The organism is Micromonospora sp. NPDC005367, assembly GCF_040606825.1.
Taxonomy (GTDB): Bacteria; Actinomycetota; Actinomycetes; order Mycobacteriales; family Micromonosporaceae; genus Micromonospora.
In genome coordinates this window covers 1-55,801 of sequence record NZ_JBEXFP010000025.1, presented here as the reverse complement: position 1 = coordinate 55,801, position 55,801 = coordinate 1, and the positions used below count along the sequence as shown (strand labels likewise).

The following is a 55,801-nucleotide window of genomic DNA, read 5'->3' as shown; positions in this document are numbered from 1 at the left end:
CCGGCCGTACACCATGACCGGGGGCCGCGCGGCCCCCGACCGGGGCCGGTTCGACCTGATCACCCTGGTCGTCGCCCGAGGCCCGGCTCCCGCGGCCGGACGGCTCTTCCCGGAGCAGTCGGCGATCGTCGGGATGTGTCGTCGACCGCTGTCGGTGGCGGAACTCGGCGCAGAGCTGGACCTGCCGGTCGGCACCGTCCGGGTACTCCTCGGTGACCTGCTCGCGGCGGGGCTGATCGAGACACACGAGCCACCGACGCTCGCCGAGCTGCCCTCCGAGGAACTGCTCAGGGAGCTGCTCGCCGGGCTCCGCGCGCTCTGAGCCGACGCCACCGCGACGCCGCGTCGGACCATCTGAAGGGGGAACTGGGCAGTGCCGGCATCACCGCCGCGGCCACGGCGGACCGTGGCGATCATCGTGCTCGATCGGATCGTGGCCCTCGCCGCGTCGGTCCGGCGTACGGTCATCGACCGGAGTACGGGATCACGTGCCACTCGGATCGCCGTGGTCGCCTCGCTCACGGTGCTCGTCGCCACGGCGATCCCGGTCGTCCTGGTGCTGCGCACACCGGAGCGGTTGGCACCGGTGGCCCTGGACCCACCACCCGGACCCGGGCCGGCGGCCGCGCCCGAGCCCGGCACCCCAGGCGCGGAGGCCCGCCCCGCAACATCGCTCGCCCCCACGCCGAGCCACCCGGCCGGGACGGCGAGCCCCTCCGCCGCGACGCCGTCCAGTGCCGCCGCGACCACGTCCACCCCGGCTCCGGCACCGCTGCACGCCGACTTCTCGATCGACGAGAGCGCGCTGCTCAGCTACCGAGCCACGGTCGACATCAGCAACCCGGGGACCGTGCCCGCAGCGGACTGGACCCTGGTGGTCACGCTGCCCCGGGAGTCCCTCAAGGTCACGGCGGTCACCGGCGCCCGCGTCACCCGCGACGGCGCCACCTGGACCTTCGTGCCGGACGGCGGCGGGCAGGTGCCGGGACGAGGCTCCGTGCAGGTGACGTTCCGGGTGGCCGGCGCGCTCGTCAGCGCGGCCCCGACCGCCTGCACCATCGACGACACAGCCTGCACCGGCCTCCCCGGCTGACGGCGCCACCGGTCGCCGGGTTCAGTCCCGCTGCGCGGCCGGCACGGCGCACGCGGCGGTCCCGCCGGGCATCCGGTCGCGATTGCGCGCCACCCAGCGGTACGCGGGCCAGGCCGCCGCGCGTACCGGTGGGAAGCGCAGGGCCGCTCCCGCGACCCGCCAGAGCAGATTGCTGTCGCCGAGCAGCCGGGCGATGGCGTCCGGCCCGGCGGCGCGTACGCCGTCCGCGCCGACCCACTGCACTGCCTGGTCGCACTCCGCCTCGGTCAGGCCCAGCGCGGTCAGGTCGGCGAACTGCCACGGCATCACCCGAGCCGAGGTGGGGATGCGCCGCTCGATGAACTCGGCGCAGCGGGTGCAGAACGCGCAATCGCCGTCGTAGACGAACGTCGACCTCTCCATGCCTCCATCCTCCACCCGTAGGCCGTGCCGGCGTCGACGAGGTGGCCGGCGACACGACGGACACGCTTGCGCAGCGCTCGTACGTGTGTTCGAATTGTGGCCATGCGCTGGGACAACCTCGCCGCTCCCCCGGACGAGGGGGCTCCCGAACGGGCAGCGCCAGCGACGCCACCCCTGCCGCTGGCGCTGCCCGGCGCGACCGTCCGCACCTTCGACACCCCCGGCTTCGCCGGGATGACCTTCTACGAGGTGCGGGCCAAATCGATCATCAATCGCGTGGCGGGCAACTCGCACGTCCCGTTCGAGTGGACGATCAACCCCTACCGGGGATGCAGTCATGCGTGTGTTTACTGTCTGGACGGGGCCACCCCCATCCTCATGGCGAATGGGCGCACTAAACCACTTCAGGACCTGGAGATCGGCGATCGCATCTATGGCACCGAGCGTCGTGGTGCCTATCGCCGATACGTCGTAACCACCGTGCTGGCCAAGTGGTCGACCGTGAAGACGGCCTACCGGGTCACGCTGGCCGACGGGACCACACTGATCGCCAGCGGCGACCACAGGTTCCTCTCCGATCGCGGTTGGAAGTACGTCACCGGTGCCATGCAAGGTTCGGCGCAGCGCCCATACCTGACCACCAACAACCGACTGATCGGCACCGGGCGTTTCACCGACGGTCCGAAGGATTCGCCCGACTACCGGCGGGGCTATCTGTGCGGCGTGGTCAGGGGCGACGCCAGCCTGGGGAGCTACCACTACGCAACCGGGTCGGTGCACCGATTCCGCTTGGCATTGGCGGACGAGGAGGCGCTCCGTCGCACCGAGCACTACTTGGCCGAGGCCGGGGTTGAGACGACTCGGTTCTCCTTTTCACCCGAGAGCCCGCAGCGACGCGCCATCTCCGCGATCCGCACATCGCGGCGAGGGCACATCGACGCGATCCGCGAGCTGATCCAGTGGCCCGCTCATCCCGGCGAGGACTGGCGACGCGGGTTCCTGGCGGGCATCTTTGACGCAGAAGGCAGTTGTAGCCGCGGCGTCTTCCGGATTGCCAATGGGGACGACGAGATTCTTGATAATCTGCGCGACTCGTTGGCCCACTTTGGATTCCGAGCCGTCCTCGAGGATCGAGGGCTACCCAACCGGGTCCGGTCCGTGCGACTGACAGGCGGCATCGCCGAACGTCTGCGGTTCTTCCACCTGACCGATCCGGCGATCATCCGTAAGCGCACGATCGAGGGCATGGCGCTCAAGTGCCAGGCGAATCTGCGGGTCACCAGCATCGAACCGCTCGGCCTGGAGCTGCCACTCTGGGACATCACCACCGGCACGGGCGACTTCATCGCCAACGGGGTGGTCAGCCACAACTGTTTCGCGAGAAACACTCACACCTATCTCGACCTGGATGCCGGGGCGGACTTCGACCAGAAGGTGATCGTCAAGGTCAACGCGGGTGAGCTGGTCCGGCGGGAGCTGGCGGCGCCGCGCTGGCGGGGCGCGCACATCGCGATGGGCACCAACGTCGACTGCTACCAGCGGGCCGAGGGTCGCTACCAGCTGATGCCGCAGATCATCTCTGCGCTGCGCGACTTCGCCAACCCGTTCTCGATCCTCACCAAGGGCACCTTGATCCTGCGCGACCTTCCGCTGCTCCGGCAGGCCGCCGAGGTCACCCAGGTCGACCTCTCCTTCTCGGTGGGCTTCGTCGCCGAGCGGCTCTGGCGGGCCGTCGAGCCGGGCACCCCCAGTCCGCGTCGCAGGCTGGACGCCGTCCGGACGCTCTCCGACGCCGGGTTCTCCGTGGGCGTACTGATGGCACCGATCCTGCCCGGTCTCACCGACGACGACGAGTCGATCGACGCCACGGTGGCGGCGATCGCGGCGGCCGGGGCGACCAGCGTGACCCCCATCCCCCTGCACCTGCGCCCCGGCGCCCGCGAGTGGTACGCGCACTGGCTGGCCCGCGAGTTCCCGCACCTGGTGCCGCGCTACCGCGAGCTCTACCGCGCCGGGTCGTACGCCCCACGGACCTATCAGCGGGAGCTGACCGCGCGGGTGCGGATCGCCGCGCGCCGGCACGGCCTGTACCGGGGCGAGCAGGGCGAGAACCGCAACGTTCCGGAGCCACCGCCACCGCCGGCCGCCGAGCAGCTCACCCTGCTCTGACCGCACATGGGCGAAGGTCGGGTCCCAGGGCTACAGTCGCCGGGTGCGTACCGCTCAGCAAATTCTCGCCGACTCCGCCGTGATCGCCGTGGTGGGCGCGTCCCGCGACCCGCTCAAGGCCGCGCACAGCGTGCCCTTGCAGTTGCAGCGGCACGGCTGGCGGATCATCCCGGTCAACCCGAGCGCCGACGAACTGTTCGGGGAGCGGGTCTACCGCACGCTCGCCGACATCCCGCACCCGGTGGACCTGGTGAACGTGTTCCGGCCCGCCGAGGAGGCGGCCGAGGTGGTCCGACAGGCGGTGGCGATCGGCGCCCCGGCCGTGTGGCTGCAGCTCGACATCATCTCGCCCGAGGCGCGGCGAATCGCCGAGGAGGCGGGCATCGAGTACGTCGAGAACCGCTGCCTGGCGGTGGAGCGCGCCGTCGGCGCGCTCACCCGGCTCGGCTGACCAGGCCGCACCGCACAGCCCCGGCCGACTGCCCACGCCCGGTCGGAGCTTCGCGAGCGACGGCGCGCAGCGGCGGTCAGAGCTTGTACTCCTTGAGCAGGCCGCGAGAGATGATCGTCTTCTGGATCTCCGAGGTGCCCTCACCGATCAGCAGGAACGGGGCCTCCCGCATCAGCCGCTCGATCTCGTACTCCTTGGAGTAGCCGTAGCCGCCGTGGATCCGGAACGCCTCCTGGACCACCTCGGCGCAGTACTCGGAGGCGAGCAGCTTGGCCATGCCGGCCTCGACGTCGTTGCGCTGGCCGGCGTCCTTGAGCCGGGCCGCGTTGACCATGAGGGCGTGCGCGGCCTCGATCTTCGTACCCATCTCGGCGAGCTTGAACGCGACGGCCTGGTGCTTGGCGAGCGCCTGGCCGAAGGTGCGGCGCTGCTGGGCGTACGCGACGGCCAACTCGAAGGCCCGGATCGAGATGCCACAGGCCCGGGCGGCCACGTTCACCCGGCCGACCTCGATGCCGTCCATCATCTGGTAGAAGCCGCGGCCGACCTTCTCCGCGCCGCCGAGCACGGCCGAGGCGGGTACGGTCACCCCGTCGAGCACCATCTCCGTGGTCTCGACGCCCTTGTAGCCCATCTTCTCGATCCGGCCGGGGATGGTGAGGCCGGGCGCGGTCTCGCCGAAGCCGGGCTCCTTCTCCAGCAGGAAGGTGCTCATGTTGCCGTAGACCGAATCGGCGCCGGTGTCGGTCTTGACCAGGGTGGCCACCACCGAGGAGTACGCCCCGTTGGTCAGCCACATCTTCTGGCCGTCGATGACGAACCGATCGCCGTCGCGGACGGCCTTCGACTTGATCGCGGCGACGTCGGAGCCGCACTCCGGCTCGGACATCGAGAACGCGCCCCGCGTCTCGCCGGTAGCCATCCTCGGCAGCAGCCGGCTCCGCTGCTCCGCCGAGCCGTGATGGGAGATCAGGTACGCCACGATGAAGTGCGTGTTGACGATGCCGGAGATCGACATCCAGGCCCGGGACAGCTCCTCGACCACGAGGGCGTAGGTCAACAGCGACTCGCCGAGCCCGCCGTACTCCTCGGCGATGGTGAGGCCGAACAGCCCCATCTCACGCATCCCGTCGATGATGTCGTTCGGGTACTCGTCGGCGTGCTCCAGCCGCTGCGCGTGGGGGATGATTTCCTTGTCGGCGAACTCTCGAACGGTCTCCAGGATCGACCGCTGGACATCGGTCAGGCCGGGCGTCTGGGCGAGTCGAGCCATCTCAGCCTCCGGGGATCGGAGCATTACTCGTGGGTAACTGAACGCTCGGTCAGTATCGGTCGCCCTCGCGACGAGGCCAAGGTGACCAGTCCACACAACCGCTGTGAAAAGGTTCACCGCTGGGGGTAGCGTCCGGCAAGAGGGCCTATGACCCGGTGCCGGCAGGAGGAGGAGATCGTGACGAACCCGCCGCCGTCCGACCCGTCCGGTCACGAACAGCCACCCTCGCCGTACGAGCCACCGCACGACCAGCCGCCCGCCGGGCCGCCGCCGGAGCGCTCGCCATACGCGGCGCCGTCGGACGAGCCGTCGCCGTTCGGTCCACCGCCGGAACGCCCGCCGTACCTGCCGCCCGCCGACGAGGCGCCCGCCCCACCCGCACCCGACCAACCGCCGTTCGGTCACCCGGGCGGCTACCCGCCCGGCCCGCAGTGGGGGCAACAGCCGCCGTACGCCCCGCAGCCGCCGTACGGGCAGTACGGGCCGTCTCCTTCCGGCCCGGTCCGCACCAACGTGCTGGCGATCCTGTCGCTGGTCTTCGCGTTCGTCTTCGCGCCGGCCGGCATCGTCCTCGGCCACCTGGCCAAGCGGCAGCTGCGCACCAGCCGTGAGGAAGGCGATCAGCTCGCCACCTGGGGATTGATCCTCAGCTACGTCTTCACCGCTCTGGGCCTGCTGGCCTGCTGCGGCTGGCTCGCCGTGGTGATCCTCGCCAGCAACAACGGCAACAACTACTGATCACCCGCCGGCCTCAGCGGAACTCGGCCTCGCGGACACTGTTGCCGCCGTCGACCACCAACATCTGGCCGGTGATGTACGACGCCGCGGGCGAGCAGAGGAAGGCGATCGCGGCGGCCACCTCGTCCGGTGTGCCGGGTCGTCCGACCGGCGTGCCGAGCCCCTGCTTGATCTCGGCCATGGTGGACGCCGCCGTGTAGATGGTGCCCGGCGCCACCGCGTTCACGGTCACCCCGTCGGCGATCGCCTCCATGGCGAGGGCCCGGGTCAACCCGACCACGCCCGCCTTGGCCGCGGCGTACGCCGCCTCGGTGGGCAGCGCGTTGACCGGTCCGGCGGTGGCCGACAGGTTGACGATGCGTCCCCAGCCCCGCTCGGCCATCCCGCCGATGAACGCCCGGCTGCACAGGAACGCGGTGGTCAGATTCCGGTCGATCTCGCCGCGCCACTCGTCGTACGTGAGCTGGGCGACCGGGCGAAGCACCTCGGGACTGGCCCGACTCGCCAGGCCGGCGTTGTTGACCAGCACCTCGACGTCGCCGAGCTGCTCGGCGACCGCGTCGGCCAGCGCGCCCACCTCGGACTCGTCGGTCAGGTCGGCGACGAACCCGGTGACTCCCAGTTCGCTCGCCCGTTCGTGGATCCGGCGGGTGGTCGACACGATGGCCACCCGGGCTCCGAGGTCGGCGAGACGGCGGGCGGTCGCGAAGCCGATGCCGTCCGGGCTGCCCGCCCCGGTCACCAGCGCGACCCGGCCGTCGAGCCGCATCGTCACCGGCTCCGGCAACTCGGCCGGTAGGTCCTGATCGGCCACGTTGGTCGGTGCGGTCGCGCGGTTACGCCGGGCGAAGCCCGGACGGCTCGCGTCCCGTCTCGGTCGGCTGCCGGAGCGGTCCGCGGCTCGCGCGTCGATTGCCATGCCTGGATCCTGCCCGTTCGCGGCGGTACGGGCAACGAGGCACCCGGGCCGGGGGCATCGGTTTTGCCCGGTGCTGGCTACCCTGGCGGCACACGCAGCCAACGGAGAGAGCGCATGACCTATCCTCCACCGCCCGGTTGGCACGATCCGGCGGGACCGGGCCAGCAGCCGAGCCAGCCAGCCGATCCGACGCTGCCGATGAGCGGCCCGCCGGTACCCGCCCAGCCGAGCCCGGTCGACCCGTACGCGCCGGCGGACCCGTACGGCGGTCAGCAGCCACCCGCCATGACGTCGTACGACCCGTACGCCGCACAACAGCCGCCCGCCGTCGCGCCGTACGCCCAGCCCGGCCAAGCGCCCGCCTACCCGGGTTACGGTTATCCGCCCGCGCCGCCGACCAACGGGATGGCGGTCGCCGCGATGGTCATCGGCATCACCGGCATCATGGGGCTCTGCGGGTACGGCATCGGCGGCATCATCGGCGTCGCCGGTGCGATCCTCGGCCACATCGCCAAGCGCCAGATCCGTGAACGGGGTGGGAGCGGCGAGGGCATGGCGACCGCCGGCATCATCATGGGCTGGATCTCCACGGCCATCGCGGTGCTCGCCACGATCGGCATCATCGTCGCGATCGTCATCGCGGCGAACCAGAACAGCTGACCACCGCGGCGGTCGTGCCGGTCGGGACGTCCCGGCCGGCACGACCGCCGGTCACCGCTGGGGTGGGGTGAACGAGGACGTGCGGGTCATTCCGGCGGCCCGCCCCTTGGCGGCGATGACCAGGGCCATCTTGCGGGACGCCTCGTCGATCATCTCGTCACCGAGCATCACCGCGCCGAGCCGGCCACCCGCCTCCGAGGTGTAGTGCTGGTACGCGTCGAGGATCAACTCGGCGTGGTCGTAGTCGGCCTGGGCCGGCGAGTAGACCTCGTTCGCCGCCTCGATCTGGCCGGGGTGCAGGACCCACTTGCCGTCGAAGCCGAGCGCGGCCGAACGGCGGGCGACCTCGCGGAACCCGTCCAGGTCCCGGATCTGCAGGAACGGACCGTCGATGGCCTGCTTGTCGTGCATCCGGGCGGCCATGAGGATCCGCATCAGGATGTAGTGGTAGGGGTCGCCGGGATAGTCCGGGATGAGCGCGCCGACGGCGAGCGACCTCATGTTGATCGAGGCCATGAAGTCGGCCGGACCGAAGATGATCGTTTCCACCCGCGGCGACGCGGCGGCGATCTCGTCCACGTTGACCAGGCCGGCGGCGTTCTCGACCTGCGCCTCGATGCCGATCCGGCCGACCTCCAGGCCGAGCGTCTTCTCCAACTGGGTGAGGGTCAGGTCCAGCCACTGCACCTGACCGGCGTTCTGCACCTTCGGCAGCATGACGCAGTCCAGGTTGGCGCCCGCGCCTTCGACCACGTCGATGACGTCCCGGTAGGTCCACGGGGTGGTGAGGTCGTTGACCCGTACGACCCGGGTCTTGCCGGCCCAGTCGCCCTCGTTGAGCGCGGCCACGATGTTCTTGCGGGCGTCCGGCTTCGCCAACGGCGCGACCGCGTCCTCCAGGTCGAGGAAGACCTGATCGGCGGGGAGCCCTTGGGCCTTGCCGAGCATCTTGACGCTGGAACCCGGTACCGCCAGGCAGGACCGGCGGGGGCGACCGACAGCGGCCATGGATGGCTCCTTCCGGCGTGGCGGGAACGCCGACGCCAGCCGAGAAGACTGAGGCTTGACGATCCCAAAGGGGGCTACGCCACGGTAACGTCGCGCCATGACCGGGGTGAACGGAGCTGTGGAAGATCTCACTGGGCGGAGCCTGGTGTTGGTGACCGGGGCCAGTTCGGGCATCGGCCTGGCGGCCGCGGTCGACCTGGCACGCCGAGGTGACCGGGTGGTACTGGTCGGCCGGGACCCGGCTCGCCTGAAGGCCGCCGGGGACCGGGTCCGCGACGCGTCCGGAGAGACGCCGGAGCTGTTCCGGGCCGACTTCGCCGTGCTCGACGACGTACGCCGGCTGGCCGAGAAGCTGCGCGCCGCGTACGACCGGATCGACGTGCTGGTCAACAACGCCGGCGCGATCGTGCTCCAGCCGGTCACCACGGTCGACGGGTACGAACTCTCCATTCAGGCCAACCATCTGGCGCCGTTCCTGCTCAGCAACCTGCTGCGCGACCGGGTCGGCCGGATCGTGGTGACCGCCTCCGGGGCGCACCGAAGCGGCGCGCTGGACCCGAGTGACCTCAACCTTCCGCTACGCCGCTACCGGGCGTTGACGGCGTACGGCACCAGCAAGCAGGCGAACATCCTCTTCACCGCCGAGGCTGCCCGGCACTGGCCGGAGATCCACGCGCACTGCTTCCACCCCGGTGTGGTGCGCACCCGGTTCGGCAACGAGAGCCGGCTGGTCGCCGCCGGGATGCGCCTGCTGCCGTTCCGCAGCCCGGAGAAGGGCGCGGAGACGCTGCTCTGGCTGGTCAACACCGATCCGGTGCGACTACGGAACGGCGGGTACTACTACAACCGGCGGCTGCGCCGTCCGCTGCGCAAGGCGGCCGACCCGCAGCTCGCCGCGCGGCTCTGGACGGCCAGCGCCAATGCCGTCGGCATCGACGCCTGACTCGTCGCGGGATCCCGCCGGTGCCCGTCCGCTGCCATACTCCGCGCCATGACGACGGGAATCGAGAGACCCGCACCGACCCTGCGCGTCGGCGGCGAGGACAGCGAATTGGCGGCCCGCATCGACCGGGAGCTGACCGCCTTCAACAACGCCGCCACCGGTGCCGACGACGAGGCCGGGCTCTCCGTCCGGGTCACCGACGGTGACGGTGAACTGGTCGCCGGCCTGACCGGCTGGACCTGGGGCGGGCGGGCCGGCATCGACACCGTGTGGGTCCGGGCGGATCGGCGACGCGACGGTTGGGGCGGCCGGCTGCTGCGGGCGGCCGAGGAGGAGGCGCGACGCCGGGGCTGCACCGAAATCTCCGTGTCGTCGTTCTCATTCCAGGCGCCGGACTTCTACCGGCGGCACGGCTACACCGACACGGGTATCCGGGACGGCATTCCCGGCGGCCACGTCGACCACCATCTGTGGAAGTCGCTGGTCGCCGACCCGGCCGGCACCGTGCGGTTGGCCGTGCTGGTCGAGCTGCCCGACGTCGAAGCCGGCCAGCGGTACGAGGACGCCGTACTCGCCCTGCTCGGCCGACACGGTGGACGGCTCGAACGGCGGCTGCGCACCGACGACGGCCGGACCGAGGTACACGTGATCCGGTTCGCCACCCCCGAGGGTCAGGAGAGCTTCCTCGCCGACCCGGAACGGGTGGCGCTGCGGGCCGCGCTCGGCGACGCCGCGCCGGTCAGCCAGGTGCTACCGGTCCACGACGTCTGACATTGCGATGCGGGACGGGTCACCCGGCCGGGTGACCCGTCCCCACACCTCCGGCCGGGCGATCGCGGCCTGACAGCAGCCTGTGCAAGAGGGATCGTCCCGCGTGACATGCCTCCGGCGCGTCGCTCCCTGCGGCGGTATTACACGCTCGGGTAGACCTGGAGTCGATGGTGTGCGGTGTCCGCCACCAGCACGTTCCCGTCCGGCAAGGCGCAAAGCCCACCCGGCCGCCCCATCAGCTGTTCACCGGCTGGATCTGCGGCCGCGTCGCGGCGTTCGGCGATGGTGTCGAACTCGGCGAGCCGCTCCCGCCCCCACGGTGACAGACGTGCCGCCCCGTACCACACCCCGACGCGCCGCAGCCGTTGATCGAAGCGATGGATGCACCGGTGCGCCCAGTCGGAGACCACGAATCCGCCGTCGGTCATGGGGAGCACCGCGCTTGGCCGCAGGAACGGCTCGCCTCCCGGCGAACCGAGTACCTGTCGGCACGTTCCCTGCGGGTCGAGGACCTGGATTCGGTCATTGCCCCAGTCGGCTACCCAGAGGTTCCCCTCGGTATCGGCGTTCACCATCCACGGCCGCCGGAACTGGCCCGGCCCCAGGCCGGTGGAGCCGGCGACGGTGATCGGTGCGCCGTCCCAGGTGAGCCGCTGCAGCCGGTCGTTGCCGGCATCGACGACCCAGATGCCATCCGGGTCGGCCGCGATCCCAGCGGGGTGATCGAACAGGCCAGGTGCCGTGCCGGGACCGCCGATCCGGCTGATGAACCGCCCGTCGCTGCCGAACACCGTCACGGTGTGGCTGTGCTCGTCGGTGACGGCGATCCGACCTGTCCCGTCGGCGGCCAGCGCCACCGGGGCCATCAGCTGGCCGGTCTCGGAGCCATGGCATGCGAACTCCGCGACCACGTCGGCATCGGGGTCAGGTCGGTCCAACACGCTGACCCGCACGGCGCGGCCGTGCGGCGAACTCCAGGAGGTTGAGCGGTTGAGCACCAACAGGTGTCCCGTTGCCTCGTCGACGCAGGCGTCGACCGGGTGAGCGAACCCCCGGGACTTGTTGCCCCATACGCCGATACTGACTGCGGCCGCGGTCATCACGCCACCGCCCGATCCAGCCGTAGGTCTCCCAGCGCCTTGCCGAGCACCGCCGCAGGGTCGACATTCAGGAACTGCTGAAGGATCGCGGTGTACACCTCGCGCAGGTCCAACGATGGGCGCAGGTCACCGTCGATGCTGTCCTCGCGGCGCAAGCTGGGCATGTCACCGTAGATGCCGCCGGCCACGCCGTTGCCGACCAGGAATGCGACTCCGGCTCCGCCGTGGTCGGTCCCGCCGCGGGACTCGGCGATACGGCGTCCGAACTCGGAATGGATCAGGACCAGGGTACGGTCCAGTGGATCGCGCTGTGCCAGGTCGTCGAGGAACACGGTGACGGCCTCGCTCAGATCGGCCAGCAGCCGGTGCTGCGTGGCCAACTGGTTCTCGTGCGTGTCGTAACCGTCATGGCTGGTGTGAAAGACCTGCGCCCCCACACCGGAAGTGGCGATCCGCGCGATGACCTCGAGGCGCGCGGCGATGGGATTGAACGGCGGGTACTGCACATCGGTCTCGGCGCGATCGGGAACCGCGCCGAAGGAGCGGATCCCGCGTATCGCCGATACCCCGACCTGCTGGGCCGAGTCCCACGGGTCGGGGAGCGCACGGCCCTGGTACAAGCTGGCCGCGAGGGCCGCCAGCTCGGCATGAGCGACACCCCCAGCGTCGCCACCACGGTGGTCGGCCGGCGGAAGCAGGCCGTACCCTCCGATCGACTCCAGCGACGCCGCCATGACGCCGGGAGCGGCCAAGGCCAGCGGCATCGACCGGCCGATGTTGGTCAGTAGCACCGGGTTGTCGTGCTGCGGGTCCAACACCGACGCGACTCGGCCCAGCCACCCGTCACTGCGGACCTGGTGCGGTTCGGCGGTGTGCCACACGTCCAGGGATCGGAAGTGCGACCGGTCTCGCTCCGGGTACCCCACGCCCAGCAGCACGGCCAGTCTGCCCTGCTCGTATAGGTCGTGGAATCCGGTAAGGGCGCCGTGCAGGCCCAGCGAGTCGTTGATCGGCAGCACGCTCGGGCCACCCGACACGTCCTCACGGCCCGGACGACGCAGAGCCGGCAACTCGGAATCCGGCTGCAGGGCAAGGGTTGGGCGGACTGCGATGTAGTGCGGATCCGTGAAAGGCACAACGGTGTTCAAGGCGTCGTTACCGCCGGCAAGGTGTATCACTACGAAACTGGAGGACATGGCCTTCCTTTCAGCAGTACTGGAACTCGGGCAATGCGACGGCAAGGGTCATGGCCCGACCGCTGGTCGGTTCTCCGTCGTCGCCGAGGCGCCCGATGGCCCGCGCCAAGGAGTCCCGCGACTGCTCCGACACGTCATCAAGGTCAAGCGCCGCCAGGCAGGCGTCCAACACGGGAAGACCGGTCTGCTCAGCGCGGCTCACCAGCAACGCCGACGCGCCGACCATTCGGGCGGCGAAGTTGATCCGCTCCAGCAGGTTGGAGCCCTGGAGCCACACCTCGCCACTGGCCCAGCCGGCAACGTTGGGCGGCGTCAGCAGGCGTTGCCCCATGAGGGCGGCCACGTCGACGAGTTCCCCGAGCCGGTGGTCGGGAACTGACCAGGACTGGGCGGTCCGGGCGAGTCCCACAACAAGCTCGACCGGCGACTTCACCTGCACGCGGCGTACTTCCGGGTCGAGGAAGCGGCGGCTGGTGAACAGGGTTCGCAGCACCGCCCGAATGTCGCCACCGGTCACAGTGAACGTGTCCGCCATGGCAGCGACGGTCTCGGGGTGCGGGCTCCGCTCGACGAAGAAGAGGTACAGCCGGGTTGCGATGTATCGGGCCGTAGCGGACTGCGCCATGATCGCCGCTACGACGTCGTGGCCGTTGGCGACATCTCGGCCCAGCATCTGTTGCGGGCTTCCGTGGTGGCGCTGCGCGTCGTAGTGGAACCACATCGGGCGAGCCCCGAGGTGGAACGCCGACGGCCCGGGACGGACGGACCACCCGGTGAAGGCCGAGGCGCTGGCGTGCACATCCTGTTCGTCATAGTTGCCGCGCCCCATCGAGAACAACTCGAGGAGCTCCCGGCCGAAGTTCTCATTGACCCGGTCGGCCGCACTGAGCTGGTTGTCCAGCCACACCAACATCGCGGGGTCCAGTGACAGCCGGACCAGCAGGTCCGCGAAACTGCCCAGGCCGTGCCGGCGGAACATCGCGAACTGGGCTGCCTGGTCGACGCCGGCGATGCCGTCCTTGAACGCGGTGGCGAACAGCCCATGCCAGAACAGCGCGATCTTTTCCCGCAGGGGGTGTCCGCTGGTGATCAGTTGCCACATGACCTCGGGAGCGGCCATCGCGGCCTCGATCGGCAACTCGGTTGCCGGGAGATGCCGGTGTACGAGGTACCGCTCGTCCTCGGCGGGCGGCGGCGGGCTCAGCAGCCGTTCGACGGTGGCCCGGTAGCCGAGCACCTCCGCCTGGTCCAGCTCGGCGGTGGTCGGCGTGAAACCCGCCCGCCGCAGCAGGTGGGCCAGCTCCGCCCGCGGTTTCCCGGCAACAGTGTGGTGGGCATGCGTGTGCGTCACTGCACCTCCCGCGTGGCGTTCGGGTCGTGCAGCCACTTGGCCATCAGTTCGAGTCCCTCGATCCCCGCCTGGGCGGGGGAGAACACCCGGTCGGGCAGCACCAGGATCCGGTCGTTCGCGATGGCGGGAACATTGGCGAGTGCCGGATTCTTCAGGAATCCGTTGGTGAGCTTGTCGAGACCGACCCCACCGGAATCCAGCGTCACGATATGGGTCGGTGCTGCCTTGACGAGCTGTTCCGGATCCAGATAGCCACTGCTGTCGAAGCCTGCGTCCTCGATCGCGTTCGCTGCTCCCGCGAGGGTGATCAGGTCATGGTTGATGGTCCCTGGTCCGGTCGCGTACGGGCCGTTGTCGAGCCACATGGAGATGAACACGACCCGTGGCTTCACCGTGCTCCCGGCGACGGCCTGCTTGACGGCATCCAACCGGCCACGCAGCTGACCGACCAGTTCGTTGGCCTTCTGCTCGGCGCCGAGTGCTTCACCGATCAGGGAGATGTCTGCCAACGCGTCAGTGGTGACGCTCGGGAAGTGGCTCAACACGAGGGTGGGCACGCCGGCCTGCTGCAGCACCTTGAGCGCGTCGCGCTCGGTGTCGTGAGCCAACGTGATGAGCACGAGGTCAGGGTTGAGCGCGAGGATCTGTTCGGGATCATCGGCCACCGTTCCGACGGTGTGCCCCACCTGGCGCGCTTCAGCGGCGAACGGGCTGTGCCGGTCGTCGGTGGGCCACTCGGGGACGCCGATCAGGCGATCCGGGCCGACGAGGGAGAGCGCGATCTCCGCGGCGTTGGTTGACGCCGCGACGATGCGCTCGGGGCGGGACTTGATGGTGACGTCCCCCACGTCCGTTTTGATCGTCCTGGGGTAGCCGTCGGCGGCCGCCGGGTGCTGGTCCTCGCTCGCGCTGGCGCCCGCGCAGGCCATCAGCGCTGACGTCATGATCAGCGCCGCGACCAGCGCCAGAGCGCGGCGTACGGCGGTTGGTGCTCTCATGGGATTCCTTTTCGGGTATTCACTAGGACTTGTTGTTCGGGGTCGGGATGTGACGCAGTGCCGTCACGGTCTGCGCACCGGTGTCGGGACTGGGGCGCACAACGCTGTGCACGTGGTATGCGTCGCGCAGCAGGTCCGCGTCCAAGACCGTCTCCGGTGGCCCGTCGGCGCTGACGCGTCCGTCGACGAGCAGGACCAGCCGGTCGCACATCCGCGCCGCCAGGTCGAGGTCGTGAACCACGACGATCACGGCGAGCTGCTCGGCGGCCAGGTCCCGGACGAGCTCCAGGACCCGGAGTTGGTGGCTCAGGTCGAGTGCGGACGTCGGTTCGTCGAGCAGCAGGGCGCGGGGTTGCTGCACCAGCGCCCGCGCGATCGCCGCGAGCTGGCGTTCGCCGCCGGACAGGGTCGTCACGTTCCGGGACGCGAACGCGGAGATGCCCACCTTCTCCAGTGCCGCTGCCGCATGGGCAGCGTCCACGGCACCCTCCGCCTGGAAGCGCCCCAGGTGAGCGTGCCTGCCCAACAGGACGTAGTCACGGACGCTGAAGTCGAACTGCATGACCGGGTGTTGCTCGACAAGTGCCAGCTGCCGCGCCAGCAACCTGGGCCGCGCCCGGGCCACGTCCACTCCGGCGATCGTGATCTCGCCCTCGTCGGGGATGACCACGCCCGCGATCGCGCGCAGCAGCGTGGACTTGCCGGCGCCGTTGGGCCCGATGATGCCGACAACCTCCCCGGCGGAGACTGCGACATCGACCGCGTGGAGGATGCGGGTGGCACCCTGACGCAGCCCCACGCTGACGGCGTTGACGATCATCGAAGACCGCCCGAGGTCCCGCGCCGCCGCAGCACCAGGGCCAGGAAGACCGGCGCCCCGAACAGGGCGGTGACGATGCCCACCTGCAGGCTGGTGGGGCTGAAGGCGACGCGCGCTATCAGGTCGGCCAGGACCAGGAACGCCGCGCCTCCGAGTGCGCTGGCGGGCAACAGGATCCGGTTGTCCGGGCCGATCACGAGGCGCAACGCGTGCGGGACAACCAGCCCCACGAAGCCGATGACCCCGCTGACAGCCACCGCCGCGCCGGTCAACAGCGAAGTAAGCCCGAGGATCACCACCCGTTGGCGGGCCACGTCGAGCCCGGCAGCACGGGCACCGTCGTCACCGAGCAACAGGACGTTCAGGTCTCGCCCGAACACGGTCAACAACAGGCAACCTGCCACCACCGGGACTGCGGCCAACTGGACGTGCTGCCACGTTCTGGCGCCGAGCCCGCCTTGCAGCCAGAACACGATGCCGCGCAACTCGTCGTTGTTCGTCGTTGTCGCCACCATCACCGAGATGAGCGCACCGAAGAAGGCGCTGACCGCGATGCCGACCAGCAGGAGGGTCACGGGGCCCTGGTCCCGGCGCAGGGCGGCAACCATGAAGACGAAACCCATCGCGGCGACGGCACCCACGAACGCCGTAGCCGGCAGCATCCAGGGGGTGAGCGCCGTCCAGCCGAAGTAGATCGCCGCGACGGCGCCGAGCGCAGCGCCGGAGGAGACTCCGATGACGCCCGGCTCCGCCAGTGGATTCCGGAAGACCGCCTGCATGGTTGCCCCCGCGATGCCCAACGCGGCACCCACCAACGCGCCGACGAGCACCCGCGGCAACCGGATGTAGTTGATCACGGTGGCGTGCTCCCCACCGGCTCCGCCGCCCGGCAGAGGCAGTCCGAGATCGTCGGCCAAGGCAGTGACCACCTCGAGCGGGGGAATCCGGACCGGCCCCAACGCCACACCGGCGACGACAGCGACTGCCAGCCCGCAGGCCAGCACACCGCACACCACGAGTAGCCGGACGACGAACCGTCGAGGCAGTGTCGCTTCCGCCTCGGAGGTCGCCGGCTCTCGGTCGCGTTCAGGAGCGCTCTTCAGCCGGAGGATCGGCCGGATCTCGGCTGCCTTCGCCATCAGAGTTCGACCCGAGCGGCGTGCGGATCGCGTACGGCGGTTTCGGTGCTGCGTCGGCCGGTCGTCCGCATGCCCTCGACGGGCATCGCCGTTCGGACGTTCCCGCCGAGCGCGGGCGCCCGGTGCCGCCGCCTCTGGGTTTCGGGTGACGGTCGGCGCGCATGCCTTGGTCGAGTTCGGAAGACGGACTTGCCGGACATGGGTTCACGCGTGGTGACCCGGTGGTGCCCTGACATACTCTCACCCTGGCCGGAAATGGCAATCATTTTCAAGTAACGTAGCGATAGCGGCTGGCCAGCGCAAGTCGTGCTCGACCAGGTCGGCGCCGGGTAACGGTCGCCGGCCCCGCCGGGCGGGCCGGCCACACGACGGCTCGCGCCCGTCCGACGACCGCCGGGCCGCGTGGACTAGTCGGACAGATGCACCGGCAGGCTCGTCACCACCACGCCGGGCAGGGCTCGCAGGGCCCGGCGCAGGCGATGCTCGGCCCGGCTGTGCAGCAACCGCTGCCACGGTCCCCGCACCACCACCTCCGGCACCACGACGGTGAGCAGGACATCGGGGCGGGAGGCGTGCAACGCCTCGAGGTAGTGGGCGAGCGGTCCGATCGACGTCCGGTAGGGCGACACGATCGTCTCCAGGCGCACATGGTCGCCCCAGGCCTCCCACTGTTCGCGGAACCGGTCCGCCTCCGGGTCCTCCGGGGCGATGTGCACGGCCAGAGTCGGCTGGCGCAGCGACGCCGCGTACGCCAGCGCCCGCAGCGACGCCCGGTTCAGGCGGGCGACCGGCACCACCACGAGGTGACGTACCTGCTGCGGAAGCTCCTGGGCCTCGGCCGGCGCACCCGGTTCGGCCGCGCCGGGCAGCGGCACCGCGGTGAGCGCCGGCCCGGGACGCCGGCCGTCCGGCGGCGGATGCAGGGCCAGTGACCGTTGCAGCCGCCGGTAGTGCCGGTGGATGGCGAGCGCGAGCAGCACCAGCAGCGGTACGGCGACGACCACCGCCCAGGCGCCCTCGGTGAACTTGGTGATGGCGGCGGTCACCAGCACCAGACCGGAGAGGAACGCGCCGAGCGCGTTGATCGCCGCGCGCCGGCGCCAGCCTCGGTCGCGTCGCCGGTGCCAGTGCACCACCATGCCGCTCTGCGACAGGGTGAAGGCGAGGAAGACCCCGACCGCGTAGAGCGGGATGAGCGCCTCGGTACGGCCACGGAACACCAGGAAGACCACTCCCGCCGTGACCGCGAGCGCGACCAGCCCGTTGCTGAACGCCAACCGGTCCCCCATGTGCAGGAACCGGCGCGGCGCGTGGCCGGCCCGAGCCATGAAGAAGAGCAGCCGGGGGAACCCGTTGAACGCGGTGTTCGCGGCCAGCAGCAGGATCAGCGCGGTGGCCGCCTGCACCAGCGCGAACCAGGGTCCGGTGGGGAACGTGGCCCGGGCGAGTTGGGACAGCAGGGTCCTCTCCGGGGTCGGTACCAGCCCGCTCAGGTGGATCAGCACGGTCAGCCCGATGAAGAGCACGACCAGCATCCCGACCATCCAGCTCAGCGTCGTACGGGCGTTGCGCCATTCGGGCGGGCGGAACGCGGGGACGGCGTTCGACACGGCCTCGATGCCGGTCATCGACACCGCCCCGGACGCGAACGCACGCAGCACCAGCAGCAGCCCCAGCCCTTCGGTGGCCGGCACCGGCGGCGGCGGGAGCGGAGCGAAACCCCGCGCGCCGGCGCGCACGTAGCCGACCAGGAGCACCGCGAGCAGCGCGAGGAGGAAGGCGTACGTGGGCCAGACGAAGAGGTTGCCGGCGGCCCGCACCCCGCGCAGGTTCCCGGCGAGCAGCACGAGGATCGTCAGCAGCCCGAACGGCACGGTGTACCGGGCCAGGCCGGGCAGCGCCGAGGTGACCGCGTGCACCCCGGCCGCCACCGACACCGCCACGGTCAGCACGTAGTCGACCATCAGGCCGGCTGCGGCGGCGAGCCCCGGCCGGACGCCGAGGTTGTCCAGGGCCACCACGTACGAGCCGGCGCCGTGCGGGTAGGCGACCACGGTCTGCCGGTAGGACAGACCCACCGCGACCATGAGCACGGCCAGCACGGCGACGAGGGGTAGCGACAGGCCGAGCGCGCCGCTGCCGGCGAGCACTAGCACGGCCAGCATCGCCTCCGGCCCGTACGCCACCGAGCTGAGCAGGTCGGAGGAGAGCACCGGGAGCGCCACCAGCTTGCGCATCCGCTCGTAGAGCACCGCCGCGCTGGTCAGCGGCGGGCCGAACAACGCCCGCCGGCATCGGGACAGCGCCCGACCTGCGCGGGTGCCGGGAATGTTGGCCGGCTCGGTCGCCACCAGTTCGCCCGGCTCCGCCGCCGTGAACATGGCGATCGGCGCGAGCCGACCGAAGTGACCGGGTAGCGGCTCGGCTCGGCTCCGTTCGATCGTCGGATCAAGCGGCAGCCGCGCCGGGTCGGGTGCAGCGCCGTCCGGGGGGACCCGCCAGTGCTCGCCGAGGCGGCGTAGCGCCCCCAGCTCCTCCTGGTCCAGCGGTGGGAACTCGGCCGAGGGCGTGACCGCCGTCCCCGGCCCAACCTCGCGCCCTGCACCACCCCCGTTCCCGCGCCTTCGCATACCCGCCCTTCCGTACGCCCCTTCCCCGCACTTTCACGGAAAGTGGCCGTTTCGGCGGCGGAATGGCAACTCTTCCAAGGAAAGTGCGCCCCCGGGTCGTCAGCGGGGGGCGGGAAGCGGGGTGGCGTCCGGGGGGACGGGGGCGGGGGCGGCACGGCGGGCCGCGCCGAGCACCACCACGACCACCCCGGCGAGCAGCAGCGCCAGACCAGGCAGGGCGAGCGGTCGGGGCAACTGGCCGAGCCAGACCCAGCCGATCAGGGCGGCGCCCGGCGCTTCCAGCAGGATCAGCACACTCACCGTGGTGGCGGAGACCCGCCGCAGCGCGTAGTTGAACATCGAGTGCCCCAGCAGCTGGGCACCCGCCACCAGGGCGAGGATGGCCAGCCAGGTGCGGCCGTCGAAGCCGGTCACCGGTACGCCGCCGGCCAGGCAGACGACCAGCAGGATCAGCGAGCACACGCCGTAGCAGACGGTGGTGTACGTGGCGGTGCTGACGCTGACCCGGGCCCGTTCGCCGAACGCGGTGTAGATCGCCGCGAACGTGCCGCCGGCCACCGCGAGCAGGTCGCCGGCGAACGCCCGGCCGGAGACGGCGAAGTCGGCGCCGGTGGCGAACACCGCGCCGGCGACCGCGACCCCGATGCCCGCCCACACCACCGGCGGCAGCCGTCGGCCCTGGCCGCGAGCTATCAGCCCCTGCCACACCGGCTGGGTGGCGCCCAGGGCAGTCGCCGCAGCGACCGAGGTCAGCTGGGCGCTCGGCATCCAGGTGGCGAAGTGTCCGGCGAGCGCGACGCCGGAGAGCACGCAGTACAGGCCCTCACGCCGGCCGGCGCCGACGGTGAGCGCACGCAGCTCCGCGCGGCGCCGGACCGCCGAGAACGGACCCAGCAGAGCGACCGAGAGCAGGTTCCGCCAGAACGCGACGGCCAGCGCGGGTGCGGCCGCGAACGCGATCAGCGGTGCGGATGACGAGACGGCGACCACGGCGAGGGCGAGCGCCCCGACGGTCATCGGGTTGCGCGGCGGGAGGTGCTGGGCTGGGGACACGGGGAGCAATCCTCACACGACCCGGATGGACACTTACCGTCAGCGCTCCGTTACGATCACGCGGTCCGCGCCGGCGACCCCCTCACGCCCGGAGGCGCTTCCCCATGCCCAGGTTCCAGGCGGTGCTCTTCGACTTCTTCGGCACGCTGACCCGATCCGTTCAGCGTGGCGCAGGCCACCGCGGGACCGCAGAACTGCTCGGCTGTCCCACCGACACGTTCACCGCGGTGTTGGACCGGACGTTCTACCAACGCGCCAGCGGCCAGTTCGGCAATGCCGAGGCGACCCTGCGTTGGGTCTGCGCGCAGGCCGGCGTACACCCGTCGGACGGCGCGGTCCGCGCGGCCGTGGCGTCCCGGCACCTGGCGGTACGCGCCGACACCCGGCTCCGGCCCGACGCGGTGGCGACGCTGGCGGGGCTACGCCAACGTGGACTGCGCACCGGCGTCATCAGCGACTGCACCCACGAACTGCCGGCCTTTCTGCCGGACCTGGCCATCGCCCCGCTGCTCGACGTGCGGATCTTCTCGGTGCAGGTGGGGCGCTGCAAACCGGATCCGGAGCTCTACCTGGCGGCGTGCCGGCGGCTCGGGCTGGCCCCGCAAGATTGTCTCTTCGTCGGCGACGGCGGTAGCCAGGAGCTCACCGGCGCGGAGCGGGCCGGGTTGACCGCGGCCCGGCTGGCCGCGCCGGACCTCGCCGAACACATGGTGTTCAACGCCGACCTCGACTGGCGCGGCCCGGTGCTCGGCTCGCTGAGTGAGGTGCTCGACCTGGTCGACGACGGCGACCGGTTCGAGCTACCCACGGCACGGTACGAGCCGATCACCGCCGGCCGGCCGCCCGTGTGACGCTCCCGCCGCGGACCGCTGCCGCTTGACGGACGAGCCGGACTGGCCGGGCCCGACACCGGACGCCACCGGCCGGGACGGCGACGGCGATCGCGGGAGCGGCCCGACGGTCAGCGGCGGCGGACCCGGTGCAGCCGGAACGGCCGGCGGGTCGCTCGCGCGGCCGGGGTGTCCCGGGGCGGTTCGGCGAGCGAGCCGGTCGGCAGCGCCTCGCCGGCGACCGGGTCGCCGGCCGGTGTGAGCCGGGTCAGCGCGCAGCCGTCGTCCGCCCAGCGCTGCATCAGGTCGGTGGCGGACCCGGGCGCGTTCAACCGTTTCGCCGCGACCAGTGGCGCGACGGTCTCCCACTCCTCGGTGCCCGGCAGCACCCGATCGACGCGGGCCGGCCAGGTCACGATCCGCCCGCCGTGGTCGCCGCGCATGGTGACGTGCGCCGCGGTCGCGTCGGCCAGGCCCGGCGCCGTCTGCTCACCGGGACCGCTGATCACGAGCAGCGCGCCCTCCAGCGGGGCGCACCAGAGCGCCCGGGCCGGGCCGTCGGACGCGCTCACCCACACCACCGCGGCCTTCTTGATCACCTCGTCGACCAGGGGCGTGCTGCGCCGCCCGTCCTCGTCCGTCACAGCGCTCTCCTCCGTTGTCCGACCCGGGTCAGCGTTGCCGTACGCCCCGTTCAGCCGACGAACGGTGGCACCATGATCTCGCCCCGGGCCACCGGGACGACCTGACCCGCCACCGTGGTACCCACTGCCGCGCCGTTCGCCGCCGTGACCGTGCAGGCGAGCGCCGACGGGCGGTTGATCTCAATGCCCTGCCGGACGGTGTAGCTGGAGCGGCCGTCGGCGGGAAGCAGGCCGCTGGCCACCAGCCAGACGCCGAGCCCCAGCGCCGCCGAACCGGTCGCCGGGTCCTCCGGAACCCCGATACCGGGCACGAAGACCCGGCTGTGCGCAGCTTCCGTCGACGGGTCCCAGGAGAAGACGCAGACATGGTCCACACCGAGCCGCTGCGCCGCCGCCGAGTCGACCCGGGCGCGGGCCACCGCGTCGGGGCGGACCGGCAGATACGGGAACTCCAACCCGCACCCGGCGACCCGGGGCGCCGGGCCGGCGTGGTCGGCCGCGGTGAGACCCGCGATCGCCAGCAGCGGTTCCGGGTCCAGTTCAGGCCCCAGGGTCGGTACACCGCCGGTCAACGTCGCCCCGGTCTCGGTGACCTCGATCGGCATGATGCCGGCGATGCACTCCTGTGCGACCTGGCCGACGCCGAACACGCCCCGTCGGGCGGCCACCACGGCGGCACCGACACTGGGGTGGCCGGCGAACGGCAGTTCGTCCGTCGGGGTGAAGATGCGAGCCCGGTAGGTGGCGCCGGCCTGTGTCGGCGGCAGCACGAACACCGTCTCGGAGAGGTTGAACTCCAGTGCCAGTGCCTGCATCTGCTCGGTGGCCAGGGCCTCGGCACCGAACACCACGGCTAGCGGATTTCCGGCGAACGGGCGGTCGGTGAAGACGTCCACGATCTCGTAGGACAAGGTCGACATGTTGCTAAACCCTAGGCGCTTAGGCTGGTGGTCGTGACATCCCCGACCCGCGTCTACCTCGCCCGGCTCGCCGGAGTCGCCGTCTTCGATCCGAACGGTGACCTGGTCGGCCGCGTCCGCGACGCGATCGCCCGACTCCGGCCCACCCAGCGACCGGAGATCGTGGGCCTGGTGGCCGAGATGCCGATGCGCCGCCGGATCTTCCTCTCCATCAACCGGATCACCTCGATCGACGCGGAAGCCGTCGTACTCGGCACCGGCACACTCAACCTGCGCCGCTTCGAGAAGCGCCCGAACGAACTGCTGGTGCTCCAGGAGCTGCTGGACCGGCGGGTGCAGCTGGACCCGGGCGGCCAGTCCGGCGCGGTGGTCGACGTGGCGATGGAGTGCAGCCGGGGCGGCGAGTGGAACCTCACCCGGGTGGCCGTACGCGAGCAGACCGGACGGCTCGCCCGCCGCGGCCACCTGCACCAGGTCGAGTGGGAACGGGTACGTGGGCTGACCGGGATCGCCGACGCCCGGGGTACGGCGAACCTGCTCGCCGTGCTGGAGGACATGCGCCCGGCCGACCTGGCGAACGTGTTGCAGGACCTGCCGGACGCGCGGCGCAACGAGGTGGCCGCCGCGCTCGACGACGAGCGGCTGGCCGATGTGCTCAGCGAGCTGCCCGAACGCGACCAGGTGGAGATCCTCGCGGCGCTGGACCGGGAGCGGGCCGCCGACGTGCTGGAAGAGATGGACCCGGACGACGCCGCGGACCTGCTCAACGAGCTGCCCCCACCCGAACAGGACGTGCTGCTCGACCTGATGCAGCCGGACGAGGCCGACCCGGTGCGGCAGCTGCTCAAGTACAGCCCGGGCACCGCGGGAAGCGTGATGACCTCCGAGCCGGTCATCATGCCGCCGGACGCCACCGTGGCCGAGGCGCTGGCGCGGATCCGGGAGCCCCAGCTCTCGCCCGCGGTGGCGGCGCAGGTATTCGTGGCCCGCGCCCCGATGACCACGCCCACCGGGCGCTATCTGGGCATGGTGCACTTCCAGCGGCTGCTCCGCGAGCCGCCGGCCGACATGCTCGGCGGGGTGGTGGTCAACGACATCGACCCGCTCCAGCCGGCCACCCCGCTGCCGGAGATCACCCGCCGGATGGCCACGTACGACCTGGTCGCCATGCCGGTCATCGACCAGAACAACCGGCTCGTCGGCGCGGTCACGGTCGACGACGTGCTGGACCACTCGCTGCCGCGCGACTGGCGGGATCGGGACACGATCGGCGCCCCGTCCCAGGTCACGACACCGGACGGCGCGGATGGCTGAGCGGCAGCGGGCCGGCCGCCTCGACCAGCCGCGCGAGCCTCGGGGCGTCAAGCTGCCCCGCTTCGACCCGGAGGCCTTCGGACGCTGGTCGGAGGGGATCGCCCGGAGCATGGGCACCGCCAACTTCATCGTCTACATGACGTTGGTGATCGGGATCTGGTTCGGCTGGAACACGCTGGCCCCGCCCAGCGTCCGCTTCGACCCGTACACCTTCACGTTCCTCACGCTGGTGCTGTCCCTGCAGGCCAGTTACGCGGCGCCGCTCATCCTGCTGGCGCAGAACCGGCAGGCGGACCGGGACCGGGTGGCGCTGGAGGAGGACCGGCGGCGGGCGACCGCGCAGAAGGCGGACACCGAGTACCTGGCCCGGGAGATCGCCGCGCTGCGGATCGCCCTGGGCGAGGTGGCCACCCGGGACTTCGTCCGCACCGAACTGGCCCGGCTGGCCGAGGAACTCGACGAGGCGAACCAGCGCCGGCAACGACTCGAACAGCGCCAGCAGGGGAAGGCCCGCGCGACGGGCAACGAAGGGCTGGAGGAACCCCGGGACGAGCTGGACGGCGACTTCACCCGGGACGGCCAGGGGGACTCCACGACACGCCGTAACCCGAACGGCTGACCGGCTGCGAGGCGCTGTCGCCTCGGCGCGTACGCCGCTCCGGACGCTTGAACGCCGCGCGCCTCAAGGGGCCAGGCGAGCGGCGTTCCGTCTCGATAGTCCCACTTCGCCGAGTGGTCGTCCACCCCCCGTCGGGTGGCCGCCGAGACCCATCGATTCGCTCACACCGCCCCCCGGCGACGCGGCAGCGGATACCGACCGACGTAGCATTGCGTGCATGTCAGCACCCGCCAGCACCGTCGAGGACGCGATCCAGGCCGCTCTGGCCACGGTCAACGACCCGGAGATCCGTCGGCCCATCACCGAGCTGGACATGGTCCGGTCCGCGCTGATCGGCCCGGACGGCGTGGTACGGGTCGAACTGCTGCTCACCGTCGCCGGCTGCCCGCTGAAGGACAAGCTGCGCGCGGACATCACCGCCGCGGTCGCCGCGGTGCCCGGCGTGAACGGTGTGAAGATCGAGTTCGGGGTCATGAGCCCCGAGCAGCGCCAGTCGCTGCAGGCGAAGCTGCGCGGCGGTACGGCGAGCGCCGACCCGGTGATCCCGTTCGCCCAGCCCGGCTCCCGCACCCGGGTCTACGCGGTGGCCAGCGGCAAGGGCGGCGTCGGCAAGTCCAGCGTCACGGTCAACCTGGCTGCGGCGCTGTCCGCACGGGGGCTCTCCGTCGGCGTCGTCGACGCGGACATCTACGGTCACTCGGTGCCCCGGATGCTCGGCGCGGACGGACTCCCGACCCGGGTCGAAGACATGATCATGCCGCCACAGGCGCACGGCGTGAAGGTCATCTCGATCGGCATGTTCACCGCCGGCAACGCCGCCGTGGTGTGGCGCGGCCCGATGCTGCACCGGGCGTTGCAGCAGTTCCTCGCGGACGTCTACTGGGGCGACCTGGACGTGCTCCTGCTCGACCTGCCGCCGGGCACCGGCGACGTGGCCATCTCGCTGGCCCAGCTGTTGCCCAACTCGGAGATCCTCGTGGTGACCACCCCGCAGGCCGCCGCCGCCGAGGTCGCGGAGCGGGCCGGCGCCATCGCGCTCCAGACCCACCAGCGGGTGGTCGGCGTGATCGAGAACATGTCCTGGCTGGAGCTGCCGGACGGTTCCCGGATGGAGGTCTTCGGCTCCGGTGGCGGGCAGACCGTCGCCGAGTCGCTGAGCCGGACCATCGGCGCCCAGGTGCCTCTGCTCGGGCAGATCCCGCTGGACACCCGGGTGCGGGAGGCCGGTGACGTGGGCGATCCGATCGTGCTGTCCGCGCCGGAGTCGCCCGCCGCGGCGGCGTTGGGCCAGGTGGCCGACCGCCTCGCCGTACGGCGTGAGTCGCTGCTGGGCAAACCGCTCGGTCTCAAGCCTGCCGGTCGCTGACACCTGCGCCCACCTGGGGCCTCTGGTGCCTCTGGTGCCTCTCGCGCGCCGACGAGTGCACCGCGGGTGTACGCCTTTAGAGCTGATGTCGTAGCCGATTCACGGCGGGTTACGCCGCTGCCCCGTGCGGCACCGGCCGCGCTGGCGTGATCGACCGCACGATTTGCGTGATCAGCCGCACGATGACGCGAACGGCGATCGATTGCGCGATGACGCGAACGACGATCGGTTGCGATGACCCGAACGACGATCGGTTGCGCGATGACGTGAACGACTCAGCTCTAAAGGGTGCGAACCCCGAGTATCAGCCTCCGCCCGCAGCGGTGGCCGCGGGGTTTCCCCGACCGTGCTGACAGCGACCTGGCGCTGCCCCACCGGGCATCCCGACCCGCCACACCGACCCCCGGCCCGGTCCAGCGACCCGACCGACCCGGCCCAGCCCACCCGACCCAGCCGGACCGAGCGGGTGTGGTCAGGTGGCGTCGTCGTAGCTGACGCGCTGGGCGGGCGCCGAGGACGCGCTGTCCGTAGCGGTGGACGTACGGCCGTTCGACCGCGGGTCGGCGGCGTTGGCCACGTCCTTCAGCTCGTTGTGCACGCCGGTGACGTCCGCGCGCAGGTTGTCGTAGACGCCCTGCAGCGGCTTCCGGATCGCCTGCTCCTCCTCCTCGCTGAGCAGGTGCTTGCGGATGAACGCCTTCGGGTGCAGATCCTCGAGCTGGATGTCGGTGCCGAGTTCCTTGCTCAGGTCACTGGTGGCGTTGCGGGCCATGTTGCGCAGACTGCGTAGCATTCGCAGCCCGTCGCTGATGACGGCGGGCAGCCGGTCACCGAAGATCAGCAGCGCTAGAAGAAGCAGCGCACCGATCTCCCACCAGTTCAGGTTGTCGAGCATCCTGCGGGCCCCCTCTCGGCGTCAGGAGCAAGACTACGCACGATGGAGGCGGACCGGGGAGGGGGTGACAGAGTGTTCACTTCGCGTCCGCAGCCAAGGTCACAGAAGCGTTCTGCCTGGTCGACCCCCTGCGGTACTCGACCGTGACCACTGAGCCGGGGGCGAACTTGCGGACCAGTGCGATCAGATCAGTCGGCTCGGTCATCGGCCGCCCGTTCAGCCGCAGGACCACATCTCCGGCCTTGAGCCCGGCCGCCTGGGCCGGGCCGGACGGCTCGACCGATTCGAGGCGTACGCCGCCGCCGGAAACTGCCGCGTTCGGCCCACCGACCTGGGCGCCGATCACCGTACGCCGGGCCCTGCCGGTGCCGATGATGTCCTGGGTGACCCGCTTCGCCTGGTTGATCGGGATGGCGAAGGCGAGGCCGATGTTGCCGGCCTCCTGCCCCTCGGAGACCAACGACTTGATGGTTGAGTTCACTCCGATCACCCGGCCGGCCGCGTCGACCAGCGGACCGCCCGAGTTGCCGTGGTTGACCGCGGCGTCGGTCTGGATCGCCGCGTAGTAGCGAACCGGGCCGCCGGGCTCCCCGGCCTGCATCGTCCGGTCCAGGGCGCTCACGATGCCGGCGGTGACCGTGTTGGTCAGCGACAGCGGCGAGCCGATGGCCAGCACCGGATCGCCCACGGCCAGCGCGTCGGAATCACCGAACTCCACCGGCCGCAGGCCGGAACGCTCCACCTTCATCACCGCGATGTCCGATTCCGGGTCCTGGCCGATCAGCTTGGCCGGGGAAGAGGTGCCGTCGTTGAAGATCACCGAGGCCCGGCCGGTGCCGCCGGCCACCACGTGGTCGTTGGTGATCACGTGCCCGTCGGCGCTCGCGATGAAGCCGGAACCCTCGCTCGTACCGCCGAGACTGCTCACTCGCACGGTCACGACGCTGGGCAGCACCCGCTCGGCGACCGCGGCCAGGGATTCCGGTCGACGCTGGGCGAGCGCGGGGGCCTGACCCGGGTCGGCACCCAGCACCGTGCCGGCCGCGCCGCCGCCGCGAACCGCCAGCGCGTAACCGAGGGCACCGCCGAGAGCGCCCGCGAGCAGAGCCGTCACCAGTGGGATGAGAAGGACCTCGCGGAGCCGTGGCCGACCCGGCGCGTCCGGATCACTGACCGGCTCGGGCTCCGTACCGCTGTGACCGGTCAGCGGGACGACCACCGCGGCGGGCGCCGCAGGGTCCCGCCACGGGTCGGTGAGCGCGTCGGACCACCAGGGCGATGCCTCGCGGTCGACCGGGTACCCCGGCGTGGTGGCCGGCTGGCCGCCCACCTCCGGCGGTGCCGCTGGTGCCGGAGCATCACCGGGCCGGCGCCAGTCCCAGCCGTCGGTCACGTCGGTGCCTCCCAGTCCGTCCCCCGGGCCCCGCGTCTCACGACCACGACAAGCGCGTCCGGGCCGCGGCTGACGGGACACCGCCTCCAGGATTGCACGGATGTCCGGGATGGGGTCAGCGGTTGTCACCGTGATCGCGCGGGCGGGACGCGCGGCTGCGCGTACGGAGGGCCGCCTCTAGGCTCATAGCCGCGAACCCACCCCTTGCACCACTTCGCCGCCCGGAGGTGCCCCATCGCCACGGTCGCCGGTTCTGGCAGTTCGAACCCGGCCCTGCAGTTCGCCGAGTCGTACGTCACCGAGGATCTCGTGCTCCGCACCGCCCGCAGCCTGGCCCGCGAGGTCGGTCTCGACGCGGTTACCCCCGGCGCGGGCGCAGCGCTGCGCCTGCTCGCCGCCGCCGGCAACGCCCGCGCGGTGGTGGAGATCGGCACCGGCACCGGAGTCAGCGGGGTCTGGCTGCTGCGCGGGATGCGCACGGACGGCGTACTCACCACCATCGACGTCGAGGTGGAGCATCAACGGATCGCCCGACGGATCTTCACCGAGGCGGGCTTCCCGACCGGGCGTACCCGGATCATCACCGGCCGCGCCTTCGACGTGCTGCCGCGGCTGGCGGACGGCGCGTACGACCTGCTCTTCGTCGACGCCGAGGTGACCGGCTTCCACGCCTGCGTCGAGGCGGCGCTGCGGCTGCTGCGCCCCGGCGGCGTCCTCGTGCTCAACGGGGTGCTGGCCGGTGGCCGGATCGGGGACCCGGCCGCGCGGGACGCGGAGACGGTGACCGTACGGGAGACGATCAAGGCGATCCGGGAGTCGGAGCACTGGATCCCCGCCCTGTTGCCGGCCGGGCACGGGCTGCTCGCCGCGGTCAAGTGCTGACCCGCCCCGGCGGGCCGTCGGTCCGCCGGGGCCGGGTACCGCCCGCCGGTCAGCTCAAGGTCGCCAGCCAGCGCAGCAGCGAACGTACGCCCCAACCGGTCGCGCCCTTGGTCAGCTCCGCGTCGTCGGAGTCGGCCCAGGACGGCGCCGACATGTCCACGTGCACCCAGCGGTCATGCAGGTCGTCGGTGAACTCGCGCAGGTAGAGCGCGGCGAGCACCGAACCGGCTCCCTGCGTCGGCGCGCTGAACAGGTCCGCCACCTCGCTGCCGAGGTACTCGACGTAGTCCGCCGGCAGCGGCATCCGCCAAGCCTGCTCACCGGCCTCCTCGACGGCGGCGAGGAAACTGCCGGCGAGCTCGTCGTTCTCGCTGTAGAGGGCACCCGTCCGCTTGCCCAGCGCGACCGCGTTGGCGCCGGTCAGCGTGGCCAGGTCGACCAGCACGTCCGGCTTGAGCTCCCGGACGGCGTAACTGATCGCGTCGGCGAGGACGAGCCGCCCCTCGGCGTCGGAGTTGGTGGTCTCGCTGGTGACCCCGCCGTAGTGGCGGATGACGTCGCCGGGGCGGAACGCCGACCCGCTCACCGCGTTCTCCGCGAGCGGCGCCAGGGTGGTGACCCGGATGGGCAGCCGCAGCGCGGCCGCGCCGAGGGTGGCGGCGACCACTGCCGCGGCTCCGCCCATGTCCTTGCGCATCAGCTTCATCGCCGGCACCGGCTTGATCGAGATGCCGCCGGTGTCGAAGGTGATGCCCTTGCCGACCAGCACCACGTGCGTACGGGCGTCGGCCGGGCGCCAGTCCAGCTCGACGAGGCGCGGGGTGCTCGCCGAGCCACCGCCGACGGCGAGGATGCCGCCGAAGCCCTCGGCGGCCAGCTCGACCGGTCCGCGTACCCGCAGGTGCAGGTCCGGCGTCCCGTCAGCCCGCTCGGCCACCTGCTCAGCGAACCAGTGCGGATTCTTCACCGAGGAGGGCGTGTTCGTGAGGTCACGGGCGAACCGGGTCACCCGGGCCGTGGTGCGGGCCGTCTCGACCACCGTCCGGTGGTCGTCCGGGTTGGCGACCACGAGGTCGACCTGGGCCAGCGCGGGCGTCTCACCGGCGTCGGTCAGCCGGAACCGGTAGGAGGCCAGCAGCAGCCCCTCGTAGAGCCCTCGGACGGCATCCGGGGACGCGTCGGCCGGCAGCGCGACCGTGGCGTGCTCCTCGTCGGCAACCGCCCGGGCGATCGCGGCACCGGCCCGCCGCCAGTCCGCCTCGTCCCCGTCGCCCACCCCGACCAGGACCAGCACGCCGGGGCTGCGCCCCGGACGGAGATGGGTCCGGGTCTCGCCGGCCCGACCGGTGAGCCGCGCGGCCGGCACCAGCGCGGCGGCCTCCTCGGCGACTCCCTCCGGCAGCGTGGCCGCGGTCGGGAGCGGGACGGCCGGGGCGTCGCCGCCCTGCGCCGTTGCGGCCGCTCGGACGGGCAGGACGAGTGTGTCGAGCCGGTCCGGCTCGGCGAACAGACGGATGGCGAGCACGCGGAACCGTACCTCCAGGAAAGTCTCGGTGCGGGGCGTTCCGCACCGGTGAAGCCCTGAGCCACCGGCCGGGCCGGTGGCTCAGGGTATGACGAACCGTCGGGACGGCCGCCGCCGCCCAGACCGTTCCTCGATCAGCCGGCGGCCGCCTTCAGTGCGTCACCGAGCGCATTGGCCTCGTCGGGAGTCATCTCGACGACGAGCCGGCCACCGCCCTCCAGCGGGACTCGCATGACGATGCCCCGGCCCTCCTTGGTGACTTCCAGCGGACCGTCGCCCGTCCGCGGCTTCATCGCCGCCATGTTGTCTCCCCTCAGACCTACACCAGGGTCGGTGGGTTGCCCCACAGCCACTTCATCACGACCACCCGCAGCCTTCGCGGGGGCGTCGACCAACGATTTTCCCTGATGAACACCGCCGGACCCAAACCGAAGCAGTATTGATGTAACAGCATCTAGCTTATCTTGAGAAGGCCTGTCACAATGTGCGGTCATGCAGGCACGGTCGGCACTCTTCGACCTGTACGGCGACCACCTCCGGGCGAGGGGCGGCCGGGCACCGGTGGCCGCCCTGGTCAAGCTACTGGCACCGCTGGGCATCGCCCCGCCGGCCGTGCGCACCGCCGTCTCCCGGATGGTCCGCCAGGGCTGGCTCGACCCGCTCAAACTGGCCTCGGGGCCGGGATATTCGATCACGTCCAAAGCAGCGCGGCGGCTCGACGAGGCGGCCGCCCGGATCTATCGGACGGGCCGGATCGGCTGGGACGGCCGGTTCGACCTCATCGTGCTGGAGCCGCCGAACGCGCGTCGGGAGCGCCAACGGCTCGCCGCGAACCTCACCTTCCTCGGCTACGGGACGCTCGACGAGTGCACCTGGGTGGCCACCCGCCCGGGCGAGGACGTCGACATGCTGCTCAGCGAGGCGGGGGTGCGGTACGAACGGTTCACCGCCGCGCACGCGGCCGGCACGCCCGGTGCGATGGCGGTCGTACGGCGCGCCTGGAACCTCAACGAGATCGGGCAGGCGTACGAGCGGTTCGTGACCGAGCAGCGGCCCCTGATCGCGAAGGTGAACGTGCGCAGCGGGGACGAGGAGGCGTACGCCGCCCGGTTCCGGCTGGTGCACGCGTGGCGTACCTTCCTGTTCCGGGACCCGCAGCTGCCGCCCGCGCTGCTTCCCGAACGCTGGCCCGGCACCGCCGCCGCCAGCTTCTTCGACCGGCACGCGGCCCGGCTGCGACCGGCCGCCGACCGGTACGTCGAGAGGTGCCTCGACGCCGGCAACCGCATCGCCCGACAGAAGGGTCGTTAAACAAAGTGACTGAGCCCCTGCTCGTCGACCGGACCGACGCCGTCGTCACGCTGACGCTGAACCGCCCGAAGGCGATGAACGCGTTCGACGTGGCGCTGAAGGAGGCCCTCCGGGACGTCCTGGCCGAGCTGGAGACCGACCGCAGCTGCCGGGCCGTGGTGCTCGCCGGGGCGGGTGGCTCGTTCAGCGCCGGGCAGGACCTGCGCGAGCACGTGGCGACGTTGGAATCCCCCAGCACGGACCCGCTGTCCACCGTCGGGGCGCACTACAACCCGATCGCCGCCCGGCTGGCCAACCTGCCGAAGCCGGTGGTGGCGGCGGTGCGCGGGATGGCCGCCGGGGCCGGCGCCTCGCTGGCCTTCCTGGCCGACATCCGGATCGGTGGACCGAGCACCAGCTTCCTGATGGCGTTCGCGAAGGTCGGGCTCGCCGCCGACACCGGCGCGTCGTGGACGCTGCCCCGGCTGGTCGGCCACGCCAAGGCGGTCGAGCTGCTGATGCTCGCCGAGCCCGTACGCGCCGAGGAGGCCTGCCGGCTCGGGCTGCTGAACCGCATGGTCGACGACGACGAGCAGGTGCTTGCGGCCGCGCAGGAACTGGCCGCGCGGCTGGCCGCCGGGCCGACCGTCGCGTACGGGGCGATCAAGCGGCAGCTCTCCATCGCCGACGCCGGCACCCTCGCCGACGCGCTCGCGGCCGAGGCTCAGGCGCAGAGCATCTGCGGCGCCACCACGGACCACCGGGCGGCCACCCTGGCCTTCGTCGCCAAGCAACGGCCGATCTTCGAGGGACGCTGAGCGGTCGGCCTCGCGCGCGGCAGCCGGGTCACGCCCGCGCGGCCACTCCCGGCCGGGCTCAGTCGTCCTCCTCCGGATCCTGGTTGGCCTCGGCGCCGAGCACGAACGCCTGCATGGCGAGTTCGTCGCCGGCGGGCGACACGAAAGCGGGCAGTTCGCGCGGGCCCAGCTCCTGCACGTACGACCAGAAGAGGCGTACCGCCTCGGCGGGCGAGTCGGCCTCGATCGGCAGGTCGAGGCCGACCAGCCAGGTGCGTCGGGCCGGCGGCGGACCGAGCCGCTCGGCCAGCGCCCGGTGGATCGCCGGGTCGAGCGGGGTGACCGGTCGGTCGGGGGCGAGCTGGCCGGCCGGCAGCGGCTCGTCGAAGGCCCGCCGGGTGTACGTCACCACCAGGGCCGCCTCGCGGTCGGACTGCGGGTCTTCCGGGTCGTCCGGGCGGGTGCCGGTGGCCGCGGCGACGCGGCCGAGGGCCACCACCCGCACCGGCTCGTCGATCAGCACCGCCACGTCGTCGCCGGGACGGGGGCGCACGGTCTCGTCCAGGCCGGTCAGCTCGAGCGTGTCGTGGTGCACCAGCCGTTCGGCGTCGTAGCGGCCGGCGGGCAGCAGGACGGCCCAGGCGCCGGTGCTGGCCGTCCGGCTCGTCCCGTCCGACCGGTGCGCGGTGTCGGTCGTCATGCCTCCCATCCCATCACGCCGTGCCGGTCGGCTTGACGTGGCAGCCGTCGAGATGGTCGTCGACCATTCCGGTGGCCTGCATCAGCGCGTACGCCGTGGTCGGGCCGACGAACCGGAAGCCGCGCTTCTTGAGCGCCTTGGCCAGCGCCGTCGACTCGGGTGTGATCGCCGGTACCTCGGCGAAGGAGGCCGGGCGGGCCGGCCGTGGGGCCGGGGCGAACGACCAGAGCAGTGCGGAGAGCCCCTCGGGCAGCTCCGCGGCCGACCGCGCGTTGGCGATGGCAGCTTCGATCTTGGCGCGGTTGCGGACGATCCCGGCGTCGGCCAGCAGCCGGGTCACGTCGGCCTCGCCGTATTCCGCCACCGTCGGGATCCGGAACTCGTCGAAGGCCAACCGGAAGGCGGGGCGTTTGCGAAGGATGGTCAGCCAGGACAGGCCGGACTGGAACGCCTCCAGTGTCATCCGCTCGTAAAGCGCGTCGTCGCCGTGCAGCGGTTGCCCCCACTCGGTGTCGTGGTAGACGGCGTAGTCGGGGGTGCTCGCCCCCCAGGCGCAGCGGGGTAGCCCGTCGGCGCCGATCACCAGGTCAGTCACGTTCGCACACGCTAGGCCAAAGCACCGACAGCCCGTCGCCCATCGTCGCCGGGCTGCCCACGGCGCAGGTCACCGATCGGTAGGGGTGTGCCGGCTGCCGTACCCGGGCCGCGCCGCCACGCCGGTCACGGCAGGCGGCCCTGCTCGACGAGCCGACCGAACCGCCGCAGCGCCCGGGTCAGCCCGAGCTTGGAACCGGGCCAGATCACCGGCCAGGCGACCCGGCCGGCGGCGCCACCGGGCAGGTGGAACCACTCGTGCCACACGACTTGCGTGCGGTCCCGGGCCAGCGGGGTGCACCGCAGCACGCCCGGGCCGCGCAGCAACGAGCCGCAGTGCACCACCCCGATCTCGTAGGGCTCGTCGACCCGGACCACCCGCATCTCGTCCCGGATCTCGGTCGGGCCGAGCGCGGTCAGCGCCTCGACGAGACTGCCCTCCCGGCCGTCGCCCTCGACCACCCGTACCCGGGTGAAGGGGATCCAGTCGGACTGCCGCTCCCAGGCGAGCAACGCGGCGAAGACCCGTTCCGCCGGGGCGTCGACGATGACCGTCGCGGTCACCTCGCCGGCGCCCGGCTGGGCCGCCTCGGGCAGGTCGTCCCCGCACCGGTCTGCGGTCACACCGGCTCCGAGCGCACCACCGGGCCGTGCCCGCCGGAGCCGTCAGCTGGCTTGCTCCGGCCGGCTGCCGCGTCGTCCGGGTCGGCCGGGGAGGAGGTGGGGCCGATGAAGGTGGTCCCGCGGGTCGCGGCGCCGTCGGCGGTGACGAAGGGCTCGGCCCCGGTGACCGCCACCTCGGGCTGGCCGGCCGCCGCCTCGAACGTCCGGTCGCCTGGGGTTGTCGTGCCGGGCACGGCGGCGACGCCGGTGGACGCCGACGCAGCGGCATCCGCCTGCTCGCGGGCCCGCCGCAGGGTTTCCGCGTCCGCCGTCCGCCCCTCCCGCAACGCGGCTACCTCCGCTTCCAGCACACCGATCAGCTCGGTTTTGTAGCCGATGTCGTAGGCGGCGCGACGCAACGCCCGATCGACCTGAGCCATCTGGTACCCACGCAGCACGGTGTCGAACCGGATCTCCTCGACGTCCGTTTCCCGCAACGGCCGGTCGCCCGGCAGCGGCACGGCGCGTCCGTCCGGTTCGGCCGGCACCAGGCCAGGATCACGACCGGTGACCAGTGCTGTCACCCCGAACACCACCGCCGCGACGGTCAACGCCACGACCAGCATGAGCAGAAGCTGACCCATGCACAGATCGTGGCATGCCGAACGGACCGGAGCGAGCCCGCCACCGACGCCGGGCCGACGGACCGTTCGAACGGTGCGCCGGCGGAGGGGTTAGCGTCGGGACCGGCCGATGCGGGGAACCGCCCGCAGGGCTTCGGTGAGGGAGGCGGCAATGGCCGGGGAGCTGCGGCTCGGTGGGCGGACGTTCGCCCCCGGTGAGCTGGTGGTGATGGCGATCGTCAACCGCACGCCGGACTCGTTCTTCGACCGGGGGGCAACGTTCGAGGCGGACAGCGCCCTGCGGGCGGTGGAACGCGCGGTGACCGAGGGCGCCGAGATCATCGACATCGGCGGGGTGAAGGCCGGCCCGGGCGCCGAGGTCGACGTCACCGAGGAGATCCGACGTACGGTCGGCACCATCGCCGCCGTCCGCGCCGCTTTCCCGGAGGTGGTGATCTCCATCGACACGTGGCGTGCGGAGGTCGCCGTGGAAGCGGTGGCCGCCGGCGCCGACCTGCTCAACGACACCTGGTCCGGCGCGGACCCCGCGCTGGCCCGAGTGGCCGCGGAGACCGGTGCCGGGCTCGTCTGTTCGCACGCCGGCGGGCTGGCACCCCGGACCCGCCCGCACCGGGCCGCCTTCGACGACGTCGTGGCCGACGTGGTCGCCACGGTGACCGGGCTCGCCGAACGAGCGGTCGCGCTGGGTGTACGCCCCGACGGGATCCTCATCGACCCGGCGCACGACTTCGGCAAGAACACCCGGCACTCGCTGGAAATCACCCGGCGGCTGGACGAGCTGACCGCCACCGGCTGGCCGCTGCTGGTCGCGCTCTCCAACAAGGACTTCGTCGGGGAGACGCTGGACCTGCCGGTCGCCGAGCGGCTGGAGGGCACGCTCGCCGCGACCGTCGTCTCCGCCTGGCTGGGCGCCCGGGTGTTCCGGGCCCACCAGGTGCGCGCCACGCGCCGGGTGCTCGACATGGTCGCCTCGATCCGCGGCGACCGCCCGCCGGCGGCGACCCGGCGCGGCCTGGCCTGATCGAGCCGCCGACCGCACCGCGTCAGGTCCAGCGCAGGATGTTGCGACGCCAGGCGTAGAGGATGCCGAGCGCCAGCACCGCCACGAAGATCGCCATCTCGACGACCGTGACCAGGCCGAACCCGGGCCGGTCGAAGACCACGGCCCAGGGGAAGAGGAACACCGCCTCGACCGCGAAGAGCACGTAGAGGTACGCGTACACGTAGTAGCGGATCTGCATCTGCGCCCAGTCGCCGCCGACCGGATCGATCCCGCACTCGTAGCTCGCCCGCTTGCCGGCCGGCTCGGCGGGGCGGCTCGGACGCAGCACCCGGTTGGCGGTGAACGCCACCACGAAGAAGAGGACGCTGACGAGCAGCAGGAGCCCGAGCGTCGCGTACGAGCCCAGGTAACCGTCCACGATCGGCAGCCTACCGCCCGGCCGGTTGACCATTTCCGGACACGTTACGGATTTGTTTCCGGACGGGACTGGTGTCGTGCGGCAACGGTACCGACGATGGGACCCCTGATCCGTTCTCATCGGAGGGCAGATGGCCAGCGTGGACGTACCGGCCGGGCGAGCGCGGCGTCGGCGTGCCGTGCCCGCGCTCGGGGTGACCGTCACGCTCTGCGTGCTCACCGCCCTCGCCGTGATGCCGGGCCCGGCCGCGCCCGGTGACCCTGCGGCCAGCCCGGTCGCTGTGCTCACCGACCCCGACGAGCAGGGCGAAGAGACGCCGACTACGGAACCGACCGGTACCGACCCGGGTCCGACGACCGCACCACCGACCATCGATCCGCCGCAGGAGACCAGCGCGCCACCGACGAGTGACCCACCCCTGCCGAGCACCGGCACGCCGTGGACGGCGCAGCCCACCACCGCCGCGCCGCCCACGGGGACGCCCGCCAGGCCGCCGAGACCACCGGTCCAGCCGTCGGCGCCGCACAGCGCTCCGGCGCCGCATCCGCTCGGGGTACGGGTCAGCACCGGAGACGTCACCCTGCCCCCCGCGTACTGGAACGCGGGCAGCACGGTCACCACGTTGCGGGTCACCGTCACCAACACCGGGAGCAGGACCGCTCGGGTCGCCCTGTCGTACCGGCTGCCCACCGGGGTGACGGACGCCGGCACGGCCGGCTGCGCGGCGACCGGCGGCGGCGCGTACCGCTGCGGCGAGTGGACCGCGCCCCCGGGCGCCCGGTTCAGCAGCCTGATCCGCCTCCGGGTCGCCGGCGACGCGTGGCGGCGGATGCCGTTGGGCGGCTCGGTCGCGGTCACCGCGAGCGCCCCCGGAGTGCCGGGATCGGCCGGCGACGACGAGGGATTCGCGGTGCTCTTCCCACCGGGGCCCCCGGCGGCCGGCATCGCGCTCGAAGCCGACGAGGTCACCTTCGACATCAGCGGGACCGCCACGGACCTCGCCGTACGGCTGACCAACACCGGCACGGCGGACGCCACGGGCCGGATCGACGTGCGCCTGCCCGCCGGAGTCAGCGTGCCGACACCACCCACCGGCTGCGTGCCGCTCGACCCGACCCGGACCCGCTGCGACCTGGGTGCGATCCGGGCCGGACACCACGTGAGCCTCCGGCTGCCGGTCGAGGCCACGCCGGCCGCCCAGCGGGACGCACCGCTTGGCGGCGCGGTGGTCGCCCGGCTCGTGCCGGCCCGCGGCGATGCCCGGCAGGTGCAGATGAGCTTCCGGATCAGCGCCGCGGTCGCGCTGGCCACCCTGGTGGCCGCGCCCGCGCCGACCGGCTCGCAGGGCGTCCTGGGCGCCGGCGGGACGCTGCCAGACGAGCCGGGCGGCTCCCCGCAACGGCGGATCGCGATGATCCTCGTCGTGGTCTCGACGCTGCTCATCGTGTTGGCGTTCTGGCTGGCCGGAGCGGCCTGGCGTCGACGGCTCATCCGGCCGGTGGTGCCGGACGGGCACGACGCGAGAGTTTGATCCACGAGCCCGAGACATCGGCCGATCGTGATCTCTATTACGGCAGGAGATGCGAAACGCCACGAAGTGGTGAATTTCACCCCCCAATCCGGTCCCAGTCGATGAACCTCCGGGGAAGGTGGCGGGTCGGTCCGACGTAGGCTCTCAGGTGAGAAACCACATGCGGGCCGGGCCAGCCACGGCCGGCGCGGTGCAGGGTGCGTAAGGGAGGTCGCGTGGCCGGGCAAGGCGGGGTCACCAGCAACTCGAGCCGCCACCGCGCGCAGCGAAGCGAGGTGCAGGCGTGAGCAAGCAGATCCGTCAACTGGACCGGGTGGTCATCCGGTTCGCCGGCGACTCCGGCGACGGCATGCAGCTGACCGGCGACCGGTTCACCTCCGAGACGGCCCAGCTCGGCAACGACATCTCCACCCTGCCCAACTTCCCCGCGGAGATCCGGGCCCCCGCCGGCACCCTGCCGGGCGTGTCGAGCTTCCAGGTGCACTTCGCCGACTACGACATCCTCACTCCCGGCGACGCGCCCAACGTGCTGGTGGCCATGAACCCGGCCGCGCTCAAGGCCAACCTGGTCGACCTTCCTCGCGGCGCGGACATCATCGTCAACACCGACGAGTTCACCAAGCGCAACCTGGCCAAGGTCGGCTACCAGGTCAGCCCGCTCGAGGACGACACGCTCGCCGGCTACGCGGTGCACCCGGTGGCGCTCACCTCGATGACGATCGGCGCCCTCGCCGACCAGGACGTGTCCAAGAAGGACGCCGAGCGGGCCAAGAACATGTTCGCCCTCGGGCTGCTCTCCTGGATGTACTCCCGGCCGTACGAGTCGACGCTGCGGTTCCTGGAGCGCAAGTTCGCGCGCCGGCCGGAGCTGGTCGCGGCGAACGTGGCCGCCTTCCGGGCCGGTTGGAACTTCGGCGAGACGACCGAGGACTTCGCGGTCCGCTACGAGGTGAAGCCGGCGCAGATGCCGCCCGGCACCTACCGCAACATCACCGGCAACGCGGCGCTCTCGCTCGGCCTGGTCGCCGCCGGTGTCCGCTCCGGCCTGCCGGTCTTCCTCGGCGCCTACCCGATCACCCCGGCGTCGGACATCCTGCACGAGCTGAGCAAGCACAAGAAGTTCGGCGTGCTCACCATGCAGGCCGAGGACGAGATCGCCGCGGTCGGCGCGGCACTGGGCGCGTCGTACGGCGGCGCGCTCGGCATCACCACCACCAGCGGCCCGGGCGTCGCCCTCAAGAGCGAGACGATCTCCCTCGCGGTGGCCCTGGAACTGCCGCTGGTCATCGTCGACGTGCAGCGGGCCGGCCCGTCGACCGGTATGCCGACGAAGACCGAGCAGGCCGACCTGAACCTGGCCCTCTACGGCCGCCACGGCGAGGCCCCGGTCGCGGTGATCGCACCGAAGTCCCCCGCGGACTGCTTCTACGCGGCCCTGGAAGCCGCCCGGATCGCCCTCACCTACCGCACCCCGGTGATCCTGCTGTCGGACAACTACGTCGCCAACGGCTCGGAGCCGTGGCTGCTGCCCGACGTCGACTCCCTGCCCGACCTGCGCGTCGAGTTCGCCACCACCCCCAACGGCGAGGACGGCACCACCTTCCTGCCGTACCTGCGCGACCCGGAGACGCTGGCCCGCCCGTGGGCCATCCCCGGCACTCCCGGTCTGGAGCACCGGATCGGCGGACTGGAGAAGGCCGACAAGACCGGCGACATCTCCTACGACCCGGCGAACCACGACTTCATGGTCCGTACCCGGGCCGCCCGGATCGAGACGATCCCGGTGCCGGACGTCGAGGTCGAGGACCCCGACGGCGACGCGCGGGTGCTGGTGCTCGGCTGGGGCTCGACGTACGGGCCGATCGGCGCGGCCTGCCGGGGCCTGCGTCAGCGCGGCCTCTCCGTGGCGCAGGCGCACCTGCGGCACCTCGCCCCGATGCCGGCCAACCTGGGTGCGGTGCTCCGTTCGTACGACCGCGTGGTCATCCCCGAGATGAACCTAGGCCAGCTGGCGCACGTCATCCGCGCGAGGTATCTGGTCGACGCGATCGGCTACAACCAGGTCCGCGGCCTGCCCTTCACCGCCGCCGAGCTGGAGACGATGCTGGAAGAGGTCCTCAAGAATGTCTGAGCCCATCGCCCTCAAGCTCACCGCCAAGGACTTCAAGTCCGACCAGGAGGTGCGCTGGTGCCCGGGTTGCGGCGACTACGCGATCCTGGCGGCCGTTCAGGGCTTCATGCCGGAGCTGAACATTCCGCGGGAGCGGACCGTCTTCATCTCCGGCATCGGCTGCTCGTCGCGCTTCCCGTACTACATGAACACGTACGGGATGCACTCCATCCACGGCCGCGCCCCGGCGATCGCCACCGGCCTGTCGGCCACCCGGCCCGACCTCTCGGTGTGGGTGGTGACCGGCGACGGCGACGCGCTCTCCATCGGCGGCAACCACCTGATCCACGCGCTGCGACGCAACGTCAACCTCAAGATCCTGCTCTTCAATAACCGGATCTACGGACTCACCAAGGGGCAGTACTCCCCCACCTCCGAGGTCGGGAAGATCACCAAGTCGACCCCGGTCGGCTCGGCGGACGCACCGTTCAACCCGCTCTCCCTGGCCCTCGGCGCGGAGGCCACCTTCGTGGCCCGCACCATCGACTCCGACCGCAAGCACCTCCAGTCGGTGCTGCGCGCCGCCGCCGAACACCAGGGATCGGCGTTCGTGGAGATCTACCAGAACTGCAACATCTTCAACGACGGCGCGTTCGAACAGCTCAAGGAACACGAGACCCGCGACGACTACCTGATTCGGCTGGAGCACGGACAGCCGATCACGTTCGGCAAGGACGGGCAGTTCTGCGTCGTACACCCGCCGGGCGGCTTCGGCCTGGAGGTGCGGGAGACCGCGACGACCCGCCCGGAGGAGATCGTCGTGCACAACGCGAACGTCACCGACCCGGCGTACGCGTTCGCGCTGTCCCGGCTGCCCGGCCTGGACCTGCGCAACACCCCGATCGGGGTGTTCCGCGCGGTCGACCGGCCGTCCTACGACAACGTGGTGCGTACCCAGCTCGACGCCGCCCGGGCGGAGGTCACCGAAACCCCCGAGCAGCAGCTCGCCGGCCTGCTGAGCAGCGGAGACACCTGGACGATCCTCTGACCGTCGACGATGGAGAAGGGGCCCGCAACCGATCGGTTGCGGGCCCCTTCGTCGTCGATGGTGCGGTGGCCTCGATCAGAAGATCGGACTGACCGTGTTCCAGCCCGAGTTTATGACGGCCGCACCGCCGGGGAGCCAGTTGCCCTTGCCGTCGGTCGGGTAGATCCGAAGCTTGCCGGCGCTGTCGACACCGAGCAGGTCCATCGCGTTGTCGCCGCTCCAGTCGCCCGGGGTCGGGATGGCCGGGAAGCTGCTCCAGCCACTGTTGATCTTGATGCCGGCGCTCGTGGCCCAGCCACCCGCGCTGTCGCTCTGGTACACGAACAGCTCGCCGGTCGTCGTCTTACGGACGATCAGGGCCTCGTTTCCGGTACCGAACCAGGAACCCGGCGTCATGAACGCATTGAAGCCCTTCCACCCGGTGCCGATCCTGGTCCCCGTCGCGCTGGCCCAGCCGCCCGCGCCGTTGCCGTCATACCGGATCAGCTCGCCGGCGGAGTTGCGGGCGATCAGACCCGGCTTGCCGTTGCCGAGCCAGTTGCTGGTCGGAACGAGGGCGGTGAAGCCGCCCCAGCCGGTGCCGATCCGCCGGGCCGCACCGGCGAAGCCGCCCTGACCGTCGCCGTTGTAGAGCCACAGCTCACCGCTGGAGTTGACGGCCATGATGGACGGCTTGTGGTCACCATTCCAGTTGTAGACGCGGAAGATCCGCTTCATGCTTCCCCAGCCGGAGTTGATCACCTCGGCCGACCAGAAGCCACCCGACCCGTCGTTGGCGAAGCCGGTGCCCGTGTAGAGCCGCAGACGGCCGCTCGAGTCCCGGGCGATCAGGTCGGCGTGGCCGTCGCCGGTCCAGTCCAGGTTGGGCGCCGCCGGTCGCGGGATGTCCGCGTTGACGGCGTCCGCGTAGTAGCTCAGCCGCTCGTAGTAGCCGGGGAACGTACCGCACGGGATGAAGCCCCAGTCGGTGATGCCGACCTGAACCCCGCCCACCAGCAGGGGACCGCCCGAGTCACCGGGGCAGGTGTCGCTGCTCGGCGTGTCCGGGGTGGCGTTACCGGCACAGATCATCCGCTCGGGGTAGTAGAGCTCCGGCACCAGGTTGCACTCGTCGTTGGACCGCATGTTGACGGTCGCCTTGCGCAGCCGGGTGTCGGGCCACACCTCGTCGTCGGACGTCACGCCGTAGCCGGCGATGACCGCCGAGGTGCCGGCCGTGTACGGCGTCTGGTCGCCCTGCTCGCTCAGCGAGACTGGGGTGTAATCGCTGGGCAGGTTCTGCTTCAGCGTGAGCACCGACACGTCATCGAGGATCGGTGCGTTTTCGGGGTCGTCGATCTGTTGAGCGATGTTCCAGCTCGGGTGGGTCCAGGTCGAGGCGACCTCGGCGACGTACCCACTGGTGGTGATGATGTTGCCGTTGTCGTCGACGAGCCGGTCGTTGCCGGCGATGACCCGGGTGGTGCCCGGCCCGTCGGCGGTGCAGTGCGCGGCCGTAAGCACCTTGTTCGGGGCGATGATCGTGCCGGTGCAGAAGTAGAAGTAGTACCCCCCACCCTCCCTGTACGTGGTAACGATGCCCACGATGTACGGGAACTCCGAGGCGCTCGCGAGCGTGCCCTGGAAGATCTTCGGGGCGGCGCTCGTGCCTGACTGGAACGGACGGCCCTTCGCCCCCGGCTCGGGAAGCACGAGCTTCCCCTTGTACAGGTTCGGCAGCTTGCTCCTGCCGTCGTTCGACACGCCGTGTCCGCTGGGGGCGGGGGCGGCCTGGGCCGCGGTTGTGGGGGCGACGGCCGCCGCGGCCGCGAGGGCGAGGCCCGCCACGACGCCGGCCGACCAGCGTCGTCTTGCTGACAGTTCAGCCACTGATTCGTATCCCGTCGTTCGACTAACGAGGAACTTGGAACCGGCCGCACGAGGGTGCGTCAGGTAAGACGGGATGACGACGATCGGGGCTTTGCCCCGCGCGCGAAGTTATGAAGTTCCCCCGTCATGCCTGCGCCACACGCCGTACCGACCAAGTCGATGGCTTCCCCACTGGCGGTTCCAAGCCGCCACAACTTAACAAGCCTCAGGCCGAGGAGAAAGCGCCAGACAGCCGGTTCCGCCCAACCGTTTACCGGATCGTGACAGGTCGATCCGCCGGGACGTGCTCGCGGGCCAGTTGCTCGATGCCGTCGATCGTGGACGCAGCTCGCCCACGCCCGTTGTCCTCGACGTCGGCGCGCGCCCCACGGGGGCAGCTCGTCGGCGCGGCCCGGAACTGGTGGGCGCGCCCGGAGCCGAGGGGCGTGGGACGGCCGCTTCGCCTGGAGCGGCCGTCCCACGGCGACGGGTGGCGGGCAACCGGTTCAGGCAGCCGCCCGGGCCGGCATCCAGAGCTCGTCGATGGCGCGCTCGGCCGCCGCGAGGCTCTGCTCGTGCAGTGGGACGAGTTCGGCCATCGCCGGTACCGCCGGGGCGAGCGTCAGCTCGGCCGCGATGAAGCGCGGTTCCAGGCCGGTCTGCGAGATGCCGTGCGGCAGCCAGGGCTCCGCATGGTCCCAGCCCTCTCGCGGCGTGCCCGGGCCGTAGCCGCCGCCGCGACTGGCCAGCACGACGAACTCGCGACCGCCCAGCAGGCCGGCCATGCTCGCCGGGTCGTACGCGATGCCGGGCGCGATGAGGTGGTCCACCCAGGTCTTCACGCTGCTCGGCGCGCCGTAGTTGTAGAGCGGGAGGCCCAGCAGGACCGTGGTGGCCTGCTGCACCTCGCTGACCAGCTGCTCACTCAACTCCCAGGACGCCCGCTGCGCGGGAGTGTGCTGGTCGAACGGCGTCATCCGGGCGAGGCCCCCCGCCTCGTCCAGGTGAGGCAGCGGCTGCTTGCCGAGGTCCCGGTAGGTCACCGTGCCGCCCGGGTGGGCGGCACGCCAGACCGCGGCGGCGCGGGCGGTGAGCCGCCGGCTGATCGAGTGCTCCCCGCGGATGCTCGAATCGATGTGCAAAAGGTGTGCCATGGGCCAACCCTCCGTAATTCGCGGATGATTTGTGCAGGACCAATCATTTATAGCAGGTCGATCGAAGGGCACGGCGGTAAACTGGCTCACATGCCTGACCTGCCGGCCGTCCAACCGGAACGCCGCACGGGGCCGCTGCTTGATCACCTGGCTCGGCGGATGCGCCTCCGGTCGGAGTCGGTGCTGACACCGCTCGGCCTGCGCCCCCGGCACCTGCTCGCGCTCACGGTGCTGCGCAATGCGGGCGGAATAAGCCAACAGGCGCTCGCCAGCACTCTTCAGATCGACAGCACGAACGTGGTCGGGCTGCTCAACGACCTGGAGTCGGCACAGCTGGTGGAGCGGCGACGGTCACCCGAGGACCGCCGCCGGCACGTCGTGTTCCTCACCGAGGCCGGGACGGCGCGCCTTCACGAGGCGGAGTGCGCCCTCGAGACCGCCGAGGACGAGGTGCTCGAGGCGCTACAGCCGAACGAGCGTGAGGTGCTCTACGACCTGCTCCAGCGGGCCACCAGCGGTTGGCAGATCATCTGCAGCGCGAACGAGGACGGCTCCTAGAGCCGAGCCGCGGGCAGCGGCCGTCAGCCGACCGTCGCCGACTGGGGCCGGTCGTCGCGGACGTAGACCAGCATGTCCCCGGTCTCGATCTCGGCACCCGCCGGATCCGTCAGGGTGATCACCCGGCCGCGCCGGACCAACGCGATCACCAGGCAGTCCAGCTCGCGCGGCGAGCTGCCCACCTCGTTCCGCTCGGCCGACCGCATCGCCAGCGCCATCCCCTGCCCGGGCGTGAGCAGGTCCTCGACGACGTCGATCAGCGGCGGCGCGGAGGTCGAGAGACCGAGCAGTCGACCCGCCGTGGCGGAGGAGACGATCACGTGGTGCGCGCCGCTCTGCTTCAGCAGCGGGGCGTTCTCGGCCTCCCGGGCTGCGGCGATGATCCGGACCTGCCCGGCGGTGAGCTGCCGTACTGTGAGCGCCACCAGCACTGACGCGTCGTCGCTGTCAGTCGCGATGATCACTGCCTTGGCGTTCTTCACGTGCGCTTCGTTCAACGTCGCCGACCGGGTCGCCGAGCCCTCGATCGCGACGAGTCCCGCCGCGGTGGCCTGGCGCAGCGCGGTGCTGCTGCGCTCCACGACCAGGATCCGCGACTTGTCCAGCCCGTTCTCCAGCAGGGCGGAGACCGCGCTGCGACCCTTGGTGCCGTAACCGCAGATGATCACGTGGTCCTTCACGGTCTTCCTCCACCGCGTCAGGCGCCGGCCCGTACGGTACTGCTCGGTCAGAACTTCCAGGGTGGTGCCGACCAGGATGATCAGGAAGATCACCCGGGCCGGCGCGATGTAGAGGACGTTCACCAGCCGGGCGCTGTGACTGACCGGAGTGATGTCGCCGTAGCCGGTGGTGGAGAGGGTCACCACCGTGTAGTAGAAGCTGTCGAGGAGCGTGAGGCCGTCCTCGTTGACGTCGCGGTAGCCGTCCCGGTCGAGGTAGACCACCGCCACGGTGGCGAACACGAGCGCAACCGCTGCGGCGAGCCGCAGGCTGAGGGCGCTGAGCGGACTACGGCGCTGCGCGGGGAAATGGATCACCGTCTAACCTGCTCCGTCGCCTGCACGCCCACAACATAGCGGGTGCGACGGATCCGGCACGGCCGGGTGCGGTGCCGGGGCAACCCACCGCCGCTCCGGCCTCGACTACCAGTCGACGACGACGGACCGGTCGAGACCGGCAGACGAGAGGCGGACTCCTCGTGACGACGAGCGGCAGGCGCAGAGCCGAAGCCGACGCCGAGTACACCGACTTCGTCCGGGGCCGGATGAGGCAGTGGCGGCGGACCGCGTACCTGATGTGCGGCGACTGGGATCGCGGCGACGACATCCTGCAACGGGTGCTCACCGAGCTGTACCGCAACTGGGCCCGCGCCCGGCAGGCCGAACACCCGGACGCACTGGTGCGCACCATACTGCTGCGCCGGCTGCTCGACGAGCGGCGGTTGCGCTGGAGCCGCGTGATGCTCGGCGCGGCCCTGCCCGAACGGCGAACCGAACCCGCCGACCCGACCGAACGACTCACCCTGATCGCGGCGCTGCGCAAGGTCCCACCCCGGCAACGGGCGGTGCTCGTTCTCCGGTACTTCCAGGACCTCAGCGTCGAGGACACCGCCCGCGCCCTGGGCTGCTCGGCCGGAACCGTCAAGAGCCAGGCGGCGAAGGGTCTGGCCACCCTGCGCGCCGTGCTCGACACCGCATCCGTGGGCCGATGAGAGGAGCGACGATGCTGGACGAACGGGAACTCACCGACCTGATGCACACCGAGGTGGACGCGGCGGAGCGTCCCTCCGTGGTGCTCGACGTCGACCGGGCGATGGCCACCGGCCGGCGGCAGCGCCACTACCGCCGGGCTGCGGGTGTCGCACTGGCCGTCGGCCTGCTGGTCGCCGGCGCAGTGACGGTCCCCGGCCTACTGGCACCCGAGCGACCACCTGCCACCACGGCCGCCGCGGCGGGTTTGCCGGCCGCGCTGACCACGGTCGACCCGGGCGTGGTGTACGTCCGCTTCGGCTGGCTGCCGGACGGGGTACGCGGCCTCCAGTACCAATCCGGTCTGCTGCTCTCCGGGCCCGGCGTCTATCTCGGCGCGGTCAGCAGTCCGATCGGCGAGAACTGGCGCGGCGTCGCGGTGGACCTGTACCCGAAGGGAGTGGAGCCGGCGGCGCCCCAGCGCAACAGCGGTGAACCGGCCACGCTCACCGGGACGAGTCCCGGACCGGAGCTCAACGGCGCACCGAGCACCTTCGTCGCGTACAGCGGCGCGGAGCAGCCGGAGGCGATCCTGCGGTGGCGGTACGCCCCGGACGGTTGGGCCCAGCTGCGGGTGCACGGTGTCGCGGGAGATCCGGCGGAGACGGCGGAGCGGGTGGCCCGCACGCTGACCTTCGGCCACGAGGTGCTGCCGATGCCGGTGACCGTGCCGGATCTCCCGGAGAACCTACGTCCGATCACGGCGAACGTCTCGCTGGACCTCGGCGAACCGAGGTCCTGGAACGCCTACACCGAGTGGTCACCGGAGCCGCCCGACGCCGAGCCGGGCCGGCAGCGGGCGCGCACGCTGACGGTCGGCTTCTCCCCCTACCGACCGGTCAGCGACCCCACCGACAAGGCGCATGTGAGCCCGACCGCCATCCCGGAAGAGCTCCCGGTGCATCCCGCAACGGGCGTCGAGCCGGTGACCCTCTACTTCGCCGCCGCCGGCATCATCGTGTCGGTCGACGACGACGGCCTGCTGCCCGCCGGCGGCACCGAGGCGCTCTTCGAGAATCTCGACGTGGGATCCGACGCGGCCGACTGGCTGCCACACCTGAAGCGGTGATCCGGGCGCCGGGCGAGGAGGGTCGCCCCCGCCCGGCGTCACCGCGATCCGTCCCCGCCCACGGTGACCTCGGGCGCCGGATGCACCTCCGGGGCCGCCCGGGACGGCGGGACCGGGCATGATGGGGATGACCCCCGGGACGACGAGGCAGGGAAGTGAGGCCGGCATGTCGTTGCTGCGACGGGTGATCGGTGGGGTCCTGCGCCGCCTTCGGCTGCGTCAGGGCCGCACGCTGCGCGAGGTGGCCCAGGCTGCCGGGGTGTCCGTGCCCTACCTCTCGGAGGTGGAACGCGGGCGCAAGGAGGCCTCCTCCGAGGTGCTCGCGGCGATCTGCCGGGCTCTGGGCATCCACCTCTCGGAACTGCTCGAAGAGGCTCGGGACGACCTGCGCCAGGTCGAGCCCCGCCTGCCGGCCACACCGCGGTCGGCGACAGCCACGCTGGCCCCCGTACCGATGCCCCGGCCGCAGACCGGGCCGAACGTGCGGCTCGGCCCACGTACGCCACAGGGCCTGCTGCACCGCGGTCCGGGGGCGGGCAGCCCGACGTTGCGGGCCGGCCGGTCCGGCTCCGCGCCGGCCGGGCGCCCCGGTCCGCGTACCGCCGGCCTGCTCGGCTGCGGACGGACCCGCACCTCGCGGCGTTTCCTGACCACCTTCTGACCTGACCGATTCTGCCGGCGGCAGATTCGCCGCCGGCAGAATCGCTGGGACCGCGACCACCGACGAACGCACGCTTGTGGGGCCGGTCCCCCGGGCGCTCCCGCCGCCCACCGGCACGGTGGAGAGGCGAACGCGATGATCGGGTACGACCAGGTGCGGATGCTCACCGAGGGGCAACCGTCCTTCGGTAACCAGGTGTTCGAGCGGTTGCTCAAGGAGCGGATCGTCTTCCTCGGCACGGAGGTGACCGACGAGTCGGCGAACCAGATCTGCGCCCAGATGCTGCTACTCGCCGCCGAGGACCCGGACCGGGACATCCACCTCTACATCAACTCGCCGGGTGGCTCGGTGAGCGCCGGGATGGCCGTCTACGACACCATGCGGTACGTCCGTAACGACGTGGTGACGCTGGCGCTGGGCATGGCCGGCTCGATGGGCCAGTTCCTGCTCTGCGCGGGGACGGCGGGCAAGCGATACTCGCTGCCGCACTCGCGGATCATGATGCATCAGCCGTTGGGCGGGATGGGCGGCACCGCCGCGGACATCACCATCCAGGCGGAGAACATGCTCCACGTGAAGCGGACCATGCAGGAGCTGATCGCCCGGCACAGCGGCCGGACCCTGGAGGAGATCCAGCGCGACTGGGACCGGGATCGCTGGTTCACCGCCGAGCAGGCCCGCGAGTACGGGCTCGTCGACCAGGTGATCAGCCGGGCCGATCAGCTGTCCGTGGGATGAGACGCGACGGCCGGCCGGCGATGGTCCCGGCGGTCGGCCGTCGTCCCCGCGCCGGGGCAGGTCGGCGAAGCCGGCCAGGAAGCCACGCGCGGCAGCGAGCACCGCGGCGGTCACGGTGACGAGCAGTGCGGTACGACGCAAGGGACTCCCTTACGTCACGTAGAGGTGCGCCAGGAGATCCGTGGGGTTCGGAAGGCCGCCTCGACTGACCGACCGGCGCTGGTGGTGCTCGACGGGGTCCGCGAATCAGGATGACGATGCGTTCGATCACCGTCTACAGTGGCGACTTCATCCGTCGGGTCGGCCGGCACGAGGCCACTGGGGACGGGACTGAGACGAGACCCACGGGGAGTTGGCATGTCCACCCTTCGCCTGCGTACGCTCGGCGGCCTCGCCGCCCTGGGCGCGCTCGCCGCGCTCGCGGCCGGCTGCGAGACCACCGCCGAACCCGCCGCCGGTGGCGCGCCGTCCAGCGCGGCGGCCAGCACGAGCGTCGACCTCGCGGCCAACAAGAAGACGGTCTGCGAGGCCGGCCTCCAGGCCGTGAAGGCCGGCTTCGGCGGAATGGCCGACGACGCGATCGCGCAGATCGACAAGCCGGTCAGCAAGGCTGAGCAGGACCGCCTGGTCCGCGAGCACTACACCACCATCGTCACCGGGCTGAAGGCCCAGGTGGCTCAGGCTGCCGACCCGGCCGTCCGGACCGCCTTCGAGAACCTCGCCGGCGCGATCGAGAAGCGGATGGCCGACAAGAAGCCGATGGAGGTCGACGAGCCCAGCCTCAAGGAACCGATCGAGGGATTCGACACGGCCTGCGGCGACTGAGCCCGCATCGGCCGGCCGGCCGATGACGGCAAGGGTCTCGTGCTCGTGCGGTCGTCGCCCCGCTACTGCCGGCGCGATCGGCCCGATGCTCGCCCCCGGTGCTGTACAGGCCCGACAGCGACCGGACCGACCTGCCACTCTGGGCGAGAAAGGGCGGTTCCCCCGCTTTCCCCCAACATCAAGACATGCCGCTTCAACAGTGCTTCGATGTTCAAGGCGGAGCAGGTAACTCGATGGAGGTAGCCGTGACGGCCAAGTCCCAGACCTTTCAATTCGGTGTGCCGTGGGAGTCGCTCTACGGGTACAGCCAGGCGTACCGCGCCGGTGACACCCTCTACATCTCCGGCCAGCTGTCCCACGACATGTCCGGGAACTTCATCGGTCCCGGCGACTTCGAGCTGCAGCTGAAGACCACCCTGGCCAACCTCGATCTCGTGCTGAAGCACTTCGGGGCGAGCCGCAACCAGATCGTCGAGACCAATGTGCTGGTGAGAAACCTGCGCGAGAACTTCGACACCTTGGCACGTCTCCACGCCGCCTACGTCGGGGACCACCGTCCCACCAGCACCGTGCTGGGCATCTCCGACCTCGCCCTGCCGGAACAGCTGGTCGAGATCGGCGCCGTCGTCCGCCTCGACCTACCCGCGTAGCTGCCAGGCGGTGGGCCCAGTGGGGTCCGACCCCCGGCACGACGATTACCGGCCCCAGGCGGCCCAGGCGGCTGGCGGCTGGCGGCTGGCGGCTGGCGGCTGGCGGCTGAGCCTGGTCAGGACATGCGCCGGGTACGTCAGCCACGCCACCGGCATCCTGCATAGCTGGGCTGAACGCTCTGCCGGCGGCTATCTGGCAGAAGTGTGTGACCTGCCGGGCTACGACCCGGACGTTCGGCCCAGGCGCGCCACTACAACGAGATCTCGCTGACGGGCGCCCTGTGGTCCCTGCGATGGGCCGTGGCTGCATGGGCGGATGCTGTGGGGTGTCGCTCGCCTGCGGTGTGGTGCTGCCCCACGCCAACCGGGGGCGCGCTGTACCGTCGCTGATCGGACCGCAAGGAGTTGGTCTCTCTACTTGCCGACGAGAGCCCGTGCGACTTGGCGGCGTGACGCAACTCGATGCTCCGCGGTGCCGCGGGGCCAGATCTCCACCAACGGATGATGGCAGAAGCCGCGGCCGAATCACCTAGGGCGTGTCCCAGTCGGAGGAAGCGGAAACCTCGTAGGGGATCGTCGCCAAAACCTCGGCAGGCCCCGCCAACCTCCACATCCGGACGCAGCAGCCGCAGCCGCCCTCCTCCTCGGCGTAGGTCAGAGCGTCGCGGTTGGCGTTCAGCCAAACCTCAGCCGCCTCGACCTCGCTCGGCTTGTCTACCGAAGCCGCCATGGTCTGCCGGATCACAGCGAGCACCATAGCGGACCGGAACGGGTGCCTCACGCCTGTGGCTGAACCCCAACTCTCTCGAGGATCCCAGCCGGAGGCGTCGCTGCCCGCACCTGGCGGTCTGCAATCCGCCGGCTGATGCCGACGCTTGCGCCTTCAGCAGGGCTGGCCGCTCCCGGAAACCGTGTCCGTAGATCCGTCCGCGTTCAGATCGAACATGGCCTCAGACACCGTTAAGGCGTGATCTGGCGCGATGTTGATGCCCCCACCCCACCCTGCCCGGACTGAAAGACGCCGCACGGACCGTCGATGCGAACCGGCCACAGTGCGCGCCAGGCAGGGGCACCTGGCAACAGCGCTATCAGGAGGCCGACGGCCACAAGCACGACCTTTCGCCTACTCGTGCCCGCCTCCTGTCGATGTCCGCCGTCAGCTTGGCCGGCACCATGTCCGCCTTCATCCCGGCAAAGTAGGCGGCGCTGCCGCCAACTTGTTCCTCTGCCTCAAGCCCATCTCCGCCGTGAATCCGCACATCGCGGACCGGGCCAGCTCTCCACTGTCAAACAACTACCCACCGTGATGACAGCGGGGAGCAGGTCTGCTCGGCTTCGCCCGGACTCAGGGTGAAGATGGGCGGCCCCCATCGGCCCGGTTGGGCGATGTGAGTCCTCATGATCTGCGGGCCACCCACGCGATCTGGGTCGTTGACTCGCACGGCGTCCTGGTGGCCGCTCGCCGGCTCGGGCACGCCAACGTCACGACTCGTCACTACGCCCGCGCCGTCGATGGCCGAGACGCCGAGGTCGCTGAGCACTTGGACGCGAGCCGGTCGAAGGCCGCGAGGCGATCGGGCACGCAGGCCCCGGAAGGCGGAACAGTGACCGGTGATCAAGGCTGTGACCTGGTGCCCCCGGCAGGATTCGAACCTGCGACACACGGTTTAGGAAACCGATGCTCTATCCCCTGAGCTACGAGGGCGCGAGTCGTCAGTCTAACGACCTGCGCGTTGACCCGCGTTGGCAGGGAGTGACCCGCGTTGACGTGCGTCCTCCCGGTCGACCGGCTCGACTGATGACCACACGTGGACCACACGGTCGGGCCGCCGGCCATGACCGTTTAACCTCGATTGACCCGAACTGGCACCGATTGCCTCAGAGTGGCATCCGCTGGAGAGCACACACCGCGCACATCATCCCAGGCAGAGACGTCGGCCCGGGGCGGATAAGAACGCGCGATCCGCGTAGTGGCCGGTTCACGTCCGATCGCGGCTATCGCGGGCTCGGCTCGTCGATCAACGTGGTTACGAGCGGCGCAGGTGCCTGGGTCGGCTCACCCGGCGGGGTCGATCCAGTCAAGGCCGCCGGCCCCGTCCGGGTCCGCCGTTCAGCGGCCCGGACCCAGTTCCGCAGCATCTCGTGGCTCATCCCGAGCTCACGAGCGACCTGGTTGACAGGGCGCTGCGACGAGCGAACCAGATCAACGGCATCACGTCGAGACTCTTCCGTGTACTTCGATGGATGCCCTAACGGGGACACCCCTTCCTCTGGACCAACGTCCAGAGGAACAGGCGGATGGGCCAAGCTGATCGACACCGTGCCCGTCCTGACCGGATCGCCGGAACCCGAGATCCGCTGGCCGCAGCCACGGTTGTTAGGTCCACGCTCTGACAACGTAGCTTTTCCCCTTTCCTCTTGGTACGAACGGATCATCCCGATTGCTTCCGGAGCAGCCTGTTCGCGGCCGACTGAAACCGCGATACGCCGAAAATGGCACACAACAGGTAGACAACGGTGAGGAAGGCGAGCAACAACTCCACCGACCATCTCGACCATCTCGACCAACCGAACGACGGTCGCCCAGCCCCGGAATACCGGGCGACCGTAGACACAGCCCGTGTTGTCCGAGCCGGAACACGCCTCGCGGAACTCGACGTCGTTGCCGGCGTCGCTCGGCGTGACGATCGAGTGACGGACGACGGCCTCCACCACCCGACCGTCGTCCGTCCGCACGACCACCTGGCACTCCCACCAGTACCCGAAGCCGTTGACACTCACCGGACCCGCCCGCCTGCACTCCCCTACCTGGGCGACCGCCGGCCGCTCCTTAATCGAGCTGATCTCTCCGGTCCCGTGGTACAGGCTCTCGACTGTCGCGAACGCAAACCCCGTCACGACCCAGCCCAGCGCCAGCAAGACCGCCACCGCGAGCTGACCAAGCCGACCCCACACAGGCCCAAGCCGTTCGTAGGCGGCGCGTTGCTTCGCCTGCAGAGCGGCCATGTCAGCGTCCGGCGGATTGGTCACGAGAAGCCTCCTCCAAGCAGCCGCCCGATCATGTTCTCCGGCTTGAAGACCCGACCGCTACCGGTTGCAAGATCAGCCGACCCCATCAACTTCGTTGAGCCGTCATCGAAGGACGGCGATCAGGAACTCTTCGGGAGCTCCTCGGGCCACCGTTGGCGGGCGACGCTGTCCTGCCACTCGACCACCGGGCCTGACCCCCCAGCACGCGCCGCGGACCGGTCAACGGCCGGGAAATCCGCCCCGCCCACCAGCTGATGCGTCCCACGCCCCTGCTCCGTCTTCGCCGCCAGCACGTAGGTCGTGCCGGGCCGTAGCAGAGACTGGCCCTCCACATGCCAGGTGTCCTTGCCGAGGGTTCCACCCAACTGGACCACGCGCAGCGTCTTGACCGGCTCGCCCTTGAGGGTCTCGTCCACCGTCACGTCGAAGACGGCGTAGGGCGCGCCGTCGCGCTCCTGCACCTCCGCGACGCGGTTCACCGTCGCGACGACGACGTAGTCGGCAAACCCGGCGACCTTCGTCTCGTCGGTGACATCGAACGCGTAAGACGAGTGCACCGTGTGCATTTCACCCGCGCGCAGCGAGTCGTAGGCCAACCATCCGCCGGAGGCCACCGCGACGGCGCCGACGCCTGCGACCAGCGGTCGAACAAAGCGGCGGTTCATGCTCAGTACCCCCATACGTTGTGGTACGAGTTGATGTCCCACGATTGCAGGTTGTAGCTCATGTTCGGGTTGTAACAGGCCGGGCACGTGTCCATCACCGCGATCTCCGGCCCGTAGGCGAGCTTGAGAGAGTGCCCGAACTCGTGGGTCACGACCGCGTGCTTCTGCGAGTCGTTGTAGCCGTCCAACCAATGTGGTGTTCAGTTTGATGGGACTTCACCACACCACCCAATCGCTACCAGCGCCTCAAAATCGTTGCCGACGAGTACGGCCTGCCAACTGTCGGCGGACTCGTCGAAGCGGTCATCCGCCGACAGCGAAAGACGATCACCTTCGTACGACTGCTGGCCGAGCGAGGACTTCCGCCGCACCGCCAGTGGGTAGCCGACGGCTTCCTCGACGAGTTGGCTGCGCGAGTCGACTGGACGGACCAGAACCATGCGCTGTTTGCGCCACCGACCGACGCTCACCACCCGGTCGGCGGCCAGACGTGGGCCGGCGCGATCTCCAAGACCCTCGGTTTCCGAACCCAACGGCGGCGAACGCCAAAGGTGTTCGCCGCCGTTGCCGTCAACTACTCCTGCCAGGACGACAAGAGGTAGATATGGGAAGGTGACGCCCTCGCGATAATTCCGGATCGACTGACGCGCACCGTCACTCAACCATTGCCGCGTGCCAGAACTCCCACTCGCCGCCGAATCCTTCCGGAGCCAACCGTGACAACCCGCCGAGTTGCGGCGTCCGTATCAATGCAGGACGCGGGCCCGTCGCCGCAGGGGTTCGGGTGTCAGATGGCGCCGCCGTTGGCGTACACCACCTGGCCGTTGATCCACCGGCCCGGGCCGGCGAGGAACGCCACGATCGGGGCGACGTCCTCCGGCATGCCCATCCGGCCCAGCGGCGGCTCGGCGGCGATGCGAGCGATGGTCTGCTCGTCCTTGCCGCGCAGGAACAGTTCGGTGCCGATGGGTCCGGGGGCGACGGTGTTGACCGTGACGTCCCGGCCACGTAGCTC

Annotated in this window: 58 protein-coding genes and 1 tRNA gene (1 of these 59 cut by a window edge); 26 read left to right on the top strand and 33 right to left on the bottom strand. The window is 71.1% G+C overall.

Translation table 11 applies throughout. From position 1 onward, the window contains the following. Both ABZS42_RS18845 and ABZS42_RS18840 read left to right on the top strand, forming a co-directional pair. Positions 1-322, top strand: the 3' portion of a protein-coding gene (locus ABZS42_RS18845) for a DUF742 domain-containing protein (protein WP_355146881.1). It extends 59 nt beyond the left edge of the window; the window shows 322 of its 381 coding nt (coding positions 60-381); the start codon falls outside the window, past its left edge; it ends in the stop codon at positions 320-322. Positions 323-406: 84 nt separating this feature from the next. Continuing rightward, positions 407-1,093: a cellulose binding domain-containing protein gene (locus ABZS42_RS18840; RefSeq protein WP_355146879.1), complete on the top strand. Its 687-nt coding sequence runs from the start codon at positions 407-409 to the stop codon at positions 1,091-1,093. Between the two features lie 21 nt (positions 1,094-1,114). On the opposite strand, the gene ABZS42_RS18835 is transcribed toward ABZS42_RS18840, so the two are convergent. Then, the gene (locus tag ABZS42_RS18835) at positions 1,115-1,495 is read right to left on the bottom strand and encodes a DUF393 domain-containing protein (protein WP_355146877.1); all 381 of its coding nucleotides are present in this window, start codon (positions 1,493-1,495) and stop codon (positions 1,115-1,117) included. A 102-nt stretch (positions 1,496-1,597) separates the two neighbouring features. Here ABZS42_RS18835 and ABZS42_RS18830 point away from each other — a divergent pair, with 102 nt between their 5' ends. Both ABZS42_RS18830 and ABZS42_RS18825 read left to right on the top strand, forming a co-directional pair. Next, positions 1,598-3,664, top strand: a complete 2,067-nt coding sequence (locus tag ABZS42_RS18830; RefSeq protein ID WP_355146875.1) for an intein-containing Rv2578c family radical SAM protein — start codon at positions 1,598-1,600, stop codon at positions 3,662-3,664. Between the two features lie 43 nt (positions 3,665-3,707). Next, positions 3,708-4,115: a CoA-binding protein gene (locus tag ABZS42_RS18825; RefSeq protein ID WP_355146873.1), complete on the top strand. Its 408-nt coding sequence runs from the start codon at positions 3,708-3,710 to the stop codon at positions 4,113-4,115. 76 nt (positions 4,116-4,191) lie between these two features. On the opposite strand, the gene ABZS42_RS18820 is transcribed toward ABZS42_RS18825, so the two are convergent. Then, on the bottom strand, positions 4,192-5,388 hold the full coding sequence (locus ABZS42_RS18820) for an acyl-CoA dehydrogenase family protein (protein ID WP_355146871.1): 1,197 nt from the start codon (positions 5,386-5,388) through the stop codon (positions 4,192-4,194). A 177-nt stretch (positions 5,389-5,565) separates the two neighbouring features. Between ABZS42_RS18820 and ABZS42_RS18815 the strand changes: the two genes are divergently transcribed. Continuing rightward, positions 5,566-6,126 (top strand): DUF4190 domain-containing protein, encoded by a 561-nt coding sequence (locus ABZS42_RS18815; RefSeq protein WP_355146869.1) that lies wholly within the window; start codon positions 5,566-5,568, stop codon positions 6,124-6,126. Between the two features lie 13 nt (positions 6,127-6,139). Here ABZS42_RS18815 and ABZS42_RS18810 read toward each other — a convergent pair whose 3' ends face one another. After that, complete coding sequence (locus ABZS42_RS18810) at positions 6,140-7,045, bottom strand: SDR family NAD(P)-dependent oxidoreductase (protein ID WP_355146868.1); 906 nt, start codon at positions 7,043-7,045, stop codon at positions 6,140-6,142. Positions 7,046-7,159: 114 nt separating this feature from the next. Here ABZS42_RS18810 and ABZS42_RS18805 point away from each other — a divergent pair, with 114 nt between their 5' ends. Further along, positions 7,160-7,705 carry a DUF4190 domain-containing protein gene (locus ABZS42_RS18805; protein ID WP_355146867.1) on the top strand — a complete coding sequence of 182 codons (546 nt, stop codon included), beginning with the start codon at positions 7,160-7,162 and terminating at the stop codon, positions 7,703-7,705. A 51-nt stretch (positions 7,706-7,756) separates the two neighbouring features. Here the strand turns inward: ABZS42_RS18805 and ABZS42_RS18800 are convergent, their stop codons facing one another. Further along, positions 7,757-8,713: a CoA ester lyase gene (locus ABZS42_RS18800; protein ID WP_355146866.1), complete on the bottom strand. Its 957-nt coding sequence runs from the start codon at positions 8,711-8,713 to the stop codon at positions 7,757-7,759. A 118-nt stretch (positions 8,714-8,831) separates the two neighbouring features. Here ABZS42_RS18800 and ABZS42_RS18795 point away from each other — a divergent pair, with 118 nt between their 5' ends. Next, positions 8,832-9,656 carry an SDR family NAD(P)-dependent oxidoreductase gene (locus ABZS42_RS18795; protein WP_355146949.1) on the top strand — a complete coding sequence of 275 codons (825 nt, stop codon included), beginning with the start codon at positions 8,832-8,834 and terminating at the stop codon, positions 9,654-9,656. A gap of 48 nt (positions 9,657-9,704) precedes the next feature. Next, positions 9,705-10,427, top strand: a complete 723-nt coding sequence (locus tag ABZS42_RS18790; protein WP_355146864.1) for a GNAT family N-acetyltransferase — start codon at positions 9,705-9,707, stop codon at positions 10,425-10,427. A 140-nt stretch (positions 10,428-10,567) separates the two neighbouring features. Here ABZS42_RS18790 and ABZS42_RS18785 read toward each other — a convergent pair whose 3' ends face one another. The 8 genes from ABZS42_RS18785 to ABZS42_RS18750 all read right to left on the bottom strand — a co-directional run bounded on the left by ABZS42_RS18785 (position 10,568) and on the right by ABZS42_RS18750 (position 20,678). Beyond that, positions 10,568-11,527, bottom strand: a complete 960-nt coding sequence (locus ABZS42_RS18785) for an NHL repeat-containing protein (RefSeq protein WP_355146862.1) — start codon at positions 11,525-11,527, stop codon at positions 10,568-10,570. After that, positions 11,527-12,546: a DUF1501 domain-containing protein gene (locus ABZS42_RS18780; protein WP_355146859.1), complete on the bottom strand. Its 1,020-nt coding sequence runs from the start codon at positions 12,544-12,546 to the stop codon at positions 11,527-11,529. The genes ABZS42_RS18785 and ABZS42_RS18780 overlap by 1 nt, the downstream gene beginning before the upstream one ends. A gap of 187 nt (positions 12,547-12,733) precedes the next feature. Beyond that, a complete protein-coding gene (locus ABZS42_RS18775) occupies positions 12,734-14,074 on the bottom strand; it encodes a DUF1800 domain-containing protein (RefSeq protein ID WP_355146857.1) in 1,341 nt (446 codons plus the stop codon). After that, a complete protein-coding gene (locus tag ABZS42_RS18770) occupies positions 14,071-15,072 on the bottom strand; it encodes an ABC transporter substrate-binding protein (protein WP_355146856.1) in 1,002 nt (333 codons plus the stop codon). The genes ABZS42_RS18775 and ABZS42_RS18770 overlap by 4 nt, the downstream gene beginning before the upstream one ends. Before the next feature lie 22 nt (positions 15,073-15,094). Next, positions 15,095-15,892, bottom strand: a complete 798-nt coding sequence (locus ABZS42_RS18765) for an ABC transporter ATP-binding protein (protein WP_355146854.1) — start codon at positions 15,890-15,892, stop codon at positions 15,095-15,097. Further along, positions 15,889-17,031 (bottom strand): iron ABC transporter permease, encoded by a 1,143-nt coding sequence (locus tag ABZS42_RS18760; protein ID WP_355146852.1) that lies wholly within the window; start codon positions 17,029-17,031, stop codon positions 15,889-15,891. The genes ABZS42_RS18765 and ABZS42_RS18760 overlap by 4 nt, the downstream gene beginning before the upstream one ends. A gap of 407 nt (positions 17,032-17,438) precedes the next feature. Next, on the bottom strand, positions 17,439-19,661 hold the full coding sequence (locus ABZS42_RS18755; protein ID WP_355146850.1) for an APC family permease: 2,223 nt from the start codon (positions 19,659-19,661) through the stop codon (positions 17,439-17,441). Between the two features lie 99 nt (positions 19,662-19,760). Beyond that, positions 19,761-20,678, bottom strand: coding sequence for a DMT family transporter (locus tag ABZS42_RS18750; RefSeq protein ID WP_355146947.1), 918 nt, complete (start codon positions 20,676-20,678; stop codon positions 19,761-19,763). 140 nt (positions 20,679-20,818) lie between these two features. Here ABZS42_RS18750 and ABZS42_RS18745 point away from each other — a divergent pair, with 140 nt between their 5' ends. Then, positions 20,819-21,565 (top strand): HAD family hydrolase, encoded by a 747-nt coding sequence (locus ABZS42_RS18745; RefSeq protein ID WP_355146848.1) that lies wholly within the window; start codon positions 20,819-20,821, stop codon positions 21,563-21,565. A gap of 110 nt (positions 21,566-21,675) precedes the next feature. On the opposite strand, the gene ABZS42_RS18740 is transcribed toward ABZS42_RS18745, so the two are convergent. Both ABZS42_RS18740 and ABZS42_RS18735 read right to left on the bottom strand, forming a co-directional pair. Next, complete coding sequence (locus ABZS42_RS18740) at positions 21,676-22,188, bottom strand: hypothetical protein (RefSeq protein WP_355146846.1); 513 nt, start codon at positions 22,186-22,188, stop codon at positions 21,676-21,678. A gap of 50 nt (positions 22,189-22,238) precedes the next feature. Further along, positions 22,239-23,108 carry a PhzF family phenazine biosynthesis protein gene (locus tag ABZS42_RS18735; protein WP_355146844.1) on the bottom strand — a complete coding sequence of 290 codons (870 nt, stop codon included), beginning with the start codon at positions 23,106-23,108 and terminating at the stop codon, positions 22,239-22,241. A gap of 33 nt (positions 23,109-23,141) precedes the next feature. Between ABZS42_RS18735 and ABZS42_RS18730 the strand changes: the two genes are divergently transcribed. From ABZS42_RS18730 to ABZS42_RS18720, 3 genes are all read left to right on the top strand, one after another. After that, positions 23,142-24,422: a CBS domain-containing protein gene (locus ABZS42_RS18730; RefSeq protein WP_355146842.1), complete on the top strand. Its 1,281-nt coding sequence runs from the start codon at positions 23,142-23,144 to the stop codon at positions 24,420-24,422. After that, on the top strand, positions 24,415-25,041 hold the full coding sequence (locus tag ABZS42_RS18725) for a DUF1003 domain-containing protein (protein ID WP_355146840.1): 627 nt from the start codon (positions 24,415-24,417) through the stop codon (positions 25,039-25,041). Before ABZS42_RS18730 ends, ABZS42_RS18725 begins: the two co-directional genes overlap by 8 nt. Before the next feature lie 217 nt (positions 25,042-25,258). Next, positions 25,259-26,407 (top strand): Mrp/NBP35 family ATP-binding protein, encoded by a 1,149-nt coding sequence (locus tag ABZS42_RS18720; protein ID WP_355146838.1) that lies wholly within the window; start codon positions 25,259-25,261, stop codon positions 26,405-26,407. Positions 26,408-26,879: 472 nt separating this feature from the next. Here ABZS42_RS18720 and ABZS42_RS18715 read toward each other — a convergent pair whose 3' ends face one another. Both ABZS42_RS18715 and ABZS42_RS18710 read right to left on the bottom strand, forming a co-directional pair. After that, entirely contained in the window at positions 26,880-27,302 is a 423-nt protein-coding gene (locus tag ABZS42_RS18715; RefSeq protein WP_355146836.1) for a preprotein translocase subunit TatB, read from the bottom strand. A 76-nt stretch (positions 27,303-27,378) separates the two neighbouring features. Then, positions 27,379-28,710, bottom strand: coding sequence for a trypsin-like peptidase domain-containing protein (locus tag ABZS42_RS18710; RefSeq protein WP_355146945.1), 1,332 nt, complete (start codon positions 28,708-28,710; stop codon positions 27,379-27,381). Positions 28,711-28,968: 258 nt separating this feature from the next. On the opposite strand from ABZS42_RS18710, the gene ABZS42_RS18705 reads away from it, so the two are divergent. After that, the gene (locus tag ABZS42_RS18705) at positions 28,969-29,577 is read left to right on the top strand and encodes an O-methyltransferase (RefSeq protein ID WP_355146943.1); all 609 of its coding nucleotides are present in this window, start codon (positions 28,969-28,971) and stop codon (positions 29,575-29,577) included. A 49-nt stretch (positions 29,578-29,626) separates the two neighbouring features. Here the strand turns inward: ABZS42_RS18705 and ABZS42_RS18700 are convergent, their stop codons facing one another. Together ABZS42_RS18700 and ABZS42_RS18695 are read right to left on the bottom strand one after the other, a co-directional pair. Then, positions 29,627-31,102 (bottom strand): leucyl aminopeptidase family protein, encoded by a 1,476-nt coding sequence (locus ABZS42_RS18700; protein ID WP_355146834.1) that lies wholly within the window; start codon positions 31,100-31,102, stop codon positions 29,627-29,629. A gap of 134 nt (positions 31,103-31,236) precedes the next feature. Next, positions 31,237-31,404, bottom strand: coding sequence for a DUF3117 domain-containing protein (locus tag ABZS42_RS18695; RefSeq protein WP_007455245.1), 168 nt, complete (start codon positions 31,402-31,404; stop codon positions 31,237-31,239). A 190-nt stretch (positions 31,405-31,594) separates the two neighbouring features. On the opposite strand from ABZS42_RS18695, the gene ABZS42_RS18690 reads away from it, so the two are divergent. Together ABZS42_RS18690 and ABZS42_RS18685 are read left to right on the top strand one after the other, a co-directional pair. Next, positions 31,595-32,413 (top strand): PaaX family transcriptional regulator C-terminal domain-containing protein, encoded by an 819-nt coding sequence (locus ABZS42_RS18690; RefSeq protein ID WP_355146832.1) that lies wholly within the window; start codon positions 31,595-31,597, stop codon positions 32,411-32,413. 5 nt (positions 32,414-32,418) lie between these two features. Next, a complete protein-coding gene (locus tag ABZS42_RS18685; RefSeq protein ID WP_355146830.1) occupies positions 32,419-33,210 on the top strand; it encodes an enoyl-CoA hydratase-related protein in 792 nt (263 codons plus the stop codon). 58 nt (positions 33,211-33,268) lie between these two features. Here ABZS42_RS18685 and ABZS42_RS18680 read toward each other — a convergent pair whose 3' ends face one another. The 4 genes from ABZS42_RS18680 to ABZS42_RS18665 form a co-directional block, all read right to left on the bottom strand. Further along, complete coding sequence (locus ABZS42_RS18680; protein WP_355146828.1) at positions 33,269-33,889, bottom strand: hypothetical protein; 621 nt, start codon at positions 33,887-33,889, stop codon at positions 33,269-33,271. Positions 33,890-33,902: 13 nt separating this feature from the next. Further along, a complete protein-coding gene (locus ABZS42_RS18675) occupies positions 33,903-34,484 on the bottom strand; it encodes a DNA-3-methyladenine glycosylase I (protein WP_355146826.1) in 582 nt (193 codons plus the stop codon). A gap of 125 nt (positions 34,485-34,609) precedes the next feature. Next, the gene (locus ABZS42_RS18670; protein ID WP_355146824.1) at positions 34,610-35,107 is read right to left on the bottom strand and encodes an SRPBCC family protein; all 498 of its coding nucleotides are present in this window, start codon (positions 35,105-35,107) and stop codon (positions 34,610-34,612) included. Beyond that, positions 35,104-35,730, bottom strand: coding sequence for a DivIVA domain-containing protein (locus ABZS42_RS18665; RefSeq protein ID WP_355146822.1), 627 nt, complete (start codon positions 35,728-35,730; stop codon positions 35,104-35,106). Before ABZS42_RS18665 ends, ABZS42_RS18670 begins: the two co-directional genes overlap by 4 nt. Before the next feature lie 151 nt (positions 35,731-35,881). Between ABZS42_RS18665 and folP the strand changes: the two genes are divergently transcribed. Next, entirely contained in the window at positions 35,882-36,751 is an 870-nt protein-coding gene (gene folP, locus ABZS42_RS18660; protein WP_355146820.1) for a dihydropteroate synthase, read from the top strand. A 22-nt stretch (positions 36,752-36,773) separates the two neighbouring features. On the opposite strand, the gene ndhC is transcribed toward folP, so the two are convergent. Continuing rightward, positions 36,774-37,151, bottom strand: a complete 378-nt coding sequence (gene ndhC / locus ABZS42_RS18655) for an NADH-quinone oxidoreductase subunit A (RefSeq protein ID WP_355146818.1) — start codon at positions 37,149-37,151, stop codon at positions 36,774-36,776. Positions 37,152-37,281: 130 nt separating this feature from the next. On the opposite strand from ndhC, the gene ABZS42_RS18650 reads away from it, so the two are divergent. The 3 genes from ABZS42_RS18650 to ABZS42_RS18640 all read left to right on the top strand — a co-directional run bounded on the left by ABZS42_RS18650 (position 37,282) and on the right by ABZS42_RS18640 (position 41,840). After that, positions 37,282-38,682 (top strand): hypothetical protein, encoded by a 1,401-nt coding sequence (locus tag ABZS42_RS18650; RefSeq protein WP_355146816.1) that lies wholly within the window; start codon positions 37,282-37,284, stop codon positions 38,680-38,682. Between the two features lie 283 nt (positions 38,683-38,965). Next, positions 38,966-40,813 (top strand): 2-oxoacid:acceptor oxidoreductase subunit alpha, encoded by a 1,848-nt coding sequence (locus tag ABZS42_RS18645; protein ID WP_355146814.1) that lies wholly within the window; start codon positions 38,966-38,968, stop codon positions 40,811-40,813. Then, on the top strand, positions 40,806-41,840 hold the full coding sequence (locus ABZS42_RS18640) for a 2-oxoacid:ferredoxin oxidoreductase subunit beta (RefSeq protein WP_355146812.1): 1,035 nt from the start codon (positions 40,806-40,808) through the stop codon (positions 41,838-41,840). Before ABZS42_RS18645 ends, ABZS42_RS18640 begins: the two co-directional genes overlap by 8 nt. A 75-nt stretch (positions 41,841-41,915) precedes the next feature. On the opposite strand, the gene ABZS42_RS18635 is transcribed toward ABZS42_RS18640, so the two are convergent. Both ABZS42_RS18635 and ABZS42_RS18630 read right to left on the bottom strand, forming a co-directional pair. Continuing rightward, positions 41,916-43,709 (bottom strand): trypsin-like serine protease, encoded by a 1,794-nt coding sequence (locus tag ABZS42_RS18635; RefSeq protein ID WP_355146810.1) that lies wholly within the window; start codon positions 43,707-43,709, stop codon positions 41,916-41,918. Positions 43,710-44,194: 485 nt separating this feature from the next. Beyond that, on the bottom strand, positions 44,195-44,842 hold the full coding sequence (locus tag ABZS42_RS18630) for an NAD(P)H-dependent oxidoreductase (RefSeq protein WP_355146805.1): 648 nt from the start codon (positions 44,840-44,842) through the stop codon (positions 44,195-44,197). A 90-nt stretch (positions 44,843-44,932) separates the two neighbouring features. Between ABZS42_RS18630 and ABZS42_RS18625 the strand changes: the two genes are divergently transcribed. After that, on the top strand, positions 44,933-45,400 hold the full coding sequence (locus ABZS42_RS18625) for a MarR family winged helix-turn-helix transcriptional regulator (RefSeq protein WP_355146803.1): 468 nt from the start codon (positions 44,933-44,935) through the stop codon (positions 45,398-45,400). 23 nt (positions 45,401-45,423) lie between these two features. Here the strand turns inward: ABZS42_RS18625 and ABZS42_RS18620 are convergent, their stop codons facing one another. After that, positions 45,424-46,437 (bottom strand): potassium channel family protein, encoded by a 1,014-nt coding sequence (locus ABZS42_RS18620; RefSeq protein WP_355146801.1) that lies wholly within the window; start codon positions 46,435-46,437, stop codon positions 45,424-45,426. Between the two features lie 161 nt (positions 46,438-46,598). Here ABZS42_RS18620 and ABZS42_RS18615 point away from each other — a divergent pair, with 161 nt between their 5' ends. The 6 genes from ABZS42_RS18615 to ABZS42_RS18590 all read left to right on the top strand — a co-directional run bounded on the left by ABZS42_RS18615 (position 46,599) and on the right by ABZS42_RS18590 (position 51,091). Continuing rightward, entirely contained in the window at positions 46,599-47,111 is a 513-nt protein-coding gene (locus ABZS42_RS18615; protein ID WP_355146799.1) for a SigE family RNA polymerase sigma factor, read from the top strand. Between the two features lie 11 nt (positions 47,112-47,122). Next, positions 47,123-48,217: a hypothetical protein gene (locus ABZS42_RS18610; RefSeq protein ID WP_355146797.1), complete on the top strand. Its 1,095-nt coding sequence runs from the start codon at positions 47,123-47,125 to the stop codon at positions 48,215-48,217. A gap of 166 nt (positions 48,218-48,383) precedes the next feature. Then, entirely contained in the window at positions 48,384-48,878 is a 495-nt protein-coding gene (locus tag ABZS42_RS18605) for a helix-turn-helix transcriptional regulator (protein WP_355146795.1), read from the top strand. Between the two features lie 135 nt (positions 48,879-49,013). Beyond that, positions 49,014-49,616, top strand: coding sequence for an ATP-dependent Clp protease proteolytic subunit (locus ABZS42_RS18600; RefSeq protein WP_355146793.1), 603 nt, complete (start codon positions 49,014-49,016; stop codon positions 49,614-49,616). Between the two features lie 357 nt (positions 49,617-49,973). After that, positions 49,974-50,441: a hypothetical protein gene (locus ABZS42_RS18595; protein ID WP_355146791.1), complete on the top strand. Its 468-nt coding sequence runs from the start codon at positions 49,974-49,976 to the stop codon at positions 50,439-50,441. 245 nt (positions 50,442-50,686) lie between these two features. Next, complete coding sequence (locus tag ABZS42_RS18590; RefSeq protein ID WP_355146789.1) at positions 50,687-51,091, top strand: RidA family protein; 405 nt, start codon at positions 50,687-50,689, stop codon at positions 51,089-51,091. Between the two features lie 529 nt (positions 51,092-51,620). On the opposite strand, the gene ABZS42_RS18585 is transcribed toward ABZS42_RS18590, so the two are convergent. The 7 genes from ABZS42_RS18585 to ABZS42_RS18555 form a co-directional block, all read right to left on the bottom strand. Then, positions 51,621-51,836, bottom strand: a complete 216-nt coding sequence (locus tag ABZS42_RS18585; protein ID WP_355146787.1) for a hypothetical protein — start codon at positions 51,834-51,836, stop codon at positions 51,621-51,623. Between the two features lie 884 nt (positions 51,837-52,720). Then, a tRNA-Arg gene (locus tag ABZS42_RS18580) sits at positions 52,721-52,796 on the bottom strand. A 290-nt stretch (positions 52,797-53,086) separates the two neighbouring features. Then, positions 53,087-54,121, bottom strand: coding sequence for a DUF6346 domain-containing protein (locus ABZS42_RS18575; RefSeq protein ID WP_355146785.1), 1,035 nt, complete (start codon positions 54,119-54,121; stop codon positions 53,087-53,089). Positions 54,122-54,240: 119 nt separating this feature from the next. Next, entirely contained in the window at positions 54,241-54,801 is a 561-nt protein-coding gene (locus ABZS42_RS18570) for a hypothetical protein (protein WP_355146783.1), read from the bottom strand. Then, entirely contained in the window at positions 54,789-54,974 is a 186-nt protein-coding gene (locus tag ABZS42_RS18565; RefSeq protein WP_355146781.1) for a hypothetical protein, read from the bottom strand. The genes ABZS42_RS18570 and ABZS42_RS18565 overlap by 13 nt, the downstream gene beginning before the upstream one ends. Before the next feature lie 12 nt (positions 54,975-54,986). After that, on the bottom strand, positions 54,987-55,448 hold the full coding sequence (locus tag ABZS42_RS18560) for a hypothetical protein (RefSeq protein ID WP_355146779.1): 462 nt from the start codon (positions 55,446-55,448) through the stop codon (positions 54,987-54,989). Positions 55,449-55,573: 125 nt separating this feature from the next. Beyond that, on the bottom strand, positions 55,574-55,801 hold a 228-nt coding region (locus ABZS42_RS18555), incomplete at its 5' end, for an SDR family oxidoreductase (protein ID WP_355146777.1).

Bases quoted from the DNA above. Each gene is read 5' to 3' on its own strand.
- ABZS42_RS18715 (WP_355146836.1), bottom strand. From the start codon at position 27,302: ATGCTCGACAACCTGAACTGGTGGGAGATCGGTGCGCTGCTTCTTCTA.
- ABZS42_RS18745 (WP_355146848.1), top strand. From the start codon at position 20,819: ATGCCCAGGTTCCAGGCGGTGCTCTTCGACTTCTTCGGCACGCTGACC.
- ABZS42_RS18790 (WP_355146864.1), top strand. From the start codon at position 9,705: ATGACGACGGGAATCGAGAGACCCGCACCGACCCTGCGCGTCGGCGGC.
- ABZS42_RS18765 (WP_355146854.1), bottom strand. From the start codon at position 15,892: ATGATCGTCAACGCCGTCAGCGTGGGGCTGCGTCAGGGTGCCACCCGC.
- ABZS42_RS18805 (WP_355146867.1), top strand. From the start codon at position 7,160: ATGACCTATCCTCCACCGCCCGGTTGGCACGATCCGGCGGGACCGGGC.
- ABZS42_RS18785 (WP_355146862.1), bottom strand. From the start codon at position 11,527: ATGACCGCGGCCGCAGTCAGTATCGGCGTATGGGGCAACAAGTCCCGG.
- ABZS42_RS18650 (WP_355146816.1), top strand. From the start codon at position 37,282: ATGGCCAGCGTGGACGTACCGGCCGGGCGAGCGCGGCGTCGGCGTGCC.
- ABZS42_RS18800 (WP_355146866.1), bottom strand. From the start codon at position 8,713: ATGGCCGCTGTCGGTCGCCCCCGCCGGTCCTGCCTGGCGGTACCGGGT.
- ABZS42_RS18625 (WP_355146803.1), top strand. From the start codon at position 44,933: ATGCCTGACCTGCCGGCCGTCCAACCGGAACGCCGCACGGGGCCGCTG.
- ABZS42_RS18770 (WP_355146856.1), bottom strand. From the start codon at position 15,072: ATGAGAGCACCAACCGCCGTACGCCGCGCTCTGGCGCTGGTCGCGGCG.
- ABZS42_RS18760 (WP_355146852.1), bottom strand. From the start codon at position 17,031: ATGGCGAAGGCAGCCGAGATCCGGCCGATCCTCCGGCTGAAGAGCGCT.
- ABZS42_RS18695 (WP_007455245.1), bottom strand. From the start codon at position 31,404: ATGGCGGCGATGAAGCCGCGGACGGGCGACGGTCCGCTGGAAGTCACC.
- ABZS42_RS18690 (WP_355146832.1), top strand. From the start codon at position 31,595: ATGCAGGCACGGTCGGCACTCTTCGACCTGTACGGCGACCACCTCCGG.
- ABZS42_RS18605 (WP_355146795.1), top strand. From the start codon at position 48,384: ATGTCGTTGCTGCGACGGGTGATCGGTGGGGTCCTGCGCCGCCTTCGG.
- ABZS42_RS18610 (WP_355146797.1), top strand. From the start codon at position 47,123: ATGCTGGACGAACGGGAACTCACCGACCTGATGCACACCGAGGTGGAC.
- ABZS42_RS18680 (WP_355146828.1), bottom strand. From the start codon at position 33,889: ATGACGACCGACACCGCGCACCGGTCGGACGGGACGAGCCGGACGGCC.
- folP (WP_355146820.1), top strand. From the start codon at position 35,882: ATGGCCGGGGAGCTGCGGCTCGGTGGGCGGACGTTCGCCCCCGGTGAG.
- ABZS42_RS18830 (WP_355146875.1), top strand. From the start codon at position 1,598: ATGCGCTGGGACAACCTCGCCGCTCCCCCGGACGAGGGGGCTCCCGAA.
- ABZS42_RS18665 (WP_355146822.1), bottom strand. From the start codon at position 35,730: ATGGGTCAGCTTCTGCTCATGCTGGTCGTGGCGTTGACCGTCGCGGCG.
- ABZS42_RS18820 (WP_355146871.1), bottom strand. From the start codon at position 5,388: ATGGCTCGACTCGCCCAGACGCCCGGCCTGACCGATGTCCAGCGGTCG.
- ABZS42_RS18735 (WP_355146844.1), bottom strand. From the start codon at position 23,108: ATGTCGACCTTGTCCTACGAGATCGTGGACGTCTTCACCGACCGCCCG.
- ABZS42_RS18755 (WP_355146850.1), bottom strand. From the start codon at position 19,661: ATGCGAAGGCGCGGGAACGGGGGTGGTGCAGGGCGCGAGGTTGGGCCG.
- ABZS42_RS18640 (WP_355146812.1), top strand. From the start codon at position 40,806: ATGTCTGAGCCCATCGCCCTCAAGCTCACCGCCAAGGACTTCAAGTCC.
- ABZS42_RS18570 (WP_355146783.1), bottom strand. From the start codon at position 54,801: ATGGGGGTACTGAGCATGAACCGCCGCTTTGTTCGACCGCTGGTCGCA.
- ABZS42_RS18835 (WP_355146877.1), bottom strand. From the start codon at position 1,495: ATGGAGAGGTCGACGTTCGTCTACGACGGCGATTGCGCGTTCTGCACC.
- ABZS42_RS18810 (WP_355146868.1), bottom strand. From the start codon at position 7,045: ATGGCAATCGACGCGCGAGCCGCGGACCGCTCCGGCAGCCGACCGAGA.
- ABZS42_RS18595 (WP_355146791.1), top strand. From the start codon at position 49,974: ATGTCCACCCTTCGCCTGCGTACGCTCGGCGGCCTCGCCGCCCTGGGC.
- ABZS42_RS18600 (WP_355146793.1), top strand. From the start codon at position 49,014: ATGATCGGGTACGACCAGGTGCGGATGCTCACCGAGGGGCAACCGTCC.
- ABZS42_RS18630 (WP_355146805.1), bottom strand. From the start codon at position 44,842: ATGGCACACCTTTTGCACATCGATTCGAGCATCCGCGGGGAGCACTCG.
- ABZS42_RS18725 (WP_355146840.1), top strand. From the start codon at position 24,415: ATGGCTGAGCGGCAGCGGGCCGGCCGCCTCGACCAGCCGCGCGAGCCT.
- ABZS42_RS18720 (WP_355146838.1), top strand. From the start codon at position 25,259: ATGTCAGCACCCGCCAGCACCGTCGAGGACGCGATCCAGGCCGCTCTG.
- ABZS42_RS18750 (WP_355146947.1), bottom strand. From the start codon at position 20,678: ATGACCGTCGGGGCGCTCGCCCTCGCCGTGGTCGCCGTCTCGTCATCC.